Here is a 56,680-nt window from a genome sequence, read left to right as displayed (position 1 = left end):
CGCACCACCGACGGATACGAGCGATTCCTGGCCCGCGGCAAGGACATCCTGGAGCGCACGCCGGTCGTCGGGAAGCCGCTGTACGAGACCCTGCACGGCGCCAAGAAGGGCCTCAAGGACTTCATCGCGCCGCAGGGCATGTTCGAGGACCTCGGCCTCAAGTACGTCGGGCCGATCGACGGCCACGACATCGAGGCCCTGGAGTCGGCCCTGGCCCGCGCCAAGCGCTTCGGCGGGCCCGTCATCGTGCACTGCCTCACCGAGAAGGGCCGCGGCTACCAGCCCGCCCTGCAGGACGAGGCGGACCGCTTCCACGCCGTCGGCAAGATCCATCCCGACACCGGCCTGCCGATCGCCAGCTCCGGACTCGACTGGACCTCCGTCTTCGGCGAGGAGATGGTCGAGCTCGGCAAGGAGCGCAAGGACATCGTCGCGATCACCGCCGCGATGCTCCAGCCCGTCGGCCTCGACAAGTTCGCCAAGGCCTTCCCGGACCGCGTTTACGACGTCGGCATCGCCGAGCAGCACGGCGCGGTCTCCGCGGCCGGCCTCGCCACCGGCGGGGTGCACCCCGTCTTCGCGGTGTACGCCACCTTCCTCAACCGCGCCTTCGACCAGGTGCTGATGGACGTGGCGCTGCACAAGTGCGGCGTGACGTTCGTACTGGACCGCGCCGGTGTCACCGGCACCGACGGCGCCTCGCACAACGGCATGTGGGACATGTCGATCCTGCAAGTCGTCCCCGGTCTGCGGATCGCCGCGCCGCGCGACGCCGACCAGGTCCGCGCCCAACTGCGCGAGGCCGTCGAGGTCGACGACGCCCCGACCGTGGTCCGCTTCTCCAAGGGCGCGGTCGGCCCCGCCGTCAAGGCCGTGGGCCGGGTCGGCGGCATGGACGTGCTGCGGCACGCGGAGGCCGAGCGTCCCGACGTGCTGCTCGTCTCCGTCGGCGCGCTCGCCCCGATGTGCCTGGAGATCGCGGACCTCCTCGACAAGCAGGGCATCTCCACGACCGTGGTCGACCCGCGCTGGGTCAAGCCGGTCGACGAGGCGCTCGCGCCGCTCGCCGAGCAGCACCGTGTCGTCGTCACCGTCGAGGACAACAGCCGTGTCGGCGGCGTCGGTTCAGCGGTCGCCCAGGCGCTGCGTGATGCCGGCGTCGACGTGCCGCTGCGCGACTTCGGCATCCCGCCGCGCTTCCTCGACCACGCCTCCCGCAAGGAGGTCCTGACGGAGATCGGCCTCACCGCCCCGGACATCGCCCGCCAGGTCACCGGTCTGGTCGCCCGGCTGGACGGCAAGTTCGAGAGCGAGGCCGTGGAGCCCGCCCGCGACTGACTCATGGCGTCAGATGGGCCGGTCGGTCACCCTGTACGGGTGGTCCGACCGGCCCATTCGCGTGAAATCCACCCGTACGGCGCTCTGTCGGGCCGCAGATGTCCCAATCATGGCGTTCACGACGAGTGCGTGGAGGTACGCCGGTGAGTACGCAGCAGGACACGGGCCCAGCCGGAGACGGGCTGTTCCGGACGAAGACGGTCGAACAGTCGATCCGGGACACGGAAGAGCCCGAGCATGCGCTGAAAAAGTCCCTGTCGGCGTGGGATCTGATGGTCTTCGGCGTCGGTGTCATCATCGGCACCGGCATCTTCGTGCTCACCGGAAAGGTGGCCAAGGAGAACGCGGGCCCGGCGACGGCTCTGGCCTTCGTCGCCGCCGGCATCGTGTGCGCACTGGCGGCCCTGTGCTACGCCGAGTTCGCCTCCACGGTCCCGGTGGCCGGGTCGGCGTACACCTTCGCGTACGCCTCCCTCGGCGAGCTGCCGGCCTGGATCATCGGCTGGGACCTCGTGCTCGAATTCGCGCTGGGCACCGCCGTCGTCGCGGTCGGCTGGTCCGGCTATGTGCGGTCCCTGATGGACAACGTGGACTGGCAACTGACGCCATGGCTGAACGGGCCCGACTCACCAGGAGGCACCTTCGACATCCTGGCGTTCCTGCTGGTACTGGTGCTGACGGTGATTCTGGTACTCGGAATGAAGCTGTCCGCCCGGATCACCGCGATCGTCGTGGCCATCAAGGTCACGGTGGTCATGATCGTGATCATCGCGGGGCTGTTCTTCATCGTGGGCGACAACTACTCGCCGTTCATCCCCGACGCGGTGACCCCGGAGGGCGGACTGGGCTGGGAGGACGCCCCGATGGTCCAGCTGATGTTCGGTTACGAGGCCACCAACTTCGGCGTCATGGGCATCTTCACCGCCGCGTCCGTCGTCTTCTTCGCCTTCATCGGATTCGACGTGGTGGCGACCGCCGCCGAGGAGACCAAGGTCCCGCAGCGCGACATGCCCCGGGGCATCCTCGGCTCGCTCCTGATCTGCACCGTGCTCTACGTCGCCGTCGCGCTCGTGGTGACCGGCATGCAGCACTACTCCGAACTGTCCGTCAGCGCTCCACTCGCGGACGCCTTCAAGTCCGTCGGACACCCCTTCTACGCCGGTGTGATCAGCTTCGGCGCCGCCGTCGGCCTCACCACCGTGTGCCTGATCCTGCTGCTCGGCCAGACGCGTGTGTTCTTCGCGATGAGCCGTGACGGGCTGCTGCCGCGGTTCTTCTCCATCACGCACCCGAAGTACAAGACCCCGTACCGCCCGACCATCCTGCTCGGCGGGCTCATCGCGGTCATCGCGGGCTTCACCAGCATCAACGAACTCGCGACCCTGGTGAACATCGGCACGCTCTTCGCGTTCGTCGTCGTCGCGATCGGCGTGATGGTCCTGCGCCGCACCCGGCCGGACCTGCACCGCGCGTTCCGCACTCCCTGGGTGCCGCTGGTCCCGATTCTCTCCATCGCCGCGTCCGTGTGGCTGATGCTGAACCTGCCGGGCGAGACCTGGGCCCGGTTCGCCGCGTGGATGATCGTCGGCTTCATCGTGTACTTCCTCTACGGGCGCTCGCACAGCCGCCTCGGCCGCGGCTCGGTGTAGCCGAATTCCGCTTCAACCGGCCCCGTATGTCCTGTCGGAGCGGACATGCGGGGCCTCGTGGTTGCCCGGAGCCCGCGCAGCGTCCCGCGGACGCCGTACAGGCCCGTACAGGGCCCGGACGAGGCAGTTCTGGTGTTGCGCGACATCTGGCCGGACCGGCTCGCTGACGGCCCGCCAGAAGGCCGCTACGTACGCTCGCCGGGTTGAAGCGTCCTCGGCCCCGCGCACTGTGCGCCGTACGCCTCGACCCGCTGCCGCAGACCCCGGTCGGCCGTGATCACCACGCACCTCCGGCCCGGCTCGCAGCCGGACACCAGCTCCACGATCTTGTCGTCGCCGGTGCCCGGCGCGGACTCGACCCGCACCCCGGGCACGCTCTCCAGACCCCGGGCCGCGCCCTCGACGACCAGCACAAGCTCGACCGGACCGGAATGTCCCGGCAGCCCTTCTGCGGCGAAAACGGGCAACCGGTCACGCAGCCGCTCGGCGGCCCCGCGCCGATCCCGCCACCAGCCGTCCGGTACGGAACCGATCACATTCGCCGCGTCGACGATCACCAGTGTCCGCATCGGAAATCCCCAGAAATTTGCCGCCCGGCCGGGTGTTATTGTCGCAGGACTTCATGGAGCGTTGTATCTGACCGCTCAGTGCGGTTCTCATCAGGAAAGGTGGCCGGTGAGCCATGGCGTTGAGGCCTGCGCGAAGATCGAAGCGACAGGCGGGCCGGACTCCCGAGGTTCCCACCGTGAAGCGGAACCGCGTCCCGGCACCGGTCAGCACGGCTGACGACGGCAGTCCCACAGCCACCGGCTGGCTGCTGCGCGGCAAGGACGGCCGGCTGACGGCCTACGCGGCCACCGACGGCGGCGTTCTCCGCTGGACCGAGACACGGCCTGCCGGTCCCGAGTGGTCCGGGCCCGAATTGCTGGCCACCGCCGCGGGGCTTGAGCCGTATCTCTCGATCGCCCAGGGCGCCGACGGCTATGTGCATCTGTTCGGCGTGCGCAAGACCGCCCAGGGCGGCGGCGAGATCCGTACCGACGTCATGCACGCCATCCAGTACCAGACGGGTCGTCCGGTGAAGGACTGGCAGCCGCTGGGCACGCCCTATCCGAACGACTGGAAGCTCGCCGGGCAGATAGGCCGGCCCGTCTCCGCCGTTGACGGCGCGGGCAATGTCCATGTCTTCGTACGCAATGTCGGCGGCGGGGTCTGCGCACGCAGCCAGGCGGCCACCGGAGCCTGGGGCCCCTGGGCCGACCTCAAGGGCAGCGGAGCCCACGGCACGCTGGCCGCCGCCGCGTCGGGCGGCGGCCGCACAGAGATCGTCGCGCCCGCCCGCGAAGGTGTGATGCGCTGGGTGCAGGACGGCAACAAGGCCGTGTTCACCCGGGAGACGGACATCCCGGCACAGGTGCAGGACGGCACCGTTTCCGCACTGGCGACCGGCGAGGACCGGGTCACCTTCCTGTGGCGTGACGACAAGGCCGCCGAGGTGCACGCCTGGCGCCAGGACGGCGTTCCGGAGCCGCTCGGCGGCGACACCGGCACCGGCCCTCTCGCTCTTCTCAGGGCATCGGTCGACGGCCACGACTGCACGTTGATGGCCCACCGCGACGCCGACGGGCGGCCCGCTCTCGCCGCCTATCCGACCGAGGACGAGTCCGCGGGCGCGGTGTGGACCGGTACCGGCGAGGTGTGCGTGGGAGCGCCCGCGCTCTGTGCGGACGCGAACGGACGGGTCGTGCTCGCCGCGATCGCTCCGGACGGCGGTCTGCGGATCACCCGTCAGAAGACGAACGAGTCCGGTCTCGCCATGGAGGCATGGACCCGGGTCTGATCACTTCAGGACAAACAGGAGGCCCCGGCACCGCGTAGGTGCCGGGGCCTCCTGCGTACGTGCTACGCCGGGACGCTCGCCACGCCCTGCGCCAGGAACGGCTTGCCGTTCACCCGCTGCGAGACGCCCTCACGGTCCAGGTACGGCGTGATGCCGCCCAGGTGGAAGGGCCAGCCCGCGCCCGTGATCAGGCAGAGGTCGATGTCCTGGGCCTCGGCCACGACACCCTCCTGAAGCATCAGGCCGATCTCCTGCGCCACCGCGTCCAGGACGCGGTCGCGCACCTGGTCCTCGGTGAGGACCGAGTCGCCCTGCTTCAGCAGCGCGGCGACCTCCGGGTCCAGCTCCGGCTTGCCGGAGTCGTAGACGTAGAAGCCGCGCTTGCCCGCCTTGACGACCGCGGCCAGGTTCTCGGAGACCGTGAAACGGTCCGGGAAGGCGCGGTTGAGGGTCTCGGAGACATGCAGACCGATGGCCGGGCCGACCAGCTCCAGCAGCACCAGCGGCGACATCGGCAGACCGAGCGGCTCGATGGCCTTCTCGGCGGTGGCCACCGGGGTGCCCTCGTCGATGACGTTCTGGATCTCGCCCATGAAGCGGGTCAGGATGCGGTTCACGACGAACGCCGGGGCGTCCTTGGTGAGGACCGCGGTCTTCTTCAGCTTCTTCGCGACACCGAAGGCGGTGGCGAGGGAGGCGTCGTCCGTCTTCTCGCCGCGGACGATCTCCAGCAGCGGAAGGACCGCGACCGGGTTGAAGAAGTGGAAGCCGACGACCCGCTCCGGGTGCTCCAGCTTCGACGCCATTTCGGAGACCGACAGCGAGGAGGTGTTGGTGGCGAGGATCGCGTGCGCCGGAGCGACGGCCTCGACCTCGGCGAACACCTGCTGCTTGACGCCGATCTCCTCGAAGACGGCCTCGATGATGAAGTCGGCGTCGGAGAAGCCCTCAGCCTTGTCCAGCACACCGGTGACCAGGGCCTTGAGGCGGTTGGCCTTGTCCTGGTTGATACGGGACTTCAGCAGCAGCTTGTCGATCTCGGCGTGGACATAGCCCACACCCTTGTCGACGCGCTCCCGGTCGATGTCGGTCAGCACCACCGGCACCTCGAGGCGGCGCAGGAACAGCAGCGCCAGCTGAGAGGCCATCAGACCGGCGCCGACGACGCCGACCTTGGTGACCGGACGGGCCAGGTTCTTGTCCGGGGCGCCGGCCGGGCGCTTGCCGCGCTTCTGGACCAGGTTGAAGGCGTAGATGCCGCTGCGCAGCTCGCCGCCCATGATCAGGTCCGCGAGCGCCACGTCCTCGGCGTCGAAGCCCTTCTGCAGATCGCCGTCCTTGGCCGCGGCGATGATGTCCAGCGCGCGGTAGGCGGCCGGGGCCGCGCCGTGCACCTTGGCGTCGGCGATGGCCCGCCCGCGCTCGACGGCCTGGTCCCAGGCCTCGCCGCGGTCGGCGTCGGCGCGCGCGACCGTGATCTCGCCCTTGAGGACGGACGCCGTCCACAGCAGCGACTGCTCCAGGAAGTCCGCGCCCTCGAAGATGGCGTCGGCGATGCCGAGCTCGAAGACCTGGGCGCCCTTGAGCTGCTTGTTCTGGTTGAGCGAGTTCTCGATGATCACCGAGACCGCGCGGTCCGCGCCGATCAGGTTCGGCAGCAGCGCGCAGCCGCCCCAGCCCGGGACGAGACCGAGGAAGACCTCGGGCAGCGAGAAGGCCGGGATCGCCTTGGAGACGGTGCGGTACGAGCAGTGCAGACCGACCTCGACACCGCCGCCCATCGCCGCGCCGTTGTAGTACGCGAACGTCGGGACCGCGAGAGCGGACAGCCGCTTGAAGACGTCGTGGCCGCCCTTGCCGATGGCGAGCGCGTCCTCGTGGCGCCCCAGCAGCTCCACGCCCTTGAGGTCGGCGCCGACGGCGAAGATGAACGGCTTGCCGGTGATGCCGACGCCGACGATCGCGCCCTCGGCGGCCTCCTTCTCGACCTGGTCGACGGCGGCGTTCAGGTTCGCCAGCGACTGGGGGCCGAAGGTGGTCGGCTTGGTGTGGTCCAGGCCGTTGTCCAGCGTGATGAGGGCGAAGTTGCCCGCGCCCGCCGGGAGTTCGAGGTGGCGCACATGCGCCTGTGTGACAACCTCGTCCGGGAACAGCTCGGCCGCGCCCTTCAGGAGTTCAGCGGTGCTCACTTGTTGCCTCCGTCGAAGTGCGGGTTCTCCCAGATGACCGTCGCGCCCATGCCGAAGCCGACGCACATGGTGTTCAGGCCGTAGCGGACCTCCGGCTGCTCCTCGAACTGGCGGGCCAGCTGCGTCATCAGCCGTACGCCGGAGGAGGCCAGGGGGTGGCCGTACGCGATGGCGCCGCCGTACTGGTTGACGCGCGCGTCGTCGTCCGCGATGCCGTAGTGCTCGAGGAAGGCCAGCACCTGTACGGCGAAGGCCTCGTTGATCTCGAACAGGCCGATGTCCTCGATGGACAGGCCCGCCTGGGCGAGCGCCTTCTCGGTGGCCGGGATCGGGCCGTAGCCCATGACCTCGGGCTCGACGCCGGCGAAGGAGTAGGAGACCAGGCGCATCTTGACCGGGAGGTTGTTCTCGCGGGCAAAGTCCTCGGAGGCGATGAGCGAGGCGGTGGCGCCGTCGTTCAGGCCCGCGGCGTTGCCGGCGGTGACGCGGCCGTGGACGCGGAACGGGGTCTTCAGACCCGCCAGGTTCTCCAGCGTGGTGCCCGGGCGCATCGGCTCGTCGGCGGTGACCAGGCCCCAGCCGGTCTCGCCGGCCTCCGGGTTGGTCCGGCGGACGGAGACCGGCACCAGGTCCTGCTGGATCTTGCCGTTGGCGTACGCCTTGGCGGCCTTCTCCTGCGAGCGCACGGCGTACTCGTCGGCGCGCTGCTTGGTGATCGAGGGGTAGCGGTCGTGCAGGTTCTCCGCGGTCATGCCCATGAAGAGGGCCGACTCGTCGACGAGCTTCTCCGACACGAAGCGCGGGTTGGGGTCGACGCCCTCACCCATCGGGTGGCGGCCCATGTGCTCGACGCCGCCGGCGATGGCGATGTCGTACGCACCGAAGGCCACGCTGCCCGCGACCGAGGTCACGGCGGTCAGGGCACCGGCACACATGCGGTCGATGGAGTAGCCGGGCACGGACTGCGGCAGACCCGCGAGGATGCCGGCGGTGCGGCCGATCGTGAGGCCCTGGTCGCCGATCTGCGTGGTCGCCGCGATGGCGACCTCGTCGATCTTCGCGGGGTCGAGGTCCGGGTTGCGGCGCAGCAGCTCGCGGATCGCCTTCACGACGAGATCGTCGGCACGGGTCTCGTGGTAAATGCCCTTCGGGCCCGCCTTGCCGAACGGGGTGCGGACGCCGTCGACGAAGACGACGTCCCTGACGGTACGAGGCACGATGGCTCTCCTCCAGGGTGCGGGTGCGCCTGCGGCGCGCTTCCACCGCCCATGCTACTTGCGGGTAACCAAGCGGAACAGGCCCCCTGCCCGGAGCGGTGAACATCACACAGGTGCCGGGCCCCTGCGACCCTCGTCGGGACTCCGCGCCGAACCCCGCGCCGCTCGCCCGCTGGGAGGGCGGGGCTCCGCGCCTCGGTCCCGGTCTGGGGTTGAGTTCAGAACTCCGGCCCGCCAGCGTCAAGACTCCCGGCCCCCTCCGGGATGCGCCGGTCCGGGACCGCGGACGTCAGGTCTTGGCCGGCGAAGCTCGGCCCGTCGGGCCGGCTGGACCGGTTTGGGGGCGGCGCCCCGCCCCCGGGTCGGGCGACCTCCACCCGCCGGGCTGGGGCTCCTCCTCGTCGCCGAACCCCGGCGCCTGCCGACCGGCGTGTGGCGGAGGCGGCTGAAGGCTTCAGGTGCCCTCACCCAGGAACGCACCCTCGCCGAACTCGCCCCCGCAGGGCGGAGGAGACGTGGCGACGCCCGGCCGGCGGACGGGCCGCCACAGGCCGCGCCGAAGGCCCAGGGCGTGCCTGAGGCGCCTTGAGGCGTCTCAGGCCGTCGCGGTCAGCGCGGTCGCCAGCAGAGGAGCCACCTGGTCGATCTGCCAGGCGCGCGCGCCGTACGACGCGAGGGCCTCGGAGACTGCCTCCACCGACGGTTCGGCCGGCGGCTCCCAGCACACCCGGCGCACCGTGTCCGGCGTGATCAGGTTCTCCTGCGGCAGGTTGAGCTCCTCCGCCAGCGCCGAGACCGCCGCCCGCGCCGCGGAGAGCCGCGCCGCGGCCTCCGGGTCCTTGTCCGCCCAGGAACGCGGCGGCGGCGGGCCGTTCAGCTGCTGGCCGGGCTGCGGAAGCTCGGCGTCGGTCAGGGACTTCGCCCGGTCGACGGCCGCCTGCCACTGGTCCAGCTGACGCCGTCCCATCCGGTGGCCGAACCCCGGCAGCGCGGTCAGCGCCTGCACGTCCGACGGCACCGCGAGCGCGGCCTCCACGATCGCGCTGTCGCTCAGCACCTTGCCCGGCGACACGTCGCGCCGCTGCGCCACCTTGTCGCGGGTCGTCCACAGCTCGCGTACGACCGCCATCTGACGGCGGCGGCGCACCTTGTGCATCCCGGACGTCCGGCGCCACGGGTCCTTGCGCGGGGGAGCGGGCGGCGCGGCGACGATCGCGTCGAACTCCTGGCGGGCCCAGTCCAGCTTGCCCTGCCGGTCCAGCTCCTTCTCCAGCGCGTCGCGCAGATCGATCAGCAGCTCGACGTCGAGCGCCGCATAGCGCAGCCACGGCTCGGGCAGCGGGCGGGTGGACCAGTCGACCGCGGAGTGGCCCTTCTCCAGCGCGTATCCGAGGACCGACTCGACCATCGCGCCGAGCCCGACCCGCGGGAAGCCGGCCAGCCGCCCGGCCAGCTCGGTGTCGAAGAGCCGGGTCGGGATCATGCCTATTTCGCGCAGGCACGGAAGGTCCTGGGTGGCGGCGTGCAGAATCCACTCCGCGCCGGCCAGCACCTCGCCGAGCTCGGTCAGATCCGGACAGCCGACAGGATCGATCAGCGCACTGCCCGCGCCTTCCCGGCGCAGCTGTACGAGATAGGCCCGCTGGCCGTACCGGTAGCCGGAAGCGCGCTCCGCGTCGACGGCCACGGGGCCGCTGCCCCGGGCGAACGCGGCGATCACTTCGGCCAGTCCGGCGGCGTCCGCGACCACCGGCGGAATGCCCTCACGGGGCTCCAGCAAGGGAATCGGTACCTCTTCGGCTGCGACGCCGTCGTCCGGGGGAGCGCCCCCGGCGGTTCGCAGTGCGGTCTCTGCTGCGGTCTCTTGGGCGTCGGTCACGTGTCAAGGGTATCCGCGAACGGAAGGCGCCCGTCGACGGAACGTTCCGTCGACGGGCGCGGATCTGCTGTAAAGGGGTCAGTGGATGATTCCGGTACGCAGTGCCACGGCCACCATGCCCGCCCGGTCGCCGGTGCCCAGCTTGCGTGCGATACGGGCGAGGTGGCTCTTGACCGTCAGGGCGGAGAGCCCCATCGAGACGCCGATCGCCTTGTTGGACTGTCCTTCCGCGACCAGCCTGAGCACCTCGACCTCACGGCCGGAGAGCTCTCGGTAGCCGCCCGGGTGGCTCGGGGCGCCCGGGGGGCGGCGGTGCAGCCGGCCGGCCGCGGCGCCGATCGGTGCCGCGCCTGGACGGGTCGGGTGGCCGATGTTCGTACGGGTGCCGGTGACGACATAGCCCTTGACGCCGCCGGCGAGCGCGTTGCGCACGGCGCCGATGTCGTCGGCGGCGGAGAGCGCGAGGCCGTTCGGCCAGCCCGCGGCGCGGGTCTCGGACAGCAGGGTCAGCCCGGAACCGTCGGGCAGGTGGACGTCGGCCACGCAGATGTCGCGCGGATTGCCGACGCGGGGACGGGCCTCCGCGATGGACGACGCCTCGATGACATCACGCACTCCGAGGGCCCACAGGTGGCGGGTGACGGTGGAGCGGACGCGCGGGTCGGCCACGACGACCATGGCCGTCGGCTTGTTCGGGCGGTAGGCGACCAGGCTTGCGGGCTGCTCAAGAAGAACGGACACCAGGCCTCCTGGGGGGAAGGTGCGGGACGAGCCGGCTCGGGGATGAAGCCGGGGCGAACCGTGCAGTTAGGGTCACAGACCTCTTCGGCACCAAACCATGCGGCCTTTAGAGAATGATCACGATCTAGTGAGTAACAATTGGGGCAATTCGGACGCGTGATCGATCATCCTGCGAGCGCGCTGGTTCCGGTTACGTCGGAGCTCGGCCCCTGGACCGGTGTCGCACAGGGGGCGGGGGCTTCCGAGGAGTATGCGTGTCAGCGGTGCTGCGGTCCGCGGCGCTGCGGGAGCGAGACCACACCCGTGACCGCGTCCGCAGGGCCCGCCGGGGACGGCGGCAGCCCCGCGATCTGGCAGAGCAGATCGCACCATGCTGTGAGATGTCCCGCCGTATCGGGCACGCCGCCCGCGCCCTCGGTCGGCGTCCAGGACGCGCGGATCTCGATCTGCGTCGCCGGACGGCGGTCGGAGAGTCCACCGAAATAGTGAGAGCCCGCGCGAGTGACGGTGCCGCTCGCCTCTCCGTACGCCAGTCCGCGCGCCTCCAGCGCACCCGTCAGCCACGACCAGCAGACCTCGGGAAGCAGCGGATCGGCCGCCATCTCCGGCTCCAGCTCGGCGCGCACCAGCGTCACCAGGCGGAACGTGCCCTGCCAGGCGTCATGACCCGCCGGGTCGTGCAGCAGCACAAGACGGCCGTCCGCGAGATCGTCCTCGCCGTCGACGACCGCAGCCTCCAGGGCGTACGCATGCGGTGCCAGGCGCTGCGGCGGGCGCGCCGGGTCCACCTCGATCTCGGGCCGCAGCCGCGCCGCCCGCAGCGCTTCGACCGCCAGCCGGAACGCGCGCGGGACGGCATCCCCCTCCGCGCTGTCCGTGCCGTCAGCGCTGTTGGAATGATCGGAAAAATGTCCCTGAGCCGCAGCCATGCGGGGAAGAGTAGGCGGAACGGGAGCTTCGCGCAGGGAGGGACACCCGGCCCGGGGCGGCCACTTCAGGTGTACGTGCGAAGATTCTGGGCGTGAGTGTGAATGACCGCCCCTCGGGCCAGCAGCCGAAGACGTACGACTCTCCCTTCCTGAAGGCGTGCAGGCGCGAGCCGGTGCCGCACACGCCGGTCTGGTTCATGCGGCAGGCGGGGCGCTCACTTCCCGAGTACCTCAAGGTGCGCGAGGGCATCGGGATGCTCGAGTCCTGCATGCGGCCCGAGCTCGTCACCGAGATCACGCTGCAGCCCGTGCGCCGCCACAAGGTCGACGCGGCCATCTACTTCAGCGACATCGTCGTCCCGCTCAAGGCCATCGGCGTCGATCTCGACATCAAGCCGGGCGTCGGTCCCGTCGTCGCCGATCCGATCCGCACCCGCGGCGACCTGGCGCGGCTGCGCGACCTCACGCCCGAGGACGTCTGGTACGTCACCGAGGCCATGGGGCTGCTCACCGGCGAGCTCGGTGAAACGCCGCTGATCGGCTTCGCGGGTGCGCCGTTCACCCTCGCGAGCTACCTCGTGGAGGGCGGCCCCTCGCGCAACCACGAGCACACCAAGGCCCTGATGTACGGCGACCCGCAGTTGTGGGCCGATCTGCTCGACCGGCTCGCGGAGATCACCTCCGCGTTCCTCAAGGTGCAGATCGAGGCCGGCGCGAGCGCGGTGCAGCTCTTCGACTCCTGGGTCGGCGCGCTGGCGCCGGCGGACTACCGACGTTCCGTGATGCCCGCGTCCACGAAGGTCTTCGACGCGGTCGCCTCGTACGGAGTGCCGCGGATCCACTTCGGCGTCGGCACCGGTGAGCTTCTCGGGCTGATGGGCGAGGCGGGCGCGGACGTCGTCGGCGTCGACTGGCGGGTGCCGCTGGACGAGGCCGCGCGTCGGGTCGGCCCGGGCAAGGCGCTGCAGGGCAACCTCGACCCCGCGGTGCTCTTCTCCACGCGGGAGGCGGTGGAGACGAAGACCCGCGAGGTGCTGGACGCGGCCGAGGGCCTGGAGGGGCACGTGTTCAACCTGGGCCACGGCGTCCTGCCGACGACCGACCCGGACGCGCTGACGCGACTCGTGGAGTACGTGCACACGGAGACCGCGCGCTAGGGAGTGTCCTTTCGGGAAGCAGGCCCTAGATCCCCTGGCGTACGGCCGTGACCGCCTTGCGCGCCGCCACCAGGACCGGGTCCCAGACCGGTGAGAACGGCGGCGCGTAGCCCAGGTCGAGCAGCGTCATCTGTTCCACCGTCATGCCGGCCGTCAGGGCCACCGCCGCGATGTCCACGCGCTTCGCCGAGCCCTCGCGGCCGACGATCTGGACGCCGAGCAGCCGTCCGGTGCGGCGCTCCGCGAGCATCTTGACCGTCATGAGGGTCGCGCCCGGGTAGTAGCCCGCGCTGTTCGTGGACTCGACGGTGGCCGTGACGTACTGCAGGCCGACCTTGAGTGCGTCCTTCTCGCGCAGGCCCGTGCGGGCGATCTCCAGGTCGCAGACCTTGCTCACCGCCGTGCCGACGACGCCCGGGAAGGTGCCGTAGCCGCCGCCGACGTTCGAGCCGACGATCTGGCCGTGCTTGTTGGCGTGCGTGCCGAGCGCGATGTGGCGCTCCCGGCCCGAGACCAGGTCGAGCACCTCCACGCAGTCGCCGCCGGCCCAGATGTTCTCGTGACCGCGCACCCGCATCGCGAGATCGGTGAGCAGCCCGCCGTACACCCCCAGCGGCAGGCCGGCGGCGCGGGCGAGCGTGGTCTCCGGTTCGACGCCGATGCCGAGGACCACGACATCGGCCGGGTACTCCGTGTCCTGGGTCGCCACCGCGCGGACCCGGCCGTCGTCGCCGGTGAGGATCTTGGTGACCTCCGCGCCGCCCACGGTCGTGATGCCCAGGCCGTCCATCGCCCGGTGGACGAGGCGGCCCATGTCCGGGTCGAGCGTGGCCATCGGCTGCTCGCCGCGGTTCAGCACGGTCACCTGGAAGCCGTGCTTCAGCAGCGCCTCCGCCATCTCGACGCCGATGTAGCCCGCGCCCACCACGACCGCGCGCCGGCCCTCGACGGCATCGAGCGTGTCCAGCAGGTACTGGCCGTCGTCGAGCGTCTGCACCCCGTGCACTCCGGGTGCGTCGATGCCCGGCAGCGGTGGCCGGACCGGGCGGGCGCCGGTCGCGACGACCAGCTTGTCGTAGCCCGTCCAGGCCTCGTCGCCGGTCTCCAGATCGCGTGCGAGCACCCGGCCGCCCTCGACGTCGATCTCCGTGACCTCGGTACGCATCCGCAGATCGATGGCGCGCTCGCGGTGCTCGGCCGGCGTACGGGCGATCAGATCGTCCCGCCGGGTCACATCGCCGCCGACCCAGTACGGAATCCCGCACGCCGAGTACGAGCTGAAGTGGCCGCGCTCGAACGCGACGATCTCCAGCTCGTCCGGGTTCTTCAGCCTGCGTGCCTGCGATGCGGCGGACATGCCCGCCGCATCGCCCCCGATGACCACCAGCCGCTGTGTTGCCATGGGAACACGCTACGGGGCAGCGGCCGTTCAGTCCTGGCCAGGGCCAGGGCCAGGGCCAGGGCCGGGCACGGGCGCGGGTGCCGCGGGCTCAGTGGCCGGCCGGCGCGGCAGCCGGGGCCGTACGACCCAGCGCCACAGCGCGTACAGCAGCGCGAACGCCGCGGCGAACGGAGCCACCGCGCCGACCGCCACCGTGATCCAGCGGACCGATGCCGTCAGCGCGTCCCAGCCGCCGCCGAGCGCGTCCAGGAAGGTGGGGTCGTCGTCCTCCTTCTTGGCCTCCTTCTTCTCGCTCTCGGAGAGCGCGAGCGTGATGGTCGCCATCGTCGTCCGGTCCTTCAGCGCGGCCTGCTGGGCCAGCAGCGACTCCAACTGGGCCTGGCGGCTGCTCAGTTGGCCCTCCAGCGTGACGATGTCGCTGAGCTTCTCCGCCCGGTCCATCAGCGTCCGTACGCGCGCCACGCTCGCCCGCTGCGTTGCGATCCGGCTCTCCACGTCGACGACCTGATCGGTCACGTCCTTGGCGTCGGCCTTGCGGGAGAGCAGCTTGCCCGCGCCGGCCAGATCGCTCAGCACCTCGTCGTACTGGTCCTGCGGGACGCGCAGCACGATCCGCGAGGTCACATGCGTGTCGTCGATCCGCTCGGTGGACTCGTTGGCGACATGGCCGCCCGCGTTCTCGGCCGTTGTACGGGCGTCGGCAAGGGCCTTGGGCGCGTCCTTGACCTCCACCTGGAGCTCGGCGGTGCGGATGATGTGGGTCGGCGCGACCGAGATCTTGTCCTTCGCCGTCCCCTGTTGGCCGTCGGCCGCCGGCCCTGCCGCCGCGTCCATCTCGGTGCCCGGCTTGGCCGCGCTCTGGGCCTTGCTGTCGCCGGAGTTGTCGGACGCGGCGTCGTCCGCGCCGCTGCTGCAGCCGGCCAGGGCGAGTGCGGCGGTCAGGAACAGCGCCGCGAACGTACGTCGAGCACGCATGGAGGCCCCCCAAGGACTCAATGGTGAGTGATGCCGGTTCGACGAACGGGCAGGTGGGGCGGTTGCTGTATTCCGGTCCCGAACCGGTCACGGTCGGGACTCGGAACGGGTCTCGGAACGGGTCTCGCGCGGCCGAAGCCTGTGTCGGACAGTCAAAGACCGTTTGAGACAGTGGGGACATGCAGCGTTCCCCTCGCCCTGTGGACCCGGGCCATGTCGTCGTCATCGGAGGCGGCATCGCCGGTCTGGCCGCCGCACACCGGCTCACCTCGGCCGGAGTGCGCGTGACCGTGCTGGAGGCCACCGCGCGTCTCGGCGGCAAGCTGCAGGCCGGCACCATCGAGGGCGTCCCGGTCGACCTCGGAGCCGAGTCGATGCTCGCCCGCCGCCCGGAGGCCGTCGAACTGGCCCGCGCGACCGGCCTCGCCGACCGGCTTCAGCCGCCCGCCACCTCCACCGCATCCGTCTGGACGCGCGACGCGCTGCGCCCGATGCCCAAGGGCCATGTGATGGGCGTGCCGGGCGACCCCGCGGCTCTCGCCGGACTGCTCTCGCCGGACGGTGTCGCCCGCATCGGGAAGGAACGCGAACTCGCGCCGGCCGAACTCGGTGACGATGTCGCCGTCGGCGCGTTCGTCGCCGAACGCCTCGGCCGCGAGGTCGTGGACCGGCTGGTCGAGCCACTGCTCGGCGGCGTGTACGCCGGTGACGCGTACCGCATCTCGATGCGCGCCGCCGTTCCCCAGCTCTTCGAGGCCGCGAAGAGGCGCCATTCGCTCCTGGAGGGCGTGCGGGACCTGCAGCGCAAGGCCGAGGCTCAGCAGCAGACCGGGCCCGTCTTCATGGGCATCGAGGGCGGCGTCGGCACGCTGCCCGGAGCCGTCGCCGACGCCGTGCGCGCCGCCGGCGGCGAGATCCGCACCGAGACACCGGTCATCGGGATGAGCCGTGCGGAGGACGGCTGGCGGATCCGCACCGACCAGTCCGTCATCGAAGCCGACGCAGTGGTGCTCGCGGCACCCGCCTGGTCCGCGTCCGCGCTGCTCGCCGCCGAGTCACCGGCCGCCGCAGCCGAGCTCGGCCGGATCGAGTACGCCTCCATGACACTGGTCACGCTGGCCTTCCGGCGTTCGGATCTGCCCGGAATGCCGGACGGCAGCGGCTTCCTGGTGCCGCCCGTCGACGGCCGCACCATCAAGGCGTCCACCTTCTCCAGCCAGAAGTGGAGCTGGGTCGGGGACGGCTCATCGGATCTCTTCGTGCTGCGCACCTCCATCGGCCGGTACGGCGAGGAGGAGCATCTGCACCGCGAGGACAGCGAGCTCGTCGGCGTCTCGCTGCGCGACCTCGGCGCCGCGACCGGACTCGAGGCGAGGCCCGTCGCGAGCGAGGTGACCCGGTGGATCGGCGGACTGCCGCAGTATCCGGTCGGGCATCTCGCGCGGGTCGCCCGCATCCGCGAGGAGGTCGCCAAGCTGGCGGGGCTGCGGGTCTGTGGCGCGGCGTACGACGGTGTGGGGATCCCTGCCTGCATCGCCGACGGGCAGCGCGCGGCCGACGAGATCCTCGCCACGCCGACCCTGGCCGCGGGCGGCTGATCCAGGCGCGGGACAATGGCCGCATGAGTGCGCCAGAAAAGATCCCGAACGCCGGCAAGAAGGCCAAGGACCTCAACGAGGTCATCCGGTACACGCTGTGGTCCGTCTTCAAGCTGCGCGATCTGCTGCCCGAGGACCGCGCCGGTTACGCCGACGAGGTCCAGGAGCTGTTCGACCAGCTCGCCGCCAAGGACGTGACCGTCCGGGGCACCTACGACCTGTCCGGACTGCGCGCCGACGCCGACCTCATGATCTGGTGGCACGCCGAGACCGCGGACGAGCTGCAGGAGGCGTACAACCTCTTCCGCCGCACCCGGCTCGGCCGGGCGCTCGAGCCGGTCTGGTCGAACATGGCGCTGCACCGGCCCGCCGAGTTCAACAAGTCGCACATCCCGGCCTTCCTGGCCGACGAGACGCCGCGCAACTACGTCAGCGTCTACCCCTTCGTGCGCTCGTACGACTGGTATCTGCTGCCCGACGAGGACCGCCGCCGGATGCTCGCCGACCACGGCAAGATGGCCCGCGGCTACCCGGACGTGCGCGCCAACACGGTCGCCTCGTTCTCGCTCGGCGACTACGAGTGGCTGCTGGCCTTCGAGGCCGACGAGCTGTACCGCATCGTCGACCTGATGCGTCATCTGCGCGCCTCCGAGGCCCGCATGCACGTCCGCGAAGAGGTGCCGTTCTACACCGGCCGCCGCAAGTCGGTGTCCGAGCTCGTGGCGGGCCTCGCGTAGGTCGGGCCTCGCGAAAGACCCCGCGAAGACCTCGCGAAAGACCACGGAAGCCGGGCCCGCAGTGTGCGGACCCGGCCTCCTCGGACCCGGAAGATCAGACGGCGTGCGGCAGCTTCGGCTGCCCCGCGCGGCGGTCCAGCGACACCGGGTCCGGCTCCGGGTGCGGCGCGCACGATGCGCGCCGCACCGGCGTCTCACCGCGCAGCAGGTAGTTCTCCATGTGTGCGTTGACGCACTTGTTGCCGCCGCCGCCGATGCCGTGCGTGCCCGCGTCCTCCTCCGTGATCAGCACCGCGCCCTTCAGCCGCCGCGCCAGCTCCTTCGCGCCCGCATAGGGCGTCGCCGCGTCCCGCTCGGCCGCCAGGATCAGCACCGGCGGCAGCGCACCCCGCTTCGTACGGACGTCGACGGGTTGCTGTCGCGGCTGGGACCAGAAGGCGCACGGCAGATTCATCCAGGCGTTGTCCCAGGTCTCGAACGGCGCGATGCGCGCGAGCCGGCTGTTGTCCCGGTCCCACACGTCCCACTCGGTGGGCCAGGGCGCGTCGTTGCACTCGACGGCGGTGTAGACGGCGTTGGCGTTCTCCGCGCCGTGCGCGCCCTCCGGCCGCGGCGTGGCCTGTGCGATCAGCGGCTTCTCATTGCCCTTCAGATACTCGGAGAGCGCGGTGGCGCGCGGCACCCAGTAGTCGTCGTAGTAGCCGGCGCCGAGGAACGCCGCATGCAGCTGTCCCGGCCCGACCTTGCCGCCCGCCGGCTTCGCCGCGAGCCTGGCGCGCGCCTTCTCGTAGCTGCGTGCCACCTCCTCGGGCGTTGCCCCGAGGCGGAACGTCCTGTCGTGCTTCGCGACCCAGGCGCGGAAGTCCGCCCACCGGCCCTCGAAGGCCAGCGACTGGTCGAGGTTGTTGCGGTACCAGATCTGGTCCGGCACCGGATTCACCGCCGAGTCGAAGACCATGCGCCGTACGTGCGACGGGAAGAGCGTCGCGTACAGCGCACCGAAGTACGTGCCGTACGAAGCGCCCATGAAGGTCAGCCGCTCCTGGCGGAGCGCCGCGCGCAGGACGTCCAGATCGCGGGCGTTGTTGAGCGAGGTGTAGTGGCGCAGCGCCGGGCCCGTCCTGCGCGCGCAGCCCTGCGCGTACGCCTTCGCCTGCGCGATCCGCTCCAGCTTGTCCGAGGTGGACGGATGCACCGGCGCGAGCGTCGGGGTCTTGGCGAAGCCGGCCGGGTCCTCGCAGGACAGCGGCGCCGACCGGGCCACCCCGCGCGGCGCGTAGCCGACGATGTCGTATGCCCGGGCGATCCGCTGCCACTCGGGCAGCTGGGCCGCCATCGGGAAGTACATGCTGGAGGCGCCGGGGCCGCCGGGGTTGTAGACGAACGCGCCCTGGTACTCGGCGGGCTTGCCGCTCGCCCGCACGCGGCTGACCGTCAGCGAGATCTGACGTCCCGACGGCTCGGCGTAGTCGAGCGGGACCTTGACCGTGCCGCACTTGATGTTCGCGGGCAGCATCTCGGCCTTCGGGCAGACGCCGAAGGAGATGCCGGCCGCGGCCGCGCGGTCGGCGGCGACCGCCGTTCCGTGGGACTCGGCGTCGGCGGTGGTGGTGCCGCCGGCCGGAGCGATCGCCACTGCGGTGATGACCAAGGTGCCGAGGCTTGTCACGGCCCCGTACTTCGCCGCTGCCCTCATCGCGTTCCCTTCGTGCGTGCGGCGGCTTGGGGCGTGTCTTTCGGATCGGGCCGGATGACACGCCCTCGGCCGTGGGACGCAAGGGATCCTTGGCGGCGCCATTAGTCATGTAAAGCACCGGTGTGCGGTGTCGCGGTCAATGACTCCGATGCGCCGTACGCCCGCTCGCCAGCGCCGCCCGCAGCTGCGGATCGTCCAGCGCGCCGACGCCGCGGACCGCGACTGCCGTCAGAACCGCACGCTCACCGCCGTGGCCGTGGTCGGCGAGGGTGCCGAGCAGCCGCTGCCCGTCGGGCGACGCCCAGCGGGCGTACGGATGGACCTCGATCCGCGCGATGGCGAGACTGCCCAGGGTGAGCACCAGCGGCAGGACGAACCAGGCGAGCACCGGGCCTCTGGACGCGTGGTCCTGAGGCAGCATCAGCAGAGCGGTGGCCGCGAGCGCCAAGGTCAGCACGGTCGCGGCCTGCACGGTGCGGACGGCGGACGCGACATTCGTCCGGGCCGCGTCGGGGACGGCGAGCCCGGCGTGGACGAGCCGGTCGGCGAGTGTGCGTACGGCATCGGCGGCGGACGCCGCGGCGCGTACCGCCGCTATCCGCGCCTGGCCCGCCGGACCGATGGCCCCGATGACCGAGCGCTCCAGCTCGTCCTCGCCGTCGGGATCGACCACGGTGGCCCAGCCGGTGTGCGCCAGCAGCAGCATGCGGCGGCGGTGCATCGAGACCAGCGTGAGCTCGGTGACCCGCTGCGGGCCGCCCGCCAGGAACGCGGCCTCGTACAGGCTCAGCTCCCGTTTCGCCGCCGGCGCCGGGCGTGTGGGCCGGGCGGAGGCGACGGAGGCGATGCAGAGCCTGGCACAGCTGAGACCGGCCGCGGCCCAGGCGGTGAACAGCAGAAGGAACCAGAGCATGGCCGAGTTCTACGCGAGAAGTACGCCGGTGCGCCACGGTTTGTTCACTATGCGGACTCGGTGTTGCCGGTCCGTGACCCACCGCGCGCGGTCCGTGGGAGGGCCGGGGCAGCAGTGGTCAGGAGGACGAGGAGCTGCTGCAGCTGGAGCCGGAGGAGCTGCTGCAGCTCGAACCTCCGGAAGAGCTGCTGCAGCTGGAGCCACCGGAGGAGCCCGAGCAGCTTGAGCCCGAGGAGCCGCCGCAGCTCGAGCCGGAGGAGCCGCCGCAGCCGGAGCCGGATCCCGGGCTCGAACCGGCGCACCACACCACGGCCGCGGTGTACGGATCCGAGGAGCTGTAGGCACTGTGTGTGCTGTGGGTGCGCGCCGCTGGGATCCTCGCCGCCGCCATCAGCTGCGCCTGGAGCGCGGGATCCGGCACGGCGCGCAGGCCGTACAGCGCGACGACGTTGGCCGCGGAGTACGCCGTGGCGTACTGGGCCGTGTACGAACGCAGCGCGTCCCGGCCCGCCGAAGTGATCCGGCGACGGGCCCGGGCCGCCGTCACGAACCCGATCACCAGGCCGCCGATGAGGACGGGCATGACAAGCGCGAGGAACAGCGGCTTCCCGGCGATGATGGTCAGGACGAAGGACACCGGGAACCCGATGAGACACAGGACGCCCTGCGTCAGGCCCCACCCGGTCAGCGACCGGTTGCTTCCCGGCAGCACCATCAGGCCCCGGGCGGCCAGTCCGTCGCCGATCTCCTGCACGGCGTGACTGCGCATCACCGCAAGGCGCAGCGTGTGCAGAGCACCGGTCGGCGCGGCGGCCAGCTGGTCGAAGACCGCGCGCTCGACAAGATCGCGGGCGGCTGCCTGCCGTACGGAGACGATGCCGGGCCCGCCGATCACGAGCCGCCCGTCCGCATGCAGCCCGGCGAGCGCCGCGTCCACGACGCGGGCCGGGCCGCCGCCGAGGAAGGCGGCCTCGTAGACGTCGTGGAGCACGCCACCGGTCCGGCTGCGCCCGGAGGCGCCGACCTTGGCGATCAGCGCGACCGACGAGGCGCCGACAGCGAGATAGACCAACACAGCGAGAACGATCATCCCGGTCATCTCCTCACCAGTGCGGCCCGTGCCGCACGTACGAACCGGCCGCCGCGCCGCGGCGGATGAGGAGCGGCCCGCTCCTCCCACCACTGGGTCAGCCGCCGGCGGGCGTCGTCGTCCGCGGGCCGGCCGGCGACAAGCAGCTGCTCGGCGAAGTCGAGCGCGTCGCGGCGGTAACCGGCGCGCATGGGGCGGGACTTGGCATACCCGAGAAACGCGGGCCGGTACCCGTCGCCGAGGATCTCCGGCAGCTCGGGCGCGACCTTGCCCACGACATCGGCCCGCTTGGCGGCCAGCGCCCGGCTCTGCACGCCGAGGCGCTGCGAGTCGAACCCCTCGGGTGCGGGAGTCCCGGCGACCAGGGCGGACAACAGGGCGGCCTGCGCGATGGCAACCCGCTCCCGGGCACCGGGGTCCGGGGCCTCGCCCTGCGGGCGGGCGGGCTGCTGCGGACGGGCTGCACCTTCGGCGGGCGCGGCGGCCGCGGGCGCCGAGAGCTTGGCCGCCGCCCGGATCGTCTCCAGTTCCGCCGCCAGTTCCTCCGCCGGCGGGAAGTCGTCGTCGCGCTCCAGCAGGACGCCCGGCGGCGAAACCCGGGACCTGAGGTCCCTCAGGACATCCAGGACCGGTTCCGTGACCGGGTGGGCATGGGTGTCGTGCCAGACGCCCTCGCGTTCCATGCCACCGGCGACATGGACGTACGCGATCGCCTCGACCGGCAGTTCGTCGAGCGCCGTCGCCGGGTCCTCGCCGCGGTTGACGTGGTTGGTGTGCAGGTTCGCCACGTCGATCAGCAGGCCCACGCCCGTACGTTCCACCAGCTCCGCGAGGAACTGGCCCTCCGTGAGCTCCTCGTCCGGCCACGCGATCAGCGCCGCGATGTTCTCCAGCGCCAGCGGCACCGGCAGCAGGTCCTGTGCGATGCGGACGTTCTCGCAGAGCACCTTGAGCGCGTCCCAGGTACGCGGGACGGGCAGCAGATGGCCCGCCTCCAGCTGCGGGGACGCGGTGAGCAGGCCGCCGGCCCGTACGAACGCGATGTGCTCCGTCACCAGCGGCGAGCCGAGCGCCGTCGCCGTCTTGGCCAGTTCGCCGAGCTTCTCCTCGGACGGGCGGTCCGCGCCGCCCAGGCCCAGCGAGACGCCGTGCGGGACGATCCGGGTGCCGCGGGCGCGGAGCCGGGCCAGCGAGGCGGGCAGATGGCCCGGGCAGACGTTCTCCGCCACGACCTCGACCCAGTCGACGCCAGGCAGTGCCTCCACCGCGTCCGCGATCTCCGGCCGCCAGCCGATTCCGATACCGAGTTTCATGGGTCCCCTCCTCTGCCCACTGCGCCGTGTGACGGTGCGTGCAGGACCTATGGCCCCGCCGGACGGCGGTGAATCCAGAGGAGGGGACGTTCAGAGGTTGATTTGAGGTTCCTTCTCGGCCAAACCGTCTTCAGAGACTTCAGAGACTCGGGGACTTCGGACTCAGGGACGGTCGGTGTTGATCGCCGTCGGCGCCCCAGGCCCGGTGGACGGCCGCGAGGTGAACTTCTGCTCGTTCCCGGTCGGCTCCGCGGGCGCCGGAGCCGGCGGCAGGTTCCCGTTGGGCGGCGGCGGACCCGTCGGGCTCGCCGTGGTCAGACCGGCCGCGTCGTTGGCGATCGCGTCGAAGTCGACCATCCCGGTCGCCTCGAGCATGGTGATGTGGTCCAGGACCGTGATGTTCGCGTCGCTCGCGAGCTGCCGTATCAGCGTGTTACGGGTGGTGTGCCTGACCTGCGCGACCAGCGAGAACACCTTGCCGTGCGCGGCCCGCAGCAGGTTCGCGAACTTGTACTCGTACTCCTGGCCGGTCGCCGCCGACATCTCCCGCAGCCAGCCCTGCTGCTGTTCGGTCGGCTGGTTCGGCAGCTCGACGCCGAGCTTTGCCGCGACGTCGCGGGACCGCTTGTCGAGATCGGTGTGGCCGACCACAAGGTGGTCGCCCGCCTCCTTGATCGCCTTGCTCGGCGCGCGCTCGATCGCCTGCTGCCCGGCGGGCAGCTCCCAGAGCCCGGCGAGCCGGACCTTCACCAGAAAGTCGCGGTCTGTGGCTGAAAGAGGACCCCACTGGGTCGCCACGGTCGAGGCGTTGAGGTTGTCCTGCCCCGTGCCGGAACGGTCCGCGTAGGACCATACGGGGAACGCGAGAGCGCCTACCGTGGCGACCAGTGCCGCGATGATGAGAGCTGTCCCGTTGATGCGCCGCAACAAAATGTGCCTCCAGAGCCGATGTGCTACACGGCAACAAACCGCCAACGGAATCGGGATTCAATCTCTTTGGCGGTACTGAGAGGTACGTAACGCGGGCCCGCAGCGTTCAGCCGCGCAGCGACGGATGGTCGGCGACCACCGTGCAGGACCCCGGAGCGATCTCCGTGAACCCCGCGTCGCGCACCACGGGCAGCCCGGCAGCGATGAGTTCCGGCCACCGACCGGCCTCCGCCGTACGTACGGCCAGCGGGAACCCGGCCTCGCGCCACGCCTTGCGGTCCGCCTCCGACAGCTCCCACCAGGCCAGTTGGGCGCCGTGTCCGGCTTGTGCCGTCGCCTTGCCCGCCGACATGTCCAGCTCCGGGCTCAGCCACAGCACCGGGCCCGCCGCATCCGGCGCGGCCGGCGGCTCGGGGTCGTCCAGATCGGTGCCGGAAACCTGGAGTTTCGCCAGCTCCTTGGGCCAGCCGTCCAGCGGTACCGGCGGGAAGACCCGGACCTCGGCCGTCCCGTGGGTGACCGTGATGCCGGGCAGCGCGGCGGCCTTGCGCCACTCCGCGCCGCGCGCCCGCCGCACCACCTTGCGGATCCGTGCGTCCTGCCAGTCCCGTATCGCCTGCGCCCACTCACCTTCGGCCGACGACCGCTCGTCGCTCAGGATGGTGAGCACGGCCCGGGCGCCGGCCTCCAGCGCGTCCGTACGGGCCGGAGGCTCGGCCTTCTCGATGCGCACCACCAGCGGCAGCACAAACTGCGGAGCCTCGTCACGGGCGGTGGTCTCGTGCCGGAAGGGACTGTCGGGGCGGATGTCGTCGCTGCTCACACCGCCAAGTCTGCCAGCCCGACCGGCCCGAGTTGTCGGGCTTGTTGGCGGAACGGATGCGTCCGGGCCACGATGCACACCATGAAAAGTGATCTCTTCGCATCGGAGAACATGGCGCAGCCGGCCACCGCCCCCGGCATGGTCCTGCAGAACGCCAAGTCGATCAAGTACGCCGTCAACGGCGAAATGCACGCGCGACAGGGATCGATGATCGCCTACCGCGGCAATCTCCAGTTCGAGCGCAAGAGCCAGGGCCTCGGCGGCATGCTCAAGCGCGCCGTCACCGGCGAGGGCCTGCCGCTCATGGCGGTGCGCGGCCAGGGCGAGGCGTGGTTCGCGCACGAGGCCGCCAACTGCTTCATCGTCGACATAGACCAGGGTGACGCGCTCACCATCAACGGCCGCAATGTGCTCTGTTTCGACGCCACCCTCTCGTACGAGATCAAGACGGTGAAGGGCGCCGGAATGACCGGCGGCGGCCTCTTCAACAGCCTCTTCACCGGCTACGGACGGCTCGGGATCATCTGCGAGGGCAATCCGATCGTGATCCCGGTCACCGGCCAGCAGCCCGTGTACGTCGACACGGACGCGGTCGTCGGCTGGAGCGCCCAGCTCCACACCTCACTGCACCGCTCGCAGTCCGTCGGCTCGATGATCCGCGGCGGTTCGGGCGAGGCGGTTCAGCTGATGCTCCAGGGCGAGGGGTTTGTGATCGTACGGCCCAGCGAGCTCACTCCACAGGCGTCGGCCCACTGAAACGGTTCGGGCTAACCTCGTACGCATGGACGAGCCGTACTGCGAGACGCCAGGTCCCGCGCCCGCCGGCGAGCAGCCCGCGGGCGACGGGCCCTTCGCCGAGTGCGTGCTGTGCCGTGCGCCCACGGAGTATCCGGAGTCGGTGAAGGGCAGCACGCTCTGCCCCGTCTGCGAATGGCAGGAAGCCCAGCGCACGGCCTGCTCGGGCTGACGGCAAGATCCGGACGACAGCTCCTAGCCGGCCCGCATCAGTTCGGAGACCTTCACTAGGCGGTAGCCGCGTCGCCGGAGTTCCGGGACGATCTTCCGGATCGCCTGCTCGGTGACCGGCGCCGCGCTGCGGGTGCAGTGCATCACCACCAGCGAGCCCGGTCTCACCCCGGCGAGCACCTGCTCGGCGACCGCGTCCGCGTCCGTCGCGAAGGCGTCGCCGCTGACGACGTCCCACTGGACCGCGGTCACCCGCGCGGGGCCGATCGCGCGCAGCGCCGCGTCGTCGTAACAGCCGCCGGGAAAGCGGAAGTACGGCACCACATTGCGCACCCCTGCCTTTCTGAACGCGGCGAAGGCCCGCTCCACATCGGCGCGCATGTCGTTTCTGTCGACCGTCGGCAGCCCGTAGCAGGGGGACTTGAAGGCGTAGTGGCTGTACGAGTGGTTGGCGATCTCGAAGAGCGGGTCGTTGCCGATCGCCTTCGCCTGGTCCGGGTACTGCTCGGCCCAGCGCCCGGTCATGAATACGGTCGACGGGACGTTGAGTCTTCGCAGTGAGTTGATGAGCGCGGGGTTGTCGAATCGCTCACCGCGCGCCGCTCGCGGTCCCTGCCCCGCGGTCATGTCGGCGTCGAAGGTGAGCGCGACCGTCTTTTCGGCCATCGTCACCGTCGCGCGTGCGAACACGGGTGTCAGGCCGCCCGGGCCGGGTGCGACGGTCGCCACCGCCCTGCCGGGAGAGGGTTTCCGTGCGGCGTGAGACGGGCCCTGGGTGCTCTCGCTGCCGCAGCCCACCAGCGCGGTGCCCAAGACGGCAACAGCCGTAAATCTTCGTACAAAACTATTCATTGACGGAAAGTAACTGATCATTCCGTCGGATCATATGAGCCGCGCTGTCTTCCGCTGAACAACGCCTGGACCGCTCGCGTACCACCACGCATGGCACCGCTCCCGACGTCAGGCGTCCTCGCTTCCCTGGCCGATCTGCTCGCCGTACCTCCCGACCAGGGCGGAGCCGTATGGCGGCTGTCCCAGGCGGACCGGCAGATGGACTCCAACCTCATACGACTGCGGCCCGGCCACCGGGTCGACGGCCATGTCGAGCCGGAGCTGGATGTGCTGCTCTGCGTACTGGCCGGCAGCGGCGGGCTGGTGACGGACGGTGAGCGGCAGGAGCTGGCCGCGGGCTGTGTCGCCTGGCTGCCGCGCGGGACTCACCGGGCGCTGTACGCCGGGGAGGACGGGCTCGTGTACGTCACGGCGCATCGCCGTCGTCCCGGACTCACCATCACCCGGTCGTCGGCCTCAGGAATCTCCTGACGCTCCGTCAGGAATGTTGTTTCGCAGTCGCGATGAGTACAACACGCGTCCCATCCGTATCAACCGGCGGACGCGTCCCCCGGTTCCCATCGGCAACCGGACTCCGTACCCCCCTACAGGAGGCGACGAGTTGAGTCACAGGCGAATACCGAAGAGGAAGGCCATCCTGGCGGCAGCCGGGGCGGTGGGCATCGCCGCGGCGGCTGTGCTGCTGCCCCAGGCCTACGCCTCACAGGACGAATCCGGGTCCGAGGCACGCTCGGCCCCGAAGAGGATGAGCGCCGCGTCCGCGGCGGAACTCCTCGAAGAGCTCGGCGCGCAGCTGGGCGAGTCCTACGGCGGTGCGTACTACGACGCCGACAAGCAGCAGCTCGTCGTCAATGTCGTGGGCGACAACAACAACGTCATCGTCCAGGTCAAGAAGGCCGGCGCGGTGGCGAGGAGTGTCCAGAACAGCGCGCGCACGCTGACGACCGCCGCGAGCACGCTGGCCCAGCGGGCCACCATCCCCGGCACGGCCTGGGCCGTCGACCCGAGGACCAACCAGATCGTGGTCACGGCGGACCGTACGGTCGCCGGCGACAAGTGGAACAGACTGGAATCGACGGTCGACTCGCTGGACGACGGCGTGGCCCGGATCCAGAAGTCCAAGGGCGAGTTCAAGCCCCTGCTCGAGGGCGGCGACGCCATCTTCGGCGGCGGAGCGCGCTGTTCGCTCGGCTTCAACGTGACCACGCAGGACGGCGCTCCCGGCTTCCTGACCGCCGGCCACTGCGGCGTTGCCGCCGAGCAGTGGTCCGAGGAGGCGGACGGCGAGCCGATCGGAACCGTCCAGGAGGCGACGTTCCCGGGCGACGGTGACTTGGCGCTGGTGACGTACGACGACCCGGCGACCGAGGCCCCGAGCGAGGTCGACCTCGGCAACGGCGAGACGGTGGCGATCAACCAGGCCGCCGAAGCGGCGGTGGGCCTCCAGGTCTTCCGTATGGGCAGCACCACCGGTCTCAAGGACGGCGAGGTCACCGGCCTCGACGCCACCGTGAACTACCCCGAGGGCACGGTCACCGGCCTCATCCAGACCAATGTCTGCGCCGAGCCCGGCGACAGCGGCGGCGCGCTCTTCACGCAGGACGGCAGCGCGATCGGCCTCACCTCGGGCGGCAGCGGAGACTGCACGGTCGGCGGCGAGACGTTCTTCCAGCCGGTCACGACGGCCCTTGAGGCGTTCGGCGCGCAGATCGGCGACGGCGGTGCGGGCGGCGGCGACGACAACGCCGCGGGCGGCGCCGAGGAGAACGCCGGAGCCGACGCGGGCGGAGCCGAGGCCGACGGCGGTGCCGATGCGGGCGACGGCGACGACGGCGGTGCTGATGTCAACGGTGGTGCCGACGCCAACGGTGGCGCTGAAGCCGACGGCGGCGTGGAGGCCGACGGCGGTGCCGGGGCCGACGGCGGTGCCGGGGCCGACGGCGGTGCCGATGCGGGCGACGGTGGTGCCGCGGACGACGGTGCCGGCGGAGCGGACGAGGCCGGCGGCAACGAGGATGCCGGCGACGGCGGCCACAACTGACGCCTGCGGTCCTCACGCAGCAGTGCGCCCCGGGCATCGGCGGATGTCCGGGGCGCAGTACGTCCGGCGCGCGCCCGCTATCGCTTCCGCAGCCGGAGTCCGCCGCCGAGCAGCGCTCCCAGCACGATCACCGCCGCGAGCGCCGCCAGGCCGTGCCACCAGGAACCGCCCAGCCAGGGCAGCACATTCCGGCCGACGACACCGATGTTGCTGCTGGTGCATTCCTCCCTGCAGTCGCCGAACAACCAGTCGCGGAAGGCCACCAGGAAGGTCACGCTGAGCGCCGCCAGCATCGCGAGGAAGGCCTGTACTGCGCGTCGGCCGAGTCCCCAGACGCCCAGTGAGAGCAGCAGAGCGCCGACGCCCGAAAGAATTGCTCCGCTGACGCCGGCGACGGTGGACTCCAGGAAGACGCCGACGAGGCCGATGGCCAGAAAGGCCGCGCCCAGAAGGATTGAGGCACGCGGTGCGCCACCCGAAAGAGAGGAGACCCGGTAGCCGCCCAGGGTGATGGTCCGCGCGGACGAGAAGAACGGCCTGACGGCCGGAGGCGGTTCCTTCACTGCGGTCAACGCGGCGGTGGCCACGGCCAGGGACTTGCTGAGCGTACGGGTGAGGAGCGGCTCACCGCGCTCCTTCGCGAATGTCTCGTCGGGCACAGGACAGTCCGCGAGCCTCGCGGCGATCGGAAGTGGATCCACAATCTCCACCGCGCCGACGGCGGTGACCGCGGCCATCCGGTTTCTCAGTCTGCGACGGATCCGGCCGGTTTTCAGAGTGGCGACCGCTGACTGTGTTGCCGCCAGCGCGGTCGGCAGCCGTCCGGCGGCGCTGAGCACATCGACTGCCCATTCACTGCTGCTGCTCGACGGTGTCTTGAGCATCTCGGTAGCCACGACGGGCAGTTCCTCGGCCGCAATCCAGCGCTGCCAGCTCCGGGCCACCCACAGCGCTGTCAACGGCAGGCACGGCGGAAGATCGGTCCCCGGCTCGTCGAGGCAGCTGAGTTCGTCAAGGACGCGTTGTGGGGTGAGGGGCGTCGAATCGTTCAGTCGGCCGGATGGGAGCCGGCCGCCCGTCAGCTCGAACAACTGCTCGTAGAACCAGGCGCTCCTCGACCCCGCGGCCTGCCCGTTCCGCTTGGCGACGACGAGCATCCGCCGCGGATCGAGCAGCAGATGGACAAGCCAGCCGGCACCGTCCAGCCTGCCCCAGGCCCAGTCGTTCGCCCGCCACGAGGACTTGTAGAAGGCGCCGAAGTTGTGAATCTGCCGTCCGGTGAGCTTGGCGGCAGCGGTAGCGCGGCGAGGTGCGAGAAGACAGCGCGTATCGGCGCTGACTTGGATGAGCTCGACCAGTTGCTCCACCTCGACTCCGACGGGAAGTACGGAGCGCGTGGCGATTTGGAGGTCGAACAGCGCAAGCGCGATGGCGTCCGCGCCGACAGGGAGGAATTCCAGGTACGTTCCGAGACCTGTCGCCAGCCGCTCCTGTGCGGGCGCCATGGCGACAGTCGGTGGTGTACCGGCTGCGGGGACCATGTCTCGTAACGTCTCCACGGCCGAAGCGAGCTGCTGCCAGCCGATCGCCAACGTTGTGCCCTGAACGTCGTCCGGCTGGACCAGGGCCTTCGCATAGGCCCTCGCTGCCGATGACGCGACTTCCGACAGGTCTGATTCCACGCTGTGGCCGGCGTTCACGGCGGCTTCGGCGAGTTGGTCCAGATCGGGTCGCGCCGCCGGGACGAAAGCCCGGTGCACCAGTGCGCTGATCCTCTCGGCCAGTGAGGACTGCAGCTCGGGATAGCAGGCGTAGGCCGCTTGCAGCATCGAGAGAGCGGTCGCCTTGGCGCCGTCGAAGGCGTTCCTGCCGAAATTTGCCAGTGCCGCGTAGTCGCCCGCTTCGGGCCTGACCCAGGTTGCGGACACCGCCGTTGAGGCGGCAGCTCTGCACGACTCCTCCGCGCTGGGTCCCGGTTCGAGGGCGGTCTGCCACTTGGCGAGGAGCTTCTCGGGCGGCCTCGTGGTGAGAACGCGCATCAGAGCGTCGATCACCGGCCGGACCAGCCAGCTGCCCTCACGCCTGCGGTAGTCCTCGAGCATCGGGTCGGTCATCAGGCGGTGTGGTGCGAGCAGGGCGCCGATTTCTGCCATGCGACGGCGCGTGTCCCGCAGTGAGTCCACGCGGTCGTTGTGTTCCCTCAGAGCTCGGAGATCGGCGCTGATCGACTGACTGAGAACAGCGCCGAGATCCTTGAGCAGTGCCTCTGCAAGCGTCGGCGGAGTGTCGAAGGTCTCCGGCGCAGGAGCGGCAACCGGATCGGGGGATCCATCCGGAGACGGCACGACGTACAGCAGAACTCGCCTCACCTGCCGCTCGGCCGGACGGTCGAAGATGCTCTGAAGCAACGGGTTGATCGGCCGATTCGCGAGCAGGCCGCCGTCGGACGTCCAGTGCGCCCGGGTGATGTTGGCATGAGCTCGCATCGCGGGGCGTGCGGGGGATGCTTTCGACCGGGGTACGGGGTCTTCGTACGGCACGAACGAAGGTTCGAACGCGGCCGGATACGACGCGCTGCTGCGGGCCGCCAGTGACACCGCGTCAAACGCGCCTGAAGAAGCGAGCGCCTTCTCGTCGAAGGTGAACAGGCCGCGGTGGTCGACATCCGGCACGAGCGTCCCGTACGTGTCCGTGAACCGGCCGGTCTCTCCTGTCAGAAAGGTCGTGGTGATGAAGAGCCTGGTTCTCCGCTGCGTACCGGGAGCTTCGCCGGCGACAGACGGGGCCCGGTACGGCTCTTCCACTTCCGGCAGCTTGCTGATCCCGTTCAGCAGCTCGGTGAACAGCACGCCGTCGCCTTGCAGCAGCGACGGTGGCTTCTTCTGCTTCGGATCGCGCAGCAGCGTCTCGAAGGCGCCGGAATCGATCCAGAACTTGCGAAGCGGTTGCAGGTCAAGTGAGTTGACCTGCGCAACACCGAGCAGCGCGCCATTGATTCCGCCGGCACTGGTGCCGGACAGGAAGTCGATGGACACGTCGACATCCAGCAGATCGAGGAGCCGGGCATAGAGATTGCGCACCTTGCCGTCGGGCAGCTTCGTATCGACGAGTGTCCTGTCGAAGTCGCTGTTCGGCTGCTTGTGCCTGCGCCATGACGCCTGTTGCAGGAGGTTCAGCTCGCGCGCGACGCCACCCATCCAGATCGCCAGGCTCACGCCCCCGGTCATGGCGGTCGCGATGCGAATCTCCTGCGTTCCAAGGCCGACTTCGCTGATTTTCCACGTGGATCCGGGTGGTGTCGCAGCGTTCATGGCACTCCCGCGAGTCGGACTGCTCCGGCACGACGAAGTGTCAGGCTATCCACGGCCCGCCCGGAATCCCCCTGTCGCAACAGGCGCGATGAGACGCTCACCCGAATGCAGGCGGCGTACCCGTCCCCTCCGGCCCGCGAGGAACGACGGCGTTCAGTCGTCTTCGCTGAGTTCGCCGAGACCGCCCGCGAACTGCAGCGTCGCCGCGTCCAGCGCTGCCGTCAGTGTCGCGAGGTCGGCGCGCAGCGCGCGGATCCGCTCCAGTGGCATGTCGGTGGCCCGGCCGATCCTGCGGGGCACGGTGAGGGCCTGTTCGCGCAGTGCCGCGCCCGCCGCCGTGGGTCGGGCGGTGACGGAGCGCTCGTCCTCCTGGCTGCGCCTGCGCTCCACGTAGCCCGTCGTCTCCAGGCGCTTGAGCAGCGGCGACAGCGTGCCCGAGTCCAGGCGCAGATATTCGCCGATCTGCTTGACGGGCAGCTCGCCGTGCTCCCAGAGCACCAGCATCACCAGGTACTGCGGGTAGGTGAGTCCCAGATCCTTCAGGACGGCGCGGTAGAGGCCGTTGAAGGCCCGTGACGCGGCGTGCAGCGAGAAGCAGATCTGGTGGTCGAGACGGAGGAAGTCCTCGTCAGGCACCTGTGTCAGCGTCGTCTTCTCCATGGAGAACAGCATACCTGCGCACCACTGAGTTGTGCACAACTGAATTGCGTGTCATAGTTACGGACGTCGGTTCCCAACGGACGAAGAGGGATGCAACTCATGGACGCGATCTACACCGCTGTCGCCACCGCCAACGGCCGCGAAGGCCGTGCCGTCAGCTCCGACGGCCAGATCGACCTGCCACTCGCCTTCCCGGCGTCGCTCGGCGGCAACGGCCAGGGGACCAACCCGGAGCAGCTCTTCGCCGCCGGCTACGCGGCGTGCTTCGCCAGCGCGATGGGCGCGATAGGTCGCCAGGAGAAGATCGACGTCAAGGACGCCTCGGTCACCGCGGAGGTCAGCATCGGCAAGGACGCCGCCGACGGCGGTTTCGGCCTCTCCGTGATCATGCGCGTCGAGCTCCCGGACCACCTGCAGGGTGAGGCGGGCCGCGACCTGCTGGAGAAGACCCACGCGTACTGCCCGTACTCCAAGGCCACGCGCGGCAACCTGCCGATCGAGCTCGTCATCGAGTAGTCGCACGGCCGCGGCCTCAGGCCGCGATCAGCCGCCGGGCCCGCGAGTGCGGACAGGCGGCTGCCATGACGAAGCGACCCCCGCACGGCATGCCGTGCGGGGGTCGACCACGTGTTCAACCAGGGTGCAGATCAGGCGAGTTCAGCGGTGAGCGTGATCGTCGTGCCGGTGAGCGCCTGGCTCACCGGGCAGTTCTTCTTGGCGTCCTCGGCCGCTGCCTGGAAGCCCTCCGCGTCCAGGCCGGGCACCTCGCCCCGCACCGTGAGGTGGATGCCGGTGATGCCCTCACCGGGCTGGAAGGTCACATCGGCCTTGGTCTCCAGCCGGGTGGGCGGGGTGCCGGCGCCGGCCAGGCCGTGCGAGAAGGCCATGGAGAAGCAGCTGGAGTGGGCAGCCGCGATGAGCTCCTCCGGGCTGGTCTTGCCGTTGGGCTGCTCGGTGCGGGCGGGCCAGCTGACCTCGTAGCTGCCGATGCCCGAGGAGTCCAGGGTGACGGTGCCCGAGCCCTTGAGCAGATCGCCTTCCCAGACCGTGTGCGCCGTACGCGTGGCTGCCATGATGTTTCCCTCTCTGGTGGCTAAGGGGGCTTTCGGCCCTCTGAGCACCAAACCTACTGCCCCACAAGGCCCTTCGCGTCGCGCGCCAGTGCCGTCAGCCGGGAGATCGCCCGGAAGTACTTCTTGCGATAGCCGCCGTTCAGCATCTCTTCGCTGAACAGCCGGTCGAAGGGCAGGCCGGAGGCGAGCACCGGCACCTCCCGGTCGTACAGCCGGTCCGCGAGCACGACCAGGCGCAGCGCGGTCGACTGGTCGGGAATCGGCTGCACATCGGTCAGACAGACGGCGCGCACGCCGTCGGTGAGCGCCCCGTACCGGCTCGGGTGCACCTTCGCGAGGTGTTCGAGCAGCTGCGGGAACTCGTCCAGCGACGCGCCGCCGGTGGCGTACGCGGCCTTGGTGACCTGCTCGTCGGAGTACGGGGGAGGGGCCTCGGGAAGTCCGCGGTGGCGGTAGTCCTCGCCGTCGATCCGCAGCGGGCGGAAGTGCGCGGAAAGCCCCTGGATCTCGCGGAGGAAGTCGACGGCGGCGAACCGGCCCTCGCCGAGCTTGCCGGGCAGTGTGTTCGAGGTGGCTGCCAGTGCCACGCCCGCGTCGACCAGCTTGCCGAGCAGCGTGGACACCAGGACCGTGTCGCCCGGGTCGTCCAGTTCGAATTCGTCGATGCAGAGCAGCCGGTGTCCGCCGAGCGTCCGCACGGTCTGCTGGAAGCCGAGCGCGCCGACCAGGTTCGTGAGCTCGACGAAGGTGCCGAAGGCCTTGAGCGAGGCGTCCGCCGGAGTGGCGTGCCAGAGCGAGGCGAGCAGATGGGTCTTGCCGACGCCGTAACCGCCGTCGAGATAGACGCCGCGAGGAGCGGCGGGGGCCGTCGGCTTCTTGGCGAACCACTTGCGCCGGCCCGAGCCGCTCGCATGCGCCCCGCCCAGGCCCGACGCGAAGGAGCCGAGGACGGTGACCGCCTCGTGCTGGCTCGGCTGGTTCGGGTCGGGGACGTACGTGTCGAAGCGCACCGAGTCGAAGCGTGGCGGCGGCACCATCTCCGCGACCAGCCGGTCTGCGGGGACATGCGGCTCGCGGGCGCACAGGGACAGCGGGGCCGCTTCTGTTATGGCACTGGTCGACACAGTTCCCAACTGTAAGGGGCGTGGAAGACTGCACGGCATGCGACGTCTGCTCCCTGTGACCGACCAGACAGCCGTCGAGGACCGTGAGTGGTCCCTGGACGAGCTGGCCGACGCCTACGCGTATCCGGACCGGGCGGAGGGCCCGTGGCTGCGGGCCAACATGGTCTCCTCGCTGGACGGCGCGGGCCAGCACCAAGGCCGCTCGCAGCCGCTCTCCTCCGATACCGACATGCGCGTCTTCGGCATGCTCAGAGGCCTGGCCGACGTGGTGGTGGTCGGGGCGGAGACGGTCCGGCTCGAGGGCTACCGGCCCGCCCGCGCCCGGGAGGCCTTCGCCGAGCGGCGGGCCGCCGCCGGGCAGCGCCCGGCACCCGCGATCGCCGTGGTCAGCGCCTCCCTCGAGCTCGACTTCACGCTGCCGCTGTTCGCCGAGCCGCTGGTGCCGACGCTCGTACTGACGGGAGCGGCGGCGCCCGCGGAACGGGTCCGCGAGGCGGAGAAGGCGGGGGCGGAGGTGGTGGTCGCCGGTGACGGGAAGGGTGTGGAGCCGGCCAGAGCCGTGCGGGCGCTCGCCGAGCGCGGTCTGGTGCGGCTGCTGACCGAGGGCGGGCCGCGGCTGCTGGGTCAGTTCGTGGCGGCCAAAGTGCTGGACGAGCTGTGTCTGACCGTGTCGCCGACGATGACGGCTGGCGACGCACAGCGCATTGCAGGTGGGCCCGCTGTGGCCGTTCCGGAGCGGTTCGCCCTGGCTTCGGTGCTGGAGGAGGCGGGGTTCCTTTTCACCCGCTACCGTCGCATCTGACACGGGGTGGAATTTGTCGTTCCGGTTAGCTTCGGCTGGGCAGCATTACTCTCGCAGACCCCGTGCGAGCACGGGGAAGGATGGTTTCCGCAGAAGGGCTCCTGACGTGTTCACAAGCGTATTGATGATCGAGAAGCCCCTGACGTCCGACGACGTGGAATTCGTCACCACCCTGCACGGCACCGAGCCGGTCGCCTTCGTCGTGCTGATGCAGCCCCGCGGCGACCAGGCCGACGTTCTGCTGCGCGCCATCGACGACGTCGCGTACGGCGAGCTCAAGGAGGCCGTCCACGAGGGCGACATCCCCGAGGGCGAGGCCGCCAAAGCTCCCGCCGAGCGCGCGCTCGACCACTCGCTCGCCGCCCTGCGCGCGGCGGGCTCCGAAGCCGTCGGCCAGGTCGTCGAGGACCATCCGCTGGACAAGCTCAAGGCCGTGGTCGACGACTCGGGGGCGGACGAGGTGATCGTGCTGACCGCACCGCACTACGTGGAGGAGTTCTTCCACCGCGACTGGGCCTCCCGGGCCCGGCACAAGGTCGGCGTCCCGGTGCTCAAACTCTTCGCGCACAGCGAATAGGAACGCAGGCAATAGGCTGGGGCCTCGCCCGTACGAGCAGATCACCGCTCGGCACCACTCGCACATCTTGGGGAGACACACGCATGGCACCCGCCGTCCCTAGCGCCATGGAACGCCCGCACTTCATCGGCATCGGCGGCGCCGGAATGTCGGGCATCGCGAAGATCCTCGCCCAGCGCGGCGCAAAGGTGGCGGGCAGCGACGCCAAGGAGTCGGCGACCGCCGACTCCCTGCGCGCGCTCGGCGCGAGTGTCCACATCGGGCACGCGGCCGCGCATCTCGCGGACGACGCGACCTGTGTCGTCGTCTCCAGTGCCATCCGCGCCGACAACCCCGAGCTGGCCCGTGCCGCCGAGCTGTCCGTACCGGTCGTCCACCGCTCCGACGCGCTCGCCTCGCTGATGACCGGCCTGCGCTCGATCGCCGTCGCGGGCACGCACGGCAAGACCACCACCACCTCGATGCTGGCCGTGGCCCTCACCGAGCTGAACCTCGACCCTTCGTACGCCATCGGCGGCGACCTCGAAGGACCGGGGACGAACGCCCGGCACGGCGACGGCGAGATCTTCGTCGCCGAGGCCGACGAGAGCGACCGCAGCTTCCAGAAGTACGACCCCGAGGTCGCGATCGTCCTCAATGTGGAGCTCGACCACCACGCCAACTACGCCTCGATGGACGAGATCTACGACTCCTTCGAGACCTTCGTCGGCAAGATCGTCCCCGGCGGCACGCTGGTGATCTCCGCCGACCAGCCCGGCGCCGTCGAGCTCACCTCCCGCGTCCGCGACCTGTCCACGCTGAAGGTCGTCACCTACGGCGATTCCGAGACCGCGGACGTACGTGTCCACAAGGTCACTCCGCGCGGACTCACCAGCGAGGTCACCGTCCTGCTGAACGGGAAGTTCCTGACCTTCACGGTCTCCGTCCCCGGCCGCCACTACGCGCACAACGCCGTCGCCGCCCTCGCCGCCGGCGTCGCGCTCGGCATCCCGGCCCACAACCTCGCCTCCGCGATCGGCAAGTACACCGGGGTCAAGCGCCGCCTCCAGCTCAAGGGCGAGGCCGCCGGCGTCCAGGTCATCGACTCGTACGCGCACCACCCGACCGAGATGACCGCCGATCTCGAGGCGATGCGCGGCGCCGCGGCCGACGCGCGGCTGCTGGTGGTCTTCCAGCCGCACCTGTTCTCCCGCACGCAGGAGCTCGGCACGGAGATGGGCCAGGCCCTCGCGCTCGCCGACGCCTCCGTGGTCCTCGACATCTATCCCGCCCGCGAGGACCCGATTCCCGGTGTCACCAGCGAGCTGATCATCGACGCGGCCCGCGCCGCCGGCGCCGATGTCACCGCCGTCCACGACAAGGCCGCCGTCGCGGACGCCGTCGCGGGAATGGCGAAGCCCGGTGATCTCGTTCTCACCATGGGCGCGGGCGACGTCACGGACCTCGGTCCCGACATCCTGGCCCGCCTGTCGAACTGAGGGAGGCCGTACTCATGGCGTACGACGTGGACAAGCCGGACGAGCAGTGGCGAGCGGAGCTGAACCCCGCCGAGTACAAGGTGCTGCGACAGGCCGGCACGGAGCCCGCCTTCGTCGGTGAGTACACGGACACCAAGACGGCGGGCGTCTACTCCTGCCGGGCGTGCGGTGCCGAGCTGTTCCGCTCCGACACGAAGTTCGAGTCGCACTGCGGCTGGCCGTCCTTCTACGACCCGAAGGACACGGACGCGGTCGAGCTGATCGAGGACCGCTCGCACGGCATGCTCCGCACCGAGGTGAACTGCGCGCGCTGTGGCTCGCACCTCGGCCATGTCTTCGAGGGCGAGGGCTATCCGACCCCGACCGACCAGCGGTACTGCATCAACAGCATCTCGCTGCGGCTGACGCCCGACGAGAACTGACGCGTCCGACGTCCGCCGCGCGCTAGGGGAGACCCCAGGGCGCGGCGGGCCCGTTCGCCGGGACGTCGCGCGGGTGCAGGTCCGGACGGGTTCCGCGGCGGCTCACCACGGCCGTCCGGCCGCGGCGCAGCGGTACGGCGATCCGGCCCGCGCCCTGGTCCCGGTACGGAATCGGCCGGCCGCGCTCGTCCCGTACCTCGAACCCGCCCTCGATGCCGTGCTCCAGCACCAGCGGCTCGCCCTTCTCGCTCTCGATCCGGATCCAGTCCGTGCGGCCGCCGCTGCGCGAGGCGTCGACGAGAAACGCGCCCTGGGTGCGGAGCCTCGCGACCGACGCGTCCGCCCAGGTCTTCGAGACTGCCGGGAAGACCTTGACCACCGAGCCGTGGCTCTGGCTCAGCATGTCGAGCAGTGACTGGCCGGCGCTGATCGGGCTCTCCAGCGCGAAGCCGGAACCCTCGCGGTACATGGTGTTCGGCGTCATCGCGCAGTTGTCGACCACATTGCCGTCCACGAAGAAGCGCAGATGGTGCAGCGCCTCCTCGGGCCGGCCGAAGAGGGTCTCCATGGAGGAGGCCGCGGCATAGCTGTAGCCGTGCCAGCGCACCTGCATGCTCGTCCAGTGGTCGAAGGTGCGGCGGTCCAGTTTCTCCTGCAGCGGATAGAGCCACAGCAGATGCGAGAAGTGCCGGTGGGACTCGGCGAGCGGTACGCCGTCGCCGATCATGACGCCGTTCTCGTTCCGGTGGTACGGGACGAGGCGGGCGAGGATGTCGCGCCACTGCCGCTCGTTGGGATCGTCCAGGCGCAGCCGCTTCGCCGAATCGACGAGGGTGGCGCAGCCCCAGCGCAGCAGTGAGAGGTCGTAGGTGCAGTCGGCGGCGTCCGCGTACTCCGGCGAACGGGTCGTGGGCAGATGCAGCCGGCCGTCGGCGCCTTCGGTGAGATGGCGGGCGTAGTACGTGACCGCCTTGGTGAGGACCGGGTGGATGACCTCGCGCAGGACGCGGTCGTCCATGTGGTGGCGGTAGGTGACCCAGACGTTGTGCAGGGCCCAAGTGAGATTGCCGGTGTGGTCGTTGGGGCTTGTGCCGGGGACGCCGACATGGCGCGGGCCCGAGCGCAGCTGCCAGTCGCCCGGGTGGCACAGCGCATAGGTCTTGCCGTCGCGCAGCTCCGGCCGGATGTTGCTCTCCAGATTGCGGTGGTGGCGGGCGAAGGTCGGCGTGATGGCGTCCAGTTCACGGTGGTTGGAGCCGTTGGAGAGCGGATAGGTGACCTGGACGTTGGTGTTCCACCAGATGCTGGTCCAGTTGTTGCCCGACTCCGGGAACCAGGGGCCGAACACCGGGGTCACCGGGGCGTCGTCGCGGGTCGAGCAGGCCAGCTTGTAGAGCTGGATCCAGTAGAAGCGCTGGAGCTTCTTGTCCGGGACCGAGACGAGGCTGCGCCGGTAGAAGGCGCGCCACCAGGCACGGTGGCGGGCGATCTCACGGTCGGGCGCCGAACCGAGGACGGCGTTGACGGTACGGAGGGCCTCCTCGCGGCCCGTCGAGTCCGGGTGGCCGTACGCGATGGTGGCAGCCAGCAGCCGTTTGGTGCCGGAGCGGACCTCGCGCCAGGCCGTCGTGTAGCCGCCGCCGGCATGCAGGGTCTGCTCGACGAAGCCGGGGCCGATCGCCGGATCCGGGTTGGCGGTGTAGTCCGGGGGGACGCGGATCGTACGGGTCGTGCGCGAGGGCAGGGGAGTGAAGCCCCAGGCGGCGGACTCCTCGCCGGCGCTCGGCTCCAGCGAAACCAGCAGTACGTCACGGTGGTTGAGGATCAGCGCGCTGAACCTCGCGCTGCCGCGGGTGGTGGTGACGGTGCCGGACAGCTCGGCGGCCTCGAGGTCCAGCGTCCAGTCGACGGCGGTGACGGGCCCGGCGAAGGTGAGCGTCAAGTAGCCGACGCCGAGGCGTGAGTAGCCGATCGCGGCCTCCCACTGGCCGCGCTGGTCCTGCACAAGGCCGTTGTTGACCATGAACCGCAGGACGTTGTCCTCGCCGGGCTTGCGGTAGATGTGCGCGGCCATGAAGCCGTTGCCGAGGAACGGGCCTTCCTGCCAGCCGCCGGGGACGCGCTTCCACACCATCGCGGCGTCTTCGAGGATCCGGCCGTGGACATCGTCGCCGTGATCGTCGTGACCGCTGTTGCGGGAACCGGCCCAGGCGACGGGGGAGTTCGCGGCGATCAGCGCGCCCGAGGCGCCCGCGACGAAGGATCGCCGGGAGATCGGAGTCATGGCTGCGGCCTTTCCAACGTTCCAACGACGCTGTGGACGTCTCGGAGGATCCGGCCTGTTTCATGTCCGCGTCAACCCGCTGGACGGAGAAAGATTGGGTGACTGTTCGGTCCGCTGGATCGAGCCAGGGGTAATGGTGCGATTCTCACCCTTCAAGGGCCATTGACATCGGATGTTTCCGGTCCTTACGCTCACTGGGCGGGTGCGGCCTGCCGCGCTTACACTGAGTAACAAAGGCTCGCCGGGGCACCGGAGTACCTGCCATGCGCTATCAGCGGGTGTTGGTGACGTCACTCGCCCTGTTCCTCGTGATGCTGCCTGCGGCATCCGCGTCGGCGCAGGACGAGGAGGTACAGCACGGCCCGGGGTTCGGTGCGCGCTTCCTGCAGGCTCTGATCGACGGAATTCAGTTCGGCGTCATCATCGCGATCTGCGCCGTCGGACTCTCGCTGATCTTCGGGACCATCCACCTGATCAACTTCGCGCACGGCGAGTTCGTGACGATCGGCGCCACGTTCGCGTTCTTCCTGAACGTCTCGCCGTCCGGTCCGGGCTGGCATCTGGTCCCCGCCGCGATCATCGCTGTGGCAGGCGGAGCCGTGCTGGGCGCTTTCGTCGACCGTGGCCTCTGGCGGCCGCTGCGCGCCCGCGGCACGGGTCTGATCAACATGTTCATCGTCACGATCGGACTGTCGCTGCTGCTGCGGCACATCGTGCTCGTGTTGTACGGAACCCGGCCCGGCTCCTTTGCCCAGTACGACATCCAGAAGGCGTACGACCTCGGCCCGGTGGGCATCACGCCACGGGATCTCACCGTCACCCTGCTCTCGGTGGCGACCCTGCTCGGTGTCGCCGCGCTGCTCCAGCGGACCCGGATCGGCACGGCCATCCGGGCCGTCTCCGAGAACCGCGACCTCGCCGAGGCCTCCGGCATCGATGTGAAGCGGGTCGTATCGGTGGTCTGGATGCTCGGCGGTGCGCTCGCCGCCCTCGGCGGCGTGTTCTTCGGACTGGTCGAGATCGTCACCTGGGACATGGGCTTCAAGCTGCTGCTGCTGATGTTCGCCGGAGTCATCCTCGGCGGCCTCGGCTCCGCGTACGGCGCGATGGTGGGCAGCCTCGTCATCGGCATCGTCGCCCAGATGTCCACGCTGTGGTTCCCGGCCGACCTGCAATACGCGTGGGCGCTGCTCACGCTCATCATCGTTCTGCTCGTCCGGCCGCAGGGCATCCTCGGCCACCGGGAACGCATCGGCTGAGGGGTGGTGAGCCATGGACTTCGACACGATCCTCTCCGACGCCATCCGGTCCGGCATCGGCCCCATCGCCGCCATCTACGTGATCGCCGCCATGGGCCTCAACCTGCACTTCGGCTACACCGGGCTGCTGAACTTCGGCCAGGTCGGCTTCATGCTCGTCGGCGGCTACGGGCTCGCGATCACCGTCGCGACCTGGGGCGGCTCGATGTGGCTCGGCATCCTGGTCGGACTGGCCTCCGCGATCGTGCTGGCCCTGCTGCTCGGCCTGCCGACCCTGCGGCTGCGTGCCGACTATCTCGCGATCACCACCATCGCCGCGGGGGAGACGCTACGGCTGTTCTACCGGTCCAGCTGGGCCGAGCCGACCACCGGTGGTGTGTACGGGCTCCAGCGGTTCGCCAATGAATTCTATGAACTCAACCCCATCCCACGGGGCTCGTACGGCTTCTGGACGGTCAAGTTCAGCGCCCGGGACCTGTGGGTGATGATCATCGCCTGGGCCCTGGTGGTGATCGTCGGGCTGCTGCTCGCCCTGCTGATACACAGCCCCTGGGGCCGGGTCATCCGCTCCATCCGCGACGACGAGACCGCCGCACGCAGCCTCGGCAAGAACGTGTACGCGTACAAGATGACGAGCCTCGCGCTGGGCGGTGTGCTCGGCGCCGTCGCCGGAATATTGCAGGCCATACAAGTGCAGTCGGTGAGCGCTGACAGCTTCGATCCGGCTGTCACCTTCTTCCTCTACACCCTTCTTGTGCTGGGCGGCGCCGGGACGATCCTCGGGCCGGTCGTCGGCTCGATCCTCTTCTGGTTCGTGCTCTCCTTCATCGACAGCGCACTGCGCCAGGCCATCGATGCCGGCCACATCGCGTTCATCAGCACATCGGAGATCGGTGCCGTCCGCTTCGCCCTGGTCGGGCTCGCACTGATCCTGCTCATGGCGTTCAGACCGCAGGGGATCCTCGGCAGCCGGAAGGAGATGCTGCTCAGTGGACGCTGATACACCCTCGTCCGCGCCCGAGCCCGAGCCGCGGTCCGTGCCGGAACCCGAGCCCGTGCCCGGTGTGCGCAAGCCCGACCCGCTGCTCGTCCTGGACGGTGTGACCCGCACCTTCGGCGGCCTCGTCGCTGTGGAGGTCGATCACCTGGAGGTGCAGCGCGGGACCATCACGGCCCTGATCGGGCCCAACGGCGCCGGCAAGACGACGCTGTTCAACCTGGTGAGCGGGTTCGACCGGCCCGACGGCGGCGAGTGGTCGTTCGACGGGCAGCCGCTCAGCGGGCGCCCGCCGCACCGGATCGCCCAGCGTGGACTGGTCCGCACGTTCCAGCTCACCCGGACCCCCGCCCGGCTCACCGTGCTGGAGAACATGCTGCTCGCGGCCACCGCGCAGCGTGGCGAGCGGCTGCTGCCCGCGCTGCTGCGGCCGCTGTGGCGCGGACAGGAGCGGGAGATCGAGGCACGGGCCGACGAGTTGTTGAACCGCTTCCGGCTCACCAAGCTGCGTGACGAGTACGCGGGCACTCTCTCCGGCGGCCAGCGCAAACTGCTCGAACTGGCCCGCGCGCTGATGGTCCGCCCCGTCATGATCCTGCTGGACGAGCCGATGGCCGGGGTGAATCCGGCACTGACCCAGTCCTTGCTCGGTCACATCACCGCGCTGCGCGACGAGGGGCTGACCGTGTGCTTCGTCGAGCACGACATGGATGTGGTGATGGGCATCAGTGACTGGGTGGCTGTGATGGCAGGCGGCCGCCTCGTCGCCGAGGGACCGCCGTACACGATCGGCCGGAACCGTGCCGTCGTGGACGCCTACCTCGGCAAGCGGCACGACGAACCCGAAGCGACCGGCGAGGAGGCGTGAGCCCATGCCCGAGAACGGAAAGGGGCCTGTGGACGGGCCTGTGCTGGTGGCCGACGCGATCGTCGCCGGATATGTGCCGGGCGTCGATGTGCTGCGCGGCTGCAGCATCGAGGTGGGGCCCGGCGAGCTGGTCGGAGTGATCGGCCCCAACGGCGCCGGAAAGTCGACACTGATCAAGGCGGTCTTCGGTCTGCTGAAGGTGCGCGGCGGGGATGTGCGGCTGCACGGCGAGGACGTCACCAACCGGCCCGCGCACGAGCTGGTCCGCCGGGGCGTGGGGTATGTGCCGCAGCTGCAGAACGTCTTCCCCGCGCTGACCGTCGAGGAGAACCTGCGCATGGGCATCTACCTGAGGCCCAAGGCATTCGCACGGCGGACCGCGGTGGTTGAGGAGATCTTTCCCCTGCTGGCCGCCCGCCGGAAGCAGAAGGCAGGCTCGATGTCCGGCGGTGAGCGGCAGATGCTCGCCATGGCCCGGGCACTGATGATGGAGCCGGAGGTGCTGCTGCTCGACGAGCCGTCGGCGGGACTCTCCCCGATCTTCCAGGACCAGGTCTTCGAGCGGGTGAAGGAGATCAACGGCGCGGGCGTCGCCGTGCTCATGGTCGAGCAGAACGCCCGCAGGTGCCTGCAGATCTGCGCCCGTGGCTACGTCCTCGACCAGGGCCGCAACGCCCACACCGGAACCGGTATGGCTCTGCTGCACGACGAGAAGGTGATCGAGTTGTATCTCGGGACCCTCGCCCGCGTTCGCTGAACTCCCGTTTCCTCACTCACTCCTGACTTTTGCTCACCTCGGTCTTCACGGTTTGCAGCTGGCCCTTGTCGTTGTATGTGTACACCTCGATCGTCGCCTGGCCGGGCTCACCGGCGTCGGTGAAGTCGAGCGGTCCGCTCACTCCGTCGTAGTCGATGTCCTTGCCATCGGCGATCAGCTCCTTGCAGGCGGCGAACGTGGTGCACTTCTCGCCGTCCTTGGTGACCGCGATCATCTCGTCGACGAACTTGCCCGGGTCGTCCGACTCGGCCTGCTCCGCGGCGAGCGCGATGGTCGTCACGCAGTCAAAGGTCTGCGGTGCGAACTGCAGCTCCTTCAGAGTCGGCGCGAACTCCTTCAACGCCTTCACGTACTCCGGATTGGACGCCGAAGCCGGAGCCGTCCCCTTCATCCCGGCGAGCGTGGCGGGCTTGCCCGGGGCGACGAGGGCGGGCAGTTCCTCACTGCGCAGCCCGTCGGTTCCGTACACACCCTTCTGCGCGGGCCCGATTCCTGCCTCGATCATGCCTTGGAGGATCTGTGCGCCCTCCTCGAAGGCGATCACCACGGTGGCATCCGGATTCGAGTCCTTGGCCTGCTGGACGATCTGGTCGTAGTTGGTGGCCTTCGTGTCGTACGTCTCGGCGAGCGTCACGGTGGCGCCGCCGTCCTCCAGCGCCTTCTTGGTGGAGTCCATCAGCCCCTTTCCGTAGTCGTCGGCACGCGCGATCAGGGCCACTCGCTTGTGGCCGTCGTCCTGGATGGTCTTCGCCAGGATGGGTCCCTGGAGGGAATCGCTCGGCGCTGTACGGAAGTAGAAGTCGCCGTCGTCGTAGTCGGTGAAGGTCGGTGCGGTGTTGGAACCCGAGCACTGGACGACACCTTCACCGGTCACCCGGTCGATGATGGCCAGCGACATTCCGGAAGCCGCGGCACCGATGAGCGCATCGACACCCGCGTTCAGCACGCGGTCCGCCGACTGGGCCGCCACAGCCTCCTGACCTGCCTCGTCACCACCGACCACTTTCGGGATCGGCTTGCCGAGCACACCACCGGCCTCATTGATGGTCTGTATCGCGAAATTCGTCGACTGGATCATGGGTGGCCCAAGAAAGGCCAGCTGTCCCGTCTCCGGGAGCACGTAACCGAGCTTGAGCTCGCCGTCCTCGTCCTTCCCCGGGGCCGATGACGTGGCGCTGCCACTAGTGCCGCAGGCCGCCAGGAGCAGCACGGCCGCACTCGTGAAGATCGCGGACCGCCGAACCGACGTCTTCATGTCCGCCTCCTCTCAGCGGAGGCCAGGCGGCAGGTCGACAGGTCGGCCTTCCGCCCGCCTTCTGTCTGTACTGATCGTAGAACGCTCAGCGCCGGTTGGCCGGGCGAGATCGGCGGCGATGCCGAGAAGGCGCGCCCGCGGGCACGAGCAGGTCACTTCGGCTGCAGCAGATCCCAGCGGTTCCCGTACAGGTCCTCGAAGACCGCGACCGAGCCGTACGGTTCGTGCCTCGGCTCCTCGAGGAAACGGACGCCCGCCGCCGTCATCCGGGCGTGGTCGGCCGCGAAGTCCTCGGTGTGGAGGAAGAAGCCGACCCGGCCGCCCGTCTGCGCGCCCACACTCGCGCGCTGCCGCTCGTCCTTGGCGCGGGCCAGCAGCAGCCCGGTGCCGTGGGCGGCGCCGGGCGGCCGGACCACGATCCAGCGGGTGCCGTCCGCGCGGTCGGTGTCCTCGATCAGCTCGAAGCCGAGCGCGTCGGTGTAGAAGGCGATGGCCTCGTCGTAGTCACGGACGACGAGGGTGATCAGGGCGATGTACGACATGAGCACCACGTTATACGTATGACTAGAGCGTGGCCAACGCAGTGGAAGAATGCGCGCCATGCACGCGCCCCTGCCCCCGCCACGCCCGCAGTACCCGCCGCACCTGCTGTACCGAGCCCGCGGGCTCGCCGCTGCCGGCCGCCGCTTCGTCCTGGGCATCGCAGGCGCTCCCGGCGCAGGGAAGTCGACCCTCGCCGAACATCTCGTCGAGGCCCTCGACGGCCGTGCCGTCCTCGTCCCCATGGACGGCTTCCACCTCGCCCAGGCCGAGCTTCAGCGGCTCGGCCGGGCCGGCCGCAAGGGTGCGCCGGACACCTTCGACGCCGCCGGGTACGCCGCCCTGCTCGCGCGGCTGCGCAGCCCCGCCCCGGGAGAGACGGTCTACGCCCCCGCCTTCGACCGGACCCTGGAGGAAGCGGTGGCCGGCAGCATCCCCGTCGCCCCCGAGGTTCCGCTCGTCGTCACCGAGGGCAATTACCTGCTCCACGACGAAGGGCCCTGGTCACGGCTCCGTCCCCTGCTCGACGAGGTCTGGTATCTCGAGATCGACGACGCGGTGCGCGTCAGCCGTCTCGTCGACCGGCATGTGCGGTTCGGCAAGCCGCGGTCGTACGCCGAGCGCTGGGTCCACGAGTCCGACGAGCGCAACGCCCGGCTGGTCGCCCGCGGCCGCAACCGCGCCGACTACGTGGTCACCCAGGTCCCCTAGCCAACGCCGGCCCAACGCCGGCCCACACCGAGCCCACGCCGAGTAAGCCAGGCCATGGGTGAGCCGTCGGGCCCGGTGGGTACGCTCGAGGTTCAGGCATACGGGTGAGGGCTCATGCGACCGAGAGGCTGATGACGTGGGGTTGTTCCGGCGAGGGCCGAAGCGGGACGGACGCGACGCTCCCCGCGACCCCGAGTTCGCCTTCTTCTCGGTCGACGAGGGCGCACGCTTCCGCGGTCAGGTGCGGGAGGCCTTCGCCGAACAGGGCCTTGAGGTCAGCGTCTACGCGGACGTGGTCTCCGACAGCGAAGGCCGCCAGTTCGGGCTCGGCAACCTCGCCGCCGTCCTGCACAACGACGACCGCGGGCCGCGCGGCTGGCCCGAACTGATCCGCCGGCACGTCGGAATGGTGCTGCGCACCATGGACGCGCCCTCCGCGCTGGACACGCTGCCGACCGAGCAGATCCGCGCCCAGCTCTATCCGCGCGTCATCGGCCGCGAAGGCTTCGATCCGGACAACTTCGCCTATGCCCGCCCTCTCGCGCCCGGTCTGTTCGAGATCATCGCGCTCGACCTCCCGGAGAGCGTCATGATGCTCACGGACGAGGCCCTGGAGCCGCTGGGCGATCTCCAGTACCTGCGTGACCAGGCGCTGTACAACCTCCGCGGGCTGCCCGTCGAAGGGCACGAGACCGTCAAGGGCGACGACGGAATGCAGTTCGAGGTGATCCTCGGCGACTCCTTCTACACCGCGAGCCGGGTCCTCGCGCTGGAGAGCGTCGTACGGCAGGTCACCGGCGAGCAGCTCACCCGCGACGGTGCGCTCGTGGCGATGCCGTTCCGGCATCAGCTCGCCTTCCACGCCATCCACGACGTCGGCGTGATCCCCGCGCTCAACGCCATGACCTCCTTCGCCGCCACCGGCTACGCCGACACTCCCGGCGCGATCACCCCGTACGTCTACTGGTGGCGCGACGGCACTCTGACCCAGCTCAGCGACAGCGACGAGGACGGCGAAGGGCTGCGCATCGTGGTGGGCGAGGAGTTCCAGGAGCTGCTGGAACGACTCGTCGCCGAGGCCCAGGACTGAGCCGCGGACCCGGGCTCGCGCGCTCCGGCCGCCGCGGGCAGGATGGCCCCATGCCGACAACGCCCGCACCCTTCACCGCCGACGACTACCGCGCCCGGATGACCCGGGCCGCCGAGGCCGCGGCGGACGCGGGCCTCGCGGGAGTGATCGTCGCGCCCGGGCCCGATCTCGTGCATCTCACCGGCTACCGGCCGGTGACCACCGAGCGGCTCACCCTTCTCGTCCTCGCCGCCGGCCAGGACCCGGTCCTCGTCGTGCCCACCCTGGAGGCCCCGGACGCCGCCGAGGCCCCCGGCGCGCCCGCGCTCACGCTGCGCGACTGGACCGACGGCAAGGACCCGTACGCCGTGGCCGCGCCGCTGCTCGACAAGGACGGGCGGTTCGCCGTCAGCGACAACGCCTGGGCGATGCATCTGCTCGGGTTGCAGAAGACGCTGCCCGGCACCTCCTACGCATCGCTGACCGAGGTGCTGCCGATGCTGCGGGCAGTGAAGGACGCGCCCGAGCTGGAGCGGCTGGCCGCGGCCGGAGCCGCCGCGGACGCCACGTACGAGGAGATCCTCAAGGTCCGCTTCTCCGGCCGGAAGGAGACGGACGTCGCGGCCGATCTCGCCGCGCTGCTCAAGCACTTCGGCCACTCGCAGGTGGACTTCACGGTCGTCGGATCGGGACCGAACGGCGCGAACCCGCACCACGAGGCCGGTGACCGGACCATCGAGAGCGGCGACATGGTCGTGCTCGACTTCGGCGGCCTCAAGCACGGCTACGGCTCCGACACCTCCCGTACGGTCCATGTCGGCGAGCCCGCACCCGCCGAGGCCCACATTCACGATGTCGTACGGGAGGCGCAGCAGGCCGGGTTCGACGCGGTGAAGCCGGGCGTCGCCTGCCAGGAGATCGACCGGGCCGCCCGCGAGATCATCGACGAGGCCGGATACGGCGATCTGTTCATCCACCGCACCGGCCACGGCATCGGCGTGACCACACACGAGCCGCCGTACATGATCGAGGGCGAGGAGCAGCCGCTGGTGCCGGGCATGTGCTTCTCGGTGGAGCCGGGGATCTATCTCCCGGGCCGCTTCGGCGTCCGCATCGAGGACATCGTGACGGTGACGGACACCGGTGGCCGCCGCCTGAACAACACGTCCCGGGAGATGGCGATCGTCGAGTGACCCCCGGTCAGTTCGGGTCGTGGTGGCTCAGCCGGGACAGCATCTCGTACGGATAGGGCAGCGGCCGCGCGCTCGCCGCGTCCAGCCGCTCCGTCTGGTCCGCCGTCAGCCGCCATCCCAACGCGCCCAGGTTGTCCGCCAGTTGCTCCGGCGTGCGGGCCCCGATGATCGGCGCGGTGACGGCCGGCCGCTCGGCGACCCAGCGCAGTGCCACCTGTGACGGCGTACGGCCCGTCTCCTCGGCCACCTCGTGCAGCGCGTCGAGGACCCGCCAGGTCTCCTCGGTGTCCTTCTCCCGCCAGCCCTCCTTGCCGGACTGCTCCTGGAAGTAGGCCTCGCGGGAGCCGGCCGGCACGGAGTCCATGCCGCGCGTGTACTTCCCGGTGAGCCAGCCGCCCGCGAGCGGGCTCCACGGGATGACCGCGACTCCCTCCTGCGCGCACTGCGGCGCGAGCTCCCACTCCAGTTCGCGCTTCAGCAGGTTGTAGAGCGGTTGCAGGCAGACGTACGGCTCCCAGCCGCGATGCCGCGCCAGGTCGAGACAGCGCTGCAACTGCGAGGGCGTCACATTGCTCGTGCCCACATAGCGGACCTTGCCCGCCTTCACCAGCGAGTCGAGCGTGGCCAGCGTCTCCTCGACCGGCGTCGTCGAGTCCCAGATATGTGTCTGGTACAGATCGATGTAGTCCGTGCCGAGCCGGCGCAGACTGGCCTCCACGGCCGCGACGATGTGCTTGCGGCTCAGACCGCCGTCGTTGGGCGCGTCGCCCATCCGGCCCCACACCTTGGTCGCGATGACCAGATCGTCCCGCCGGCGGCCCTTCAGCCAGCGTCCGAGGATCTCCTCCGAGCTGCCCCGGCCGTACATGTCCGCGGTGTCGATGAAGGTGCCGCCCGCCTCGGTGAAGCCGTCGAGAATGCGGTGTCCGGTCGCGTCGTCGGCGAAGCTCATCGTGCCGAGGCACAGTTCGCTGACGCGCAGACCCGTCCTGCCGAGATTGAGTTGCTTCATGGCAGCGACCCTATGAGCTGGAGTGCGCTGCAAGGCAAGGGGCCGCGGCCGCGAGCCGGCGGCGGCCGGTCACGAATCGGCCAGCACGACGCACGACTGCGGCGGCAGCCGCAACAGCCCGTCGGCCCCCGGCGGTTGGACCGGCTCCCAGGTGGCCAGCACCCGTCCGCCGCCGCCCAGCGGAATCTCGGCGGGCTCCTTCGCCAGATTGACCGCGATCCGCAGCTCGCCGCGCCGGAAGGCCAGCCAGCGTGCCTCCTCGTCGTACGCCACCTTCACGGCCGCCAGATCCGGATCGGTCAGGTCCGACTGCGTACGGCGCAGACCGATCAGCTCCCGGTACCAGGCCAGCAGGCGCGCGTGCGGCTCGCGCTCCTGCTCCGTGCGGTCCAGGCAGGAGCGCTCCCGGGTCGCCGGATCCTGCGGGTCCGGGATCTCCTCCTCCGCCCAGCCGTGCGCCGCGAACTCCCGCCGTCTGCCGCGCCGTACGGCCTCGGCGAGCTCCGGGTCGGTGTGGTCGGTGAAGAACTGCCACGGTGTACCGGCGCCCCACTCCTCACCCATGAACAGCATCGGCGTGAACGGTCCCGTCAGCACCAGCGCGGCGGCGCACGCCAGCAGCCCGGGGGAGAGGACCGCGGAGAGCCGGTCGCCGAGCGCGCGGTTGCCGATCTGGTCGTGCGTCTGGCTGTAGCCGAGGAAGCGGTGCGCCGGGGTGCGGATCACATCGACGGGACGGCCGTGCGTACGGCCGCGGAAGCTGGAGTACGTGCCGTCGTGGAAGAACGCGCGGGTCAGGGTCTTGGCGAGGGCCGTGAGGGGACGTGCCGCGAAGTCGGCGTAGTAGCCCTGGGACTCGCCGGTCAGTGCGGTGTGCAGGGCATGGTGGAAGTCGTCGTTCCACTGGGCGTGCACACCGATGCCGCCGCTCTGGCGCGGCGTCGTCGTGCGCGGGTCGCACAGGTCCGACTCGGCGATCAGGAACAGCGGCCGCCCGAGCTCGCCCGAGAGCGTGTCGACGGCGGTGGACAGCTCCTCCAGGAACGTCAGCGCGCGGGTGTCGGCGAGCGCGTGCACCGCGTCGAGCCGCAGCCCGTCGAGCCGGAAGTCGCGCAGCCACGCCAGCGCGCTGTCCAGCAGATACGCGCGCACCTCGTCCGAGCCGGGCGCGTCGAGGTTGACCGCCGAGCCCCACGGCGTGTGGTGGGTGTCGGTGAAGTACGGGCCGAAGGCCGGGAGATGGTTGCCGGACGGGCCGAGGTGGTTGTGGACCACGTCCAGGACGACGCCGAGACCGTGGCCGTGCGCGGTGTCGACAAAGCGCTTCAGTGCCTCGGGCCCGCCGTACGGCTCGTGCACCGCCCACAGCGACACGCCCTCGTAGCCCCAGCCGTGCACCCCGGGAAACGGGCAGACCGGCATCAGCTCGATATGCGTGATGCCCAACTCGGCCAGCTCGCCGAGCCGTTCGGCCGCCGCGTCGAAGGTGCCCTCGCGGGTGTAGGTGCCGACATGGAGCTCGTACAGCACCGCGGCGCGCAGCCGGCGCCCCGGCCAGTCGCCGCGCCACACATATGTGTCCTGGTGCACCACCGCGCTCAGGCCGTCAGTCCCGTCCGGCTGCCGGCGCGACCGCGGGTCCGGCAGCACAGGACCACCGTCCAGCGCGAAGCCGTACCGCGCGCCGTCGGCCGCGTCGGTGTGCTCGCTCCACCAGCCGGCACGCCCTTCCAGGCGCGCCATCGGCCGCTCCGACCCCTCCAGCCACAGCGAAACCCGGTCTTCGGCCTGCGGTGCCCACACCTCGAACAGCACTGGCGTTCCCCTCGTCGTCGATGCCGACCCCATCCTTCCAAGAACCGGCGTCCGGAAGAGGTCTAAGGGGTGTCTATCGGATCGGGCCGGGCTCGATCCGACAGACACCCCCTAGAGAGCGTGTCCTCGGGGCCATTAAGGTCACGAACCATGTCGACGCCACTGCCGCCGCTGCCCGCCTTCCCGCCCGGCTTCCTCTGGGGCGCGTCCGCATCCGCCTTCCAGACCGAGGGCGCCGCCGACGCCGACGGCAAGGGGCCGTCCGGCTGGGACGCCTTCGCCGCCCAGGGCCGGATCAAGGACGGCGCCGACGCCTCGCGCGGCACCGGCTTCTACGAGCGCTACCGCGAGGACGTGGCGCTGCTCGGCGGGCTCGGCGCGGACGCCTTCCGTTTCTCCGTCAGCTGGCCGCGTGTCGTGCCCGGCGGCAGCGGCCCGGTCAACGCGGCGGGCCTCGACTTCTACGACCGGCTGGTGGACGAGCTCTGCGCCCACGGCATCACGCCCGCGCCCACCCTCTACCACTGGGACACGCCGGTTCCCCTGGACGAGGCGGGCGGCTGGCTCAACCGCGACACGGCGGCCCGGTTCGCCGACTATGCCTCCGTCGTCGCGGAACGGCTCGCCGACCGCGTACCGATGTGGATCACCATCAACGAACCCGCCGAAGTCACGCTGCTCGGCTATGCGCTCGGCGAGCACGCGCCCGGCAAGCAGCTCCTGTTCGACGCGCTGCCCGCCGCCCACCACCAACTGCTCGCGCACGGCCTCGGCGTCCAGGCGCTGCGCGCGGCCGGTGCGCGGAACATCGGCATCGCCGTGTCGCACTCGCCGGTGCGCACGGCCGGGACGAGCGACGAGGACCGGTTCGGCGCGGAGCTGTACGACACGATCACCAACTGGATGTTCGCCGACCCGATCCTCACCGGCCGCTACCCGGACGAGAACTTCGCCGCGCTGATGCCGGGACCGGTCGCCGAAGACCTCGCCGTCATCTCCGCGCCGCTGGACTGGTACGGCGTGAACTACTACCAGCCCATGCTCGTCGGAGCGCCGTCGCAGGAGGCGCTGGGAGACTTCGCCGGCGTCGGCCTGCCCGCCGAACTCCCCTTCGGAGTGCGGGAGATCGACAGCGAGCAGCGCACCGGCTTCGGCTGGGCGGTCGTGCCCGACGGACTGCGGGAGCTGCTCGTGATGCTCAAGGACCGGTTCGGCGACCGCCTTCCGCCGGTGTTCATCACCGAGAACGGCTGCTCGTACGACGGCGTCGACGACCCGCTCCGGATCGACTTCATCGACGGACATCTGCGCGCACTGCACCAGGCCGTCGAGGCGGGAGTCGACGTACGCGGCTACTTCACCTGGTCGCTCACCGACAACATCGAATGGGTCGAGGGCGCGTCCCAGTGCTTCGGCCTCGTCCATGTCGACTACGAGACGCTGGAGCGCACGCCGAAGGCCTCGTACGCCTGGTACCGGGACGCCATCGCGGCCCAGAAGTCGGCGCACGAGCGGCCGCAGCGGCCGGCCGGGACGTCAGGGAACTGAGCGGATCTTCCAGACCAGCACGCCGCCGAGGACGGTCACCACGGTGGCCGTCAGATACAGGCCCGCATACCCGCCCGCGTACGCGACGACCGGGGCGGCCAGCGCCGGACCGAGCACCTGGGGCGCCGAGTTGGCGACGTTGATGACCCCGAGATCCTTGGCCCGGTCGCCGGCCCGCGGCAGCACCTGGGTGATCAGCGCCTGGTCGACCGCGATATAGGCCCCGAAGCCGAGCCCGAGCAGCGCGGCCGCGCCCATCGCCATCGGCCAGGTGTGCCAGAACGTCAGCAGCAGCGAGGCCACCGCCATCACGCCGGAGCTGACCGCCACGAGCGCCTTGCGCCGGCCAAGACGGTCGGAGACGATCCCGCCGGCCACCGCGGTCACCGCCACACCCGCGGTGTAGAGCAGCGTCAGAATCAGCACGCCCTCGTCCGGATCGGCGTAGTGCACCGCGTCCTTGAGGAAATAGAGCAGATACAGCGTGCCCATCGCGTTCCCGAGCATCACCAGGAACCGGGTCAGCCAGGCCCAGCCGAAGTCCGGATGGTCGCGCGGGCTCACCCAGAAGTCCCTCAGCCGTACTGACTGCTTTGCCGTCGGCGGCACTTGAGGATCCGGCATCAACAGGACGAACGGCAGTGCGCACAGCACGGTCAGCGCCGCCAGCAGCAGATAGCCGGTCACGATGCCCGTCACCACCATCGTCACCAGCAGCGCGCCGACCACCAGCCCCAGCGTCTGCGGAATGCCGATGAACCCGGAGACCGCGGCCCGCTGCCGGACCGGCACCTGGTCGGGGACGACGGCACTGGTCCCGGCGAGCATGGCGTTCAGACCGAGCTGTGCCAGACACCAGCCGAGCGTCACGCCGACCACCGTCGTCTGCACCGCGGTGACCGCGAGCCCGACCGCGCCGAGCGCCGCGCCGCCCAGGATCCACGGCCGTCGGCGGCCGAAGCGTCCGCCCGTACGGTCCGAGAGCGCGCCCGCGAGCGGATTGGCGACCACCGCGACCAGCGCGCCGATGCCGGTCGCCCAGCCGAGCGCGATCTCCTTGCCGGACGGGTGGATCTCGTCGATCTGCTCGGCCAGCAGTACCTGGATCGGTGTCAGAAAGGCCATGTACAGACCGAGGTTGGCCAGCACGAGCGTGGATATCCAGCCGCCGCGGACGCGGACCCGTGGCTCGGAGTGCAGCTCTTCCGTCGTCATGGGCGGCTCGCCATCAACTCGGTGGGGCGCACGGGACTTTGGAGACACGACCCAGGGGTGCCCGGAGCCTACGGACACCCCCGGGCCTGATCAATGCCCCGGACAGGCCCTACGGAATGAGATGGATCCGCTCCTGTACGACCGGATGGCCGGCCTTCGTGAAGTTCGCCGCCATCGGGAAGTTGCCCTGATCCGTCGCGCCCGCGATGAACTCCGCGCCCCGCTCGGCGAGGAGGTGAGTGCACTCGGCGAGCAGGTCGTACGCATAGCCGCGGCCGCGCTGCTCCGGCACCACGCCGATGAAGCCGATGCACGGCCCGGACGGGTTGTGCGCCGGGATGTGCAGACCGGCCACTTCGCCGTCCGCTGTGTACGCCAGCTGCCACCACTCGCGCGGCGACGGGCACCAGTGGAAGAAGTCCAGCTCCTCCTGGGCCGCCCGGTCCAGCCCGCCTTCGGCGATCGCGCGCAGCGCGTGCGCGTCGAGGGTCACCGAGTGAACGCGGCGCAGCACTTCGAGCACCACGGCGTCGTCGGGCTCCGGCCGGAACTCCAGCCTGCCCGGCCGCTCCGGCAGACCGTGCTCGGGTGTCCACCGGTACTGGTAGCGCTCCACCAGCACCGTCATGCCGGCCGCCCGCGCGGCCCGCAGCCGCGCCTCACCGGCCGCCAGCAGGACCGGGTCCTCGCGCCAGCCGGCGGGCAGGATCAGTTCGTACTCCACCTGGTACGGGGAGGTGCGCAGCAGCTCGGCGCCCGCGTCCTCCTCGCCCTCGGCGACATCGAACCAGTTGAGGTTGACGGGGGCCTCGTCGTCCTGGCCGCCCCACCAGGCGGCGCGTGCGACGACCTTGCCGTCGCGCAGAGCCACCCGCTTCCACTCGGGACGATGGGTGGCGCGGGCGAGTGCGCGGCCCACGCCGAGCGGGTCGGGCAGTGAGTCGAAAAGGTGCGCGTCGCTCGCGTCGAGCGCGCGGATGACCGGATCGGTCATGGAAAGTCCTCCGGGAGAGTTGCCTGTCGCGCGTAGCGCGCGTGGTGCGCTCCCGGTCAGACAGCGAACGCCGGGCGGACGGGGCGGGAGCGCGGGAATCGTGAGGTGAACACGGCAATCGCCTCCTTCCGTCGGCGCGGGGCGTCGCGAGCACGCTAGAGGGACCGAGCCGCGCAGGTCCATCGCTTTTCCGCGGTCCCAGCGGAATGTCGGCTTCCGTGCAGGTCAGCAGCCGTTCTCCTGGTCACCTCTGCTGGACACCTCATGCCCTTCGGGCCGACAATCACGGGGTGACGTCCTCCTCTCCTGAGTTCCACACGTATCCCGCCCGGCTTTCGGATGCCGAGCGCGACCGTGTCCTCGGTGTACTCAGAGAGGGCGCGGCCCAGGGCAAGTTGTCGCACGACACTTTCCTCCGCCGCATGGAGCTCGCGCTGGTCGCCCGCCGCCCCGAGGAACTCAAGGCGCTCACCGCCGACCTCGGCGGCGAGGCCCGCTGGTCCCGGCGGCTGTACGACGCGGTGGGCGGGGTGTCCGCGCTTCTGGTACGGCTCCGCATGGCATGGCAGGCCGAGAAGCTGCCACCGCTGCTGCTGCCGGAACCCGGCCCGTATCCGCTGCGGATCGGCCGCGACCCGGCCAATGGACTGCGGCTGAGCCATGACAGCGTCTCCCGGATCCATGCCGAACTGAGCCTGCAGGGCAACCTGTGGATCCTCCGCGATCTCGGCTCGACGAACGGGACGACGGTCAACGGCCGCCGGGTGACCGGCTCGGTGGTGGTCCAGGACGGCGACATGGTGGGCTTCGGCCGTATGAGCTTCCGGCTCACCGCGCGCTGACCGGCCCCCGGACCTGCCGGTCACCCGTACGGACTGCGCGGACTGCGCCGACGACACCGCGATGATCACCTGAGGTGGACCCGCGCCACCGGCACGCGCGGCGGCGACGGGAGCGGACGCGAGATGGACGCTGTGATGTCGGAAGCGGTGCGGCCATCACCGCCCGTCGACGGACTTCAGTTGCCGGTCGACGGACTTCGGCCGTCCGTCGAGGGAGTTCCGCCGGCCGCCGACCGCGTGTCGGCGCCGGCCCGCCCGCCCGTTGCGGACCCGCGCACCGCACCCGGTCTGCTGGCCGGTGCGCGGGAGCAGGACCGGTACCGCTTCTACCGGTGGCTGCGCGAGGAGCATCCGCTCAGCTACGACCCGGACATCGGCGCCTGGCTGCTCAGCAGGCACCGCGATGTGGCCGCAGCCCTCGCCGATCCGCGGTTCACACAAGGACACCGGCCCGGGGACGCCGCCTGTGCGGGGCACCGGGGCGGTGTGCCGCAGGCGCTCCGCGATGTCGTGGCGCGGACCTCGTCGGTCCTGGCCCGGCGCATAGCCCGGCGCCAACAGGCGGACCTCGTCGAGGA

51 protein-coding genes (2 of these 51 only partly in view) are annotated in these 56,680 nt (G+C 70.4%); 25 read left to right on the top strand and 26 right to left on the bottom strand.

Going from position 1 to position 56,680, the window contains the following annotated elements:
* A protein-coding gene (dxs, locus tag ACH4YL_RS19075; RefSeq protein WP_398508528.1) for a 1-deoxy-D-xylulose-5-phosphate synthase crosses the window boundary here: on the top strand, window positions 1-1,338 show its 3' portion. 570 nt of this gene lie to the left of the window's left edge; only the last 1,338 of its 1,908 coding nucleotides appear in the window; its start codon lies off the left edge, out of view; its stop codon occupies window positions 1,336-1,338.
* 143 nt (window positions 1,339-1,481) lie between these two features.
* Window positions 1,482-2,987, top strand: coding sequence for an amino acid permease (locus ACH4YL_RS19070; protein WP_398508527.1), 1,506 nt, complete (start codon window positions 1,482-1,484; stop codon window positions 2,985-2,987).
* 185 nt (window positions 2,988-3,172) lie between these two features.
* On the opposite strand, the gene ACH4YL_RS19065 is transcribed toward ACH4YL_RS19070, so the two are convergent.
* Window positions 3,173-3,556 carry an NTP pyrophosphohydrolase gene (locus ACH4YL_RS19065; RefSeq protein ID WP_398508526.1) on the bottom strand — a complete coding sequence of 128 codons (384 nt, stop codon included), beginning with the start codon at window positions 3,554-3,556 and terminating at the stop codon, window positions 3,173-3,175.
* A 176-nt stretch (window positions 3,557-3,732) separates the two neighbouring features.
* Here ACH4YL_RS19065 and ACH4YL_RS19060 point away from each other — a divergent pair, with 176 nt between their 5' ends.
* Window positions 3,733-4,827, top strand: coding sequence for a hypothetical protein (locus ACH4YL_RS19060; RefSeq protein WP_398508525.1), 1,095 nt, complete (start codon window positions 3,733-3,735; stop codon window positions 4,825-4,827).
* Window positions 4,828-4,889: 62 nt separating this feature from the next.
* On the opposite strand, the gene ACH4YL_RS19055 is transcribed toward ACH4YL_RS19060, so the two are convergent.
* The 5 genes from ACH4YL_RS19055 to ACH4YL_RS19035 form a co-directional block, all read right to left on the bottom strand.
* Window positions 4,890-7,016, bottom strand: coding sequence for a 3-hydroxyacyl-CoA dehydrogenase NAD-binding domain-containing protein (locus ACH4YL_RS19055; protein WP_398508524.1), 2,127 nt, complete (start codon window positions 7,014-7,016; stop codon window positions 4,890-4,892).
* Window positions 7,013-8,233 carry a thiolase family protein gene (locus ACH4YL_RS19050; RefSeq protein WP_398508523.1) on the bottom strand — a complete coding sequence of 407 codons (1,221 nt, stop codon included), beginning with the start codon at window positions 8,231-8,233 and terminating at the stop codon, window positions 7,013-7,015. The genes ACH4YL_RS19055 and ACH4YL_RS19050 overlap by 4 nt, the downstream gene beginning before the upstream one ends.
* Before the next feature lie 595 nt (window positions 8,234-8,828).
* Complete coding sequence (locus ACH4YL_RS19045; RefSeq protein ID WP_398508522.1) at window positions 8,829-10,112, bottom strand: HRDC domain-containing protein; 1,284 nt, start codon at window positions 10,110-10,112, stop codon at window positions 8,829-8,831.
* A gap of 78 nt (window positions 10,113-10,190) precedes the next feature.
* Window positions 10,191-10,853: a LuxR C-terminal-related transcriptional regulator gene (locus tag ACH4YL_RS19040; RefSeq protein ID WP_398508521.1), complete on the bottom strand. Its 663-nt coding sequence runs from the start codon at window positions 10,851-10,853 to the stop codon at window positions 10,191-10,193.
* A gap of 257 nt (window positions 10,854-11,110) precedes the next feature.
* Window positions 11,111-11,782, bottom strand: a complete 672-nt coding sequence (locus ACH4YL_RS19035; RefSeq protein ID WP_398508520.1) for a DUF3000 domain-containing protein — start codon at window positions 11,780-11,782, stop codon at window positions 11,111-11,113.
* Window positions 11,783-11,874: 92 nt separating this feature from the next.
* Between ACH4YL_RS19035 and hemE the strand changes: the two genes are divergently transcribed.
* The gene (hemE, locus tag ACH4YL_RS19030; RefSeq protein WP_398508519.1) at window positions 11,875-12,939 is read left to right on the top strand and encodes a uroporphyrinogen decarboxylase; all 1,065 of its coding nucleotides are present in this window, start codon (window positions 11,875-11,877) and stop codon (window positions 12,937-12,939) included.
* Between the two features lie 25 nt (window positions 12,940-12,964).
* Here hemE and ACH4YL_RS19025 read toward each other — a convergent pair whose 3' ends face one another.
* Complete coding sequence (locus ACH4YL_RS19025; RefSeq protein WP_398508518.1) at window positions 12,965-14,341, bottom strand: FAD-dependent oxidoreductase; 1,377 nt, start codon at window positions 14,339-14,341, stop codon at window positions 12,965-12,967.
* 27 nt (window positions 14,342-14,368) lie between these two features.
* A complete protein-coding gene (locus ACH4YL_RS19020) occupies window positions 14,369-15,316 on the bottom strand; it encodes a DUF4349 domain-containing protein (RefSeq protein ID WP_398508517.1) in 948 nt (315 codons plus the stop codon).
* 179 nt (window positions 15,317-15,495) lie between these two features.
* Between ACH4YL_RS19020 and hemG the strand changes: the two genes are divergently transcribed.
* The gene (gene hemG / locus ACH4YL_RS19015; protein WP_398508516.1) at window positions 15,496-16,914 is read left to right on the top strand and encodes a protoporphyrinogen oxidase; all 1,419 of its coding nucleotides are present in this window, start codon (window positions 15,496-15,498) and stop codon (window positions 16,912-16,914) included.
* A gap of 23 nt (window positions 16,915-16,937) precedes the next feature.
* Window positions 16,938-17,651, top strand: coding sequence for a hydrogen peroxide-dependent heme synthase (gene hemQ / locus ACH4YL_RS19010; protein WP_398508515.1), 714 nt, complete (start codon window positions 16,938-16,940; stop codon window positions 17,649-17,651).
* Between the two features lie 94 nt (window positions 17,652-17,745).
* Here hemQ and ACH4YL_RS19005 read toward each other — a convergent pair whose 3' ends face one another.
* The 6 genes from ACH4YL_RS19005 to ACH4YL_RS18980 all read right to left on the bottom strand — a co-directional run bounded on the left by ACH4YL_RS19005 (window position 17,746) and on the right by ACH4YL_RS18980 (window position 24,416).
* Window positions 17,746-19,347: an alpha/beta hydrolase gene (locus ACH4YL_RS19005; protein ID WP_398508514.1), complete on the bottom strand. Its 1,602-nt coding sequence runs from the start codon at window positions 19,345-19,347 to the stop codon at window positions 17,746-17,748.
* Window positions 19,348-19,483: 136 nt separating this feature from the next.
* On the bottom strand, window positions 19,484-20,260 hold the full coding sequence (locus tag ACH4YL_RS19000) for a TIGR04222 domain-containing membrane protein (RefSeq protein ID WP_398508513.1): 777 nt from the start codon (window positions 20,258-20,260) through the stop codon (window positions 19,484-19,486).
* 118 nt (window positions 20,261-20,378) lie between these two features.
* On the bottom strand, window positions 20,379-21,350 hold the full coding sequence (locus tag ACH4YL_RS18995) for a TIGR04222 domain-containing membrane protein (RefSeq protein WP_398508512.1): 972 nt from the start codon (window positions 21,348-21,350) through the stop codon (window positions 20,379-20,381).
* A 5-nt stretch (window positions 21,351-21,355) separates the two neighbouring features.
* On the bottom strand, window positions 21,356-22,663 hold the full coding sequence (locus tag ACH4YL_RS18990) for a DUF692 domain-containing protein (protein ID WP_398508511.1): 1,308 nt from the start codon (window positions 22,661-22,663) through the stop codon (window positions 21,356-21,358).
* A 162-nt stretch (window positions 22,664-22,825) separates the two neighbouring features.
* A complete protein-coding gene (locus ACH4YL_RS18985; RefSeq protein ID WP_398508510.1) occupies window positions 22,826-23,590 on the bottom strand; it encodes a DUF4142 domain-containing protein in 765 nt (254 codons plus the stop codon).
* Between the two features lie 109 nt (window positions 23,591-23,699).
* Window positions 23,700-24,416 carry a peptidyl-tRNA hydrolase gene (locus tag ACH4YL_RS18980; protein WP_398508509.1) on the bottom strand — a complete coding sequence of 239 codons (717 nt, stop codon included), beginning with the start codon at window positions 24,414-24,416 and terminating at the stop codon, window positions 23,700-23,702.
* A gap of 81 nt (window positions 24,417-24,497) precedes the next feature.
* Between ACH4YL_RS18980 and ACH4YL_RS18975 the strand changes: the two genes are divergently transcribed.
* Complete coding sequence (locus tag ACH4YL_RS18975) at window positions 24,498-25,172, top strand: AIM24 family protein (RefSeq protein WP_398508508.1); 675 nt, start codon at window positions 24,498-24,500, stop codon at window positions 25,170-25,172.
* Window positions 25,173-25,197: 25 nt separating this feature from the next.
* A complete protein-coding gene (locus ACH4YL_RS18970) occupies window positions 25,198-25,383 on the top strand; it encodes a hypothetical protein (RefSeq protein ID WP_398508507.1) in 186 nt (61 codons plus the stop codon).
* A 23-nt stretch (window positions 25,384-25,406) separates the two neighbouring features.
* On the opposite strand, the gene ACH4YL_RS18965 is transcribed toward ACH4YL_RS18970, so the two are convergent.
* Entirely contained in the window at window positions 25,407-26,234 is an 828-nt protein-coding gene (locus tag ACH4YL_RS18965; protein ID WP_398508506.1) for a polysaccharide deacetylase family protein, read from the bottom strand.
* Window positions 26,235-26,324: 90 nt separating this feature from the next.
* On the opposite strand from ACH4YL_RS18965, the gene ACH4YL_RS18960 reads away from it, so the two are divergent.
* Window positions 26,325-26,705, top strand: coding sequence for a cupin domain-containing protein (locus ACH4YL_RS18960; RefSeq protein WP_398508505.1), 381 nt, complete (start codon window positions 26,325-26,327; stop codon window positions 26,703-26,705).
* 130 nt (window positions 26,706-26,835) lie between these two features.
* Complete coding sequence (locus tag ACH4YL_RS18955; protein WP_398508504.1) at window positions 26,836-28,275, top strand: S1 family peptidase; 1,440 nt, start codon at window positions 26,836-26,838, stop codon at window positions 28,273-28,275.
* 77 nt (window positions 28,276-28,352) lie between these two features.
* On the opposite strand, the gene ACH4YL_RS18950 is transcribed toward ACH4YL_RS18955, so the two are convergent.
* Together ACH4YL_RS18950 and ACH4YL_RS18945 are read right to left on the bottom strand one after the other, a co-directional pair.
* A complete protein-coding gene (locus tag ACH4YL_RS18950) occupies window positions 28,353-31,586 on the bottom strand; it encodes a patatin-like protein (RefSeq protein WP_398508503.1) in 3,234 nt (1,077 codons plus the stop codon).
* A gap of 153 nt (window positions 31,587-31,739) precedes the next feature.
* Window positions 31,740-32,246 carry a MarR family winged helix-turn-helix transcriptional regulator gene (locus tag ACH4YL_RS18945; RefSeq protein WP_398508502.1) on the bottom strand — a complete coding sequence of 169 codons (507 nt, stop codon included), beginning with the start codon at window positions 32,244-32,246 and terminating at the stop codon, window positions 31,740-31,742.
* Between the two features lie 99 nt (window positions 32,247-32,345).
* On the opposite strand from ACH4YL_RS18945, the gene ACH4YL_RS18940 reads away from it, so the two are divergent.
* Complete coding sequence (locus ACH4YL_RS18940; protein ID WP_398508501.1) at window positions 32,346-32,762, top strand: organic hydroperoxide resistance protein; 417 nt, start codon at window positions 32,346-32,348, stop codon at window positions 32,760-32,762.
* A gap of 131 nt (window positions 32,763-32,893) precedes the next feature.
* Here ACH4YL_RS18940 and ACH4YL_RS18935 read toward each other — a convergent pair whose 3' ends face one another.
* The gene (locus tag ACH4YL_RS18935; protein ID WP_398508500.1) at window positions 32,894-33,319 is read right to left on the bottom strand and encodes an OsmC family protein; all 426 of its coding nucleotides are present in this window, start codon (window positions 33,317-33,319) and stop codon (window positions 32,894-32,896) included.
* Window positions 33,320-33,372: 53 nt separating this feature from the next.
* Window positions 33,373-34,482, bottom strand: a complete 1,110-nt coding sequence (gene zapE, locus ACH4YL_RS18930) for a cell division protein ZapE (protein WP_398508499.1) — start codon at window positions 34,480-34,482, stop codon at window positions 33,373-33,375.
* Here zapE and ACH4YL_RS18925 point away from each other — a divergent pair.
* The 4 genes from ACH4YL_RS18925 to msrB all read left to right on the top strand — a co-directional run bounded on the left by ACH4YL_RS18925 (window position 34,481) and on the right by msrB (window position 37,722).
* Window positions 34,481-35,245, top strand: coding sequence for a pyrimidine reductase family protein (locus tag ACH4YL_RS18925; RefSeq protein WP_398508498.1), 765 nt, complete (start codon window positions 34,481-34,483; stop codon window positions 35,243-35,245). The two genes, zapE and ACH4YL_RS18925, sit on opposite strands and share 2 nt — an antisense overlap.
* A gap of 106 nt (window positions 35,246-35,351) precedes the next feature.
* Window positions 35,352-35,822: an indole-3-glycerol phosphate synthase gene (locus ACH4YL_RS18920; protein WP_398508497.1), complete on the top strand. Its 471-nt coding sequence runs from the start codon at window positions 35,352-35,354 to the stop codon at window positions 35,820-35,822.
* Window positions 35,823-35,905: 83 nt separating this feature from the next.
* The gene (murC, locus tag ACH4YL_RS18915) at window positions 35,906-37,300 is read left to right on the top strand and encodes a UDP-N-acetylmuramate--L-alanine ligase (protein ID WP_398508496.1); all 1,395 of its coding nucleotides are present in this window, start codon (window positions 35,906-35,908) and stop codon (window positions 37,298-37,300) included.
* Window positions 37,301-37,314: 14 nt separating this feature from the next.
* Complete coding sequence (gene msrB / locus ACH4YL_RS18910; RefSeq protein ID WP_398508495.1) at window positions 37,315-37,722, top strand: peptide-methionine (R)-S-oxide reductase MsrB; 408 nt, start codon at window positions 37,315-37,317, stop codon at window positions 37,720-37,722.
* 22 nt (window positions 37,723-37,744) lie between these two features.
* Here msrB and ACH4YL_RS18905 read toward each other — a convergent pair whose 3' ends face one another.
* Window positions 37,745-40,006 carry a glycosyl hydrolase family 95 catalytic domain-containing protein gene (locus ACH4YL_RS18905; RefSeq protein WP_398508494.1) on the bottom strand — a complete coding sequence of 754 codons (2,262 nt, stop codon included), beginning with the start codon at window positions 40,004-40,006 and terminating at the stop codon, window positions 37,745-37,747.
* 263 nt (window positions 40,007-40,269) lie between these two features.
* Between ACH4YL_RS18905 and ACH4YL_RS18900 the strand changes: the two genes are divergently transcribed.
* The 4 genes from ACH4YL_RS18900 to ACH4YL_RS18885 are packed head-to-tail and all read left to right on the top strand — an operon-like array spanning window position 40,270 to window position 43,887.
* Window positions 40,270-41,265 (top strand): branched-chain amino acid ABC transporter permease, encoded by a 996-nt coding sequence (locus ACH4YL_RS18900; protein WP_398508493.1) that lies wholly within the window; start codon window positions 40,270-40,272, stop codon window positions 41,263-41,265.
* 13 nt (window positions 41,266-41,278) lie between these two features.
* Window positions 41,279-42,265: a branched-chain amino acid ABC transporter permease gene (locus tag ACH4YL_RS18895; protein WP_398508492.1), complete on the top strand. Its 987-nt coding sequence runs from the start codon at window positions 41,279-41,281 to the stop codon at window positions 42,263-42,265.
* On the top strand, window positions 42,255-43,130 hold the full coding sequence (locus ACH4YL_RS18890; protein WP_398508491.1) for an ABC transporter ATP-binding protein: 876 nt from the start codon (window positions 42,255-42,257) through the stop codon (window positions 43,128-43,130). Before ACH4YL_RS18895 ends, ACH4YL_RS18890 begins: the two co-directional genes overlap by 11 nt.
* Window positions 43,131-43,134: 4 nt before the next feature.
* Window positions 43,135-43,887, top strand: coding sequence for an ABC transporter ATP-binding protein (locus ACH4YL_RS18885; RefSeq protein WP_398508490.1), 753 nt, complete (start codon window positions 43,135-43,137; stop codon window positions 43,885-43,887).
* Between the two features lie 16 nt (window positions 43,888-43,903).
* Here the strand turns inward: ACH4YL_RS18885 and ACH4YL_RS18880 are convergent, their stop codons facing one another.
* Together ACH4YL_RS18880 and ACH4YL_RS18875 are read right to left on the bottom strand one after the other, a co-directional pair.
* A complete protein-coding gene (locus ACH4YL_RS18880) occupies window positions 43,904-45,163 on the bottom strand; it encodes an ABC transporter substrate-binding protein (protein WP_398508489.1) in 1,260 nt (419 codons plus the stop codon).
* Window positions 45,164-45,315: 152 nt separating this feature from the next.
* Window positions 45,316-45,705, bottom strand: a complete 390-nt coding sequence (locus ACH4YL_RS18875; RefSeq protein WP_398508488.1) for a VOC family protein — start codon at window positions 45,703-45,705, stop codon at window positions 45,316-45,318.
* A gap of 58 nt (window positions 45,706-45,763) precedes the next feature.
* On the opposite strand from ACH4YL_RS18875, the gene ACH4YL_RS18870 reads away from it, so the two are divergent.
* From ACH4YL_RS18870 to ACH4YL_RS18860, 3 genes are all read left to right on the top strand, one after another.
* Complete coding sequence (locus ACH4YL_RS18870; RefSeq protein WP_398508487.1) at window positions 45,764-46,414, top strand: nucleoside/nucleotide kinase family protein; 651 nt, start codon at window positions 45,764-45,766, stop codon at window positions 46,412-46,414.
* A gap of 136 nt (window positions 46,415-46,550) precedes the next feature.
* On the top strand, window positions 46,551-47,504 hold the full coding sequence (locus ACH4YL_RS18865) for a hypothetical protein (RefSeq protein ID WP_398508486.1): 954 nt from the start codon (window positions 46,551-46,553) through the stop codon (window positions 47,502-47,504).
* A gap of 50 nt (window positions 47,505-47,554) precedes the next feature.
* Window positions 47,555-48,676 (top strand): aminopeptidase P family protein, encoded by a 1,122-nt coding sequence (locus ACH4YL_RS18860; protein ID WP_398508485.1) that lies wholly within the window; start codon window positions 47,555-47,557, stop codon window positions 48,674-48,676.
* Window positions 48,677-48,683: 7 nt separating this feature from the next.
* Here ACH4YL_RS18860 and ACH4YL_RS18855 read toward each other — a convergent pair whose 3' ends face one another.
* Both ACH4YL_RS18855 and treZ read right to left on the bottom strand, forming a co-directional pair.
* On the bottom strand, window positions 48,684-49,688 hold the full coding sequence (locus ACH4YL_RS18855) for an aldo/keto reductase (RefSeq protein ID WP_398508484.1): 1,005 nt from the start codon (window positions 49,686-49,688) through the stop codon (window positions 48,684-48,686).
* Between the two features lie 69 nt (window positions 49,689-49,757).
* Window positions 49,758-51,503: a malto-oligosyltrehalose trehalohydrolase gene (gene treZ / locus ACH4YL_RS18850; RefSeq protein ID WP_398508483.1), complete on the bottom strand. Its 1,746-nt coding sequence runs from the start codon at window positions 51,501-51,503 to the stop codon at window positions 49,758-49,760.
* 150 nt (window positions 51,504-51,653) lie between these two features.
* Between treZ and ACH4YL_RS18845 the strand changes: the two genes are divergently transcribed.
* Window positions 51,654-53,051, top strand: coding sequence for a GH1 family beta-glucosidase (locus tag ACH4YL_RS18845; protein WP_398508482.1), 1,398 nt, complete (start codon window positions 51,654-51,656; stop codon window positions 53,049-53,051).
* Here the strand turns inward: ACH4YL_RS18845 and ACH4YL_RS18840 are convergent.
* Together ACH4YL_RS18840 and ACH4YL_RS18835 are read right to left on the bottom strand one after the other, a co-directional pair.
* Window positions 53,040-54,266, bottom strand: a complete 1,227-nt coding sequence (locus ACH4YL_RS18840; RefSeq protein ID WP_398508481.1) for an MFS transporter — start codon at window positions 54,264-54,266, stop codon at window positions 53,040-53,042. The two genes, ACH4YL_RS18845 and ACH4YL_RS18840, sit on opposite strands and share 12 nt — an antisense overlap.
* Window positions 54,267-54,375: 109 nt before the next feature.
* Complete coding sequence (locus ACH4YL_RS18835) at window positions 54,376-55,260, bottom strand: GNAT family N-acetyltransferase (RefSeq protein WP_398508480.1); 885 nt, start codon at window positions 55,258-55,260, stop codon at window positions 54,376-54,378.
* Between the two features lie 290 nt (window positions 55,261-55,550).
* On the opposite strand from ACH4YL_RS18835, the gene ACH4YL_RS18830 reads away from it, so the two are divergent.
* The gene (locus ACH4YL_RS18830; protein ID WP_398508479.1) at window positions 55,551-56,102 is read left to right on the top strand and encodes a DUF1707 and FHA domain-containing protein; all 552 of its coding nucleotides are present in this window, start codon (window positions 55,551-55,553) and stop codon (window positions 56,100-56,102) included.
* A gap of 123 nt (window positions 56,103-56,225) precedes the next feature.
* Window positions 56,226-56,680 carry the start of a cytochrome P450 gene (locus ACH4YL_RS18825; protein WP_398508478.1) on the top strand. The gene runs 565 nt beyond the window's last position, so the window shows 455 of its 1,020 coding nt (coding positions 1-455); the start codon lies at window positions 56,226-56,228; its stop codon lies off the right edge, out of view.

This window comes from Streptomyces sp. NPDC020681 (genome assembly GCF_044334895.1).
In the GTDB taxonomy this organism is placed as follows: Bacteria; Actinomycetota; Actinomycetes; order Streptomycetales; family Streptomycetaceae; genus Streptomyces.
Note: the sequence above shows the minus strand (reverse complement) of the source record. Positions and strands in the feature narration are given on the sequence as shown.

Coding starts and splice junctions, on each gene's coding strand:
- ACH4YL_RS19065 (WP_398508526.1), bottom strand. CDS start 3,556: ATGCGGACACTGGTGATCGTCGACGCGGCGAATGTGATCGGTTCCGTA.
- ACH4YL_RS19035 (WP_398508520.1), bottom strand. CDS start 11,782: ATGGCTGCGGCTCAGGGACATTTTTCCGATCATTCCAACAGCGCTGAC.
- ACH4YL_RS19025 (WP_398508518.1), bottom strand. CDS start 14,341: ATGGCAACACAGCGGCTGGTGGTCATCGGGGGCGATGCGGCGGGCATG.
- ACH4YL_RS19020 (WP_398508517.1), bottom strand. CDS start 15,316: ATGCGTGCTCGACGTACGTTCGCGGCGCTGTTCCTGACCGCCGCACTC.
- hemG (WP_398508516.1), top strand. CDS start 15,496: ATGCAGCGTTCCCCTCGCCCTGTGGACCCGGGCCATGTCGTCGTCATC.
- hemQ (WP_398508515.1), top strand. CDS start 16,938: ATGAGTGCGCCAGAAAAGATCCCGAACGCCGGCAAGAAGGCCAAGGAC.
- ACH4YL_RS19005 (WP_398508514.1), bottom strand. CDS start 19,347: ATGAGGGCAGCGGCGAAGTACGGGGCCGTGACAAGCCTCGGCACCTTG.
- ACH4YL_RS19000 (WP_398508513.1), bottom strand. CDS start 20,260: ATGCTCTGGTTCCTTCTGCTGTTCACCGCCTGGGCCGCGGCCGGTCTC.
- ACH4YL_RS18995 (WP_398508512.1), bottom strand. CDS start 21,350: ATGATCGTTCTCGCTGTGTTGGTCTATCTCGCTGTCGGCGCCTCGTCG.
- ACH4YL_RS18990 (WP_398508511.1), bottom strand. CDS start 22,663: ATGAAACTCGGTATCGGAATCGGCTGGCGGCCGGAGATCGCGGACGCG.
- ACH4YL_RS18975 (WP_398508508.1), top strand. CDS start 24,498: ATGAAAAGTGATCTCTTCGCATCGGAGAACATGGCGCAGCCGGCCACC.
- ACH4YL_RS18970 (WP_398508507.1), top strand. CDS start 25,198: ATGGACGAGCCGTACTGCGAGACGCCAGGTCCCGCGCCCGCCGGCGAG.
- ACH4YL_RS18965 (WP_398508506.1), bottom strand. CDS start 26,234: ATGAATAGTTTTGTACGAAGATTTACGGCTGTTGCCGTCTTGGGCACC.
- ACH4YL_RS18960 (WP_398508505.1), top strand. CDS start 26,325: ATGGCACCGCTCCCGACGTCAGGCGTCCTCGCTTCCCTGGCCGATCTG.
- ACH4YL_RS18950 (WP_398508503.1), bottom strand. CDS start 31,586: ATGAACGCTGCGACACCACCCGGATCCACGTGGAAAATCAGCGAAGTC.
- ACH4YL_RS18945 (WP_398508502.1), bottom strand. CDS start 32,246: ATGGAGAAGACGACGCTGACACAGGTGCCTGACGAGGACTTCCTCCGT.
- ACH4YL_RS18940 (WP_398508501.1), top strand. CDS start 32,346: ATGGACGCGATCTACACCGCTGTCGCCACCGCCAACGGCCGCGAAGGC.
- ACH4YL_RS18935 (WP_398508500.1), bottom strand. CDS start 33,319: ATGGCAGCCACGCGTACGGCGCACACGGTCTGGGAAGGCGATCTGCTC.
- ACH4YL_RS18925 (WP_398508498.1), top strand. CDS start 34,481: ATGCGACGTCTGCTCCCTGTGACCGACCAGACAGCCGTCGAGGACCGT.
- zapE (WP_398508499.1), bottom strand. CDS start 34,482: ATGCCGTGCAGTCTTCCACGCCCCTTACAGTTGGGAACTGTGTCGACC.
- murC (WP_398508496.1), top strand. CDS start 35,906: ATGGCACCCGCCGTCCCTAGCGCCATGGAACGCCCGCACTTCATCGGC.
- msrB (WP_398508495.1), top strand. CDS start 37,315: ATGGCGTACGACGTGGACAAGCCGGACGAGCAGTGGCGAGCGGAGCTG.
- ACH4YL_RS18905 (WP_398508494.1), bottom strand. CDS start 40,006: ATGACTCCGATCTCCCGGCGATCCTTCGTCGCGGGCGCCTCGGGCGCG.
- ACH4YL_RS18900 (WP_398508493.1), top strand. CDS start 40,270: ATGCGCTATCAGCGGGTGTTGGTGACGTCACTCGCCCTGTTCCTCGTG.
- ACH4YL_RS18895 (WP_398508492.1), top strand. CDS start 41,279: ATGGACTTCGACACGATCCTCTCCGACGCCATCCGGTCCGGCATCGGC.
- ACH4YL_RS18885 (WP_398508490.1), top strand. CDS start 43,135: ATGCCCGAGAACGGAAAGGGGCCTGTGGACGGGCCTGTGCTGGTGGCC.
- ACH4YL_RS18880 (WP_398508489.1), bottom strand. CDS start 45,163: ATGAAGACGTCGGTTCGGCGGTCCGCGATCTTCACGAGTGCGGCCGTG.
- ACH4YL_RS18875 (WP_398508488.1), bottom strand. CDS start 45,705: ATGTCGTACATCGCCCTGATCACCCTCGTCGTCCGTGACTACGACGAG.
- ACH4YL_RS18870 (WP_398508487.1), top strand. CDS start 45,764: ATGCACGCGCCCCTGCCCCCGCCACGCCCGCAGTACCCGCCGCACCTG.
- ACH4YL_RS18860 (WP_398508485.1), top strand. CDS start 47,555: ATGCCGACAACGCCCGCACCCTTCACCGCCGACGACTACCGCGCCCGG.
- ACH4YL_RS18855 (WP_398508484.1), bottom strand. CDS start 49,688: ATGAAGCAACTCAATCTCGGCAGGACGGGTCTGCGCGTCAGCGAACTG.
- ACH4YL_RS18845 (WP_398508482.1), top strand. CDS start 51,654: ATGTCGACGCCACTGCCGCCGCTGCCCGCCTTCCCGCCCGGCTTCCTC.
- ACH4YL_RS18840 (WP_398508481.1), bottom strand. CDS start 54,266: ATGACGACGGAAGAGCTGCACTCCGAGCCACGGGTCCGCGTCCGCGGC.
- ACH4YL_RS18835 (WP_398508480.1), bottom strand. CDS start 55,260: ATGACCGATCCGGTCATCCGCGCGCTCGACGCGAGCGACGCGCACCTT.